Annotated in this window: 43 protein-coding genes and 2 pseudogenes (1 of these 45 running past the window's edge); 19 read left to right on the forward strand and 26 right to left on the reverse strand. The window is 65.0% G+C overall.

Annotated features, from left to right (window positions below):
* Positions 1 to 170: 170 nt before the first annotated feature.
* Positions 171 to 1,580 carry a plasmid pRiA4b ORF-3 family protein gene (locus tag AC5WEY_RS24830; protein ID WP_495647950.1) on the reverse strand — a complete coding sequence of 470 codons (1,410 nt, stop codon included), beginning with the start codon at positions 1,578 to 1,580 and terminating at the stop codon, positions 171 to 173.
* 103 nt (positions 1,581 to 1,683) lie between these two features.
* Between AC5WEY_RS24830 and AC5WEY_RS24835 the strand changes: the two genes are divergently transcribed.
* Positions 1,684 to 2,571 carry a LysR family transcriptional regulator gene (locus AC5WEY_RS24835; RefSeq protein WP_495647951.1) on the forward strand — a complete coding sequence of 296 codons (888 nt, stop codon included), beginning with the start codon at positions 1,684 to 1,686 and terminating at the stop codon, positions 2,569 to 2,571.
* 6 nt (positions 2,572 to 2,577) lie between these two features.
* Here AC5WEY_RS24835 and AC5WEY_RS24840 read toward each other — a convergent pair whose 3' ends face one another.
* The 8 genes from AC5WEY_RS24840 to AC5WEY_RS24875 form a co-directional block, all read right to left on the reverse strand.
* Positions 2,578 to 3,168 carry an ester cyclase gene (locus tag AC5WEY_RS24840; protein WP_495647952.1) on the reverse strand — a complete coding sequence of 197 codons (591 nt, stop codon included), beginning with the start codon at positions 3,166 to 3,168 and terminating at the stop codon, positions 2,578 to 2,580.
* A complete protein-coding gene (locus tag AC5WEY_RS24845) occupies positions 3,165 to 3,863 on the reverse strand; it encodes an SDR family oxidoreductase (protein ID WP_495647953.1) in 699 nt (232 codons plus the stop codon). Before AC5WEY_RS24845 ends, AC5WEY_RS24840 begins: the two co-directional genes overlap by 4 nt.
* A 110-nt stretch (positions 3,864 to 3,973) precedes the next feature.
* Entirely contained in the window at positions 3,974 to 4,522 is a 549-nt protein-coding gene (locus AC5WEY_RS24850; protein WP_495647954.1) for an LpqN/LpqT family lipoprotein, read from the reverse strand.
* A gap of 76 nt (positions 4,523 to 4,598) precedes the next feature.
* On the reverse strand, positions 4,599 to 5,516 hold the full coding sequence (locus AC5WEY_RS24855; RefSeq protein ID WP_495647955.1) for a hypothetical protein: 918 nt from the start codon (positions 5,514 to 5,516) through the stop codon (positions 4,599 to 4,601).
* Positions 5,517 to 5,519: 3 nt separating this feature from the next.
* On the reverse strand, positions 5,520 to 6,350 hold the full coding sequence (locus AC5WEY_RS24860) for a hypothetical protein (RefSeq protein ID WP_495647956.1): 831 nt from the start codon (positions 6,348 to 6,350) through the stop codon (positions 5,520 to 5,522).
* Between the two features lie 63 nt (positions 6,351 to 6,413).
* Positions 6,414 to 7,253 (reverse strand): HAD-IIB family hydrolase, encoded by an 840-nt coding sequence (locus tag AC5WEY_RS24865; protein WP_495647957.1) that lies wholly within the window; start codon positions 7,251 to 7,253, stop codon positions 6,414 to 6,416.
* Positions 7,254 to 7,281: 28 nt separating this feature from the next.
* Positions 7,282 to 8,487, reverse strand: a complete 1,206-nt coding sequence (locus AC5WEY_RS24870; protein ID WP_495647958.1) for a metallophosphoesterase — start codon at positions 8,485 to 8,487, stop codon at positions 7,282 to 7,284.
* Positions 8,488 to 8,496: 9 nt separating this feature from the next.
* Entirely contained in the window at positions 8,497 to 13,596 is a 5,100-nt protein-coding gene (locus tag AC5WEY_RS24875) for a PDDEXK-like endonuclease domain-containing protein (RefSeq protein ID WP_495647959.1), read from the reverse strand.
* A gap of 282 nt (positions 13,597 to 13,878) precedes the next feature.
* Between AC5WEY_RS24875 and AC5WEY_RS24880 the strand changes: the two genes are divergently transcribed.
* Positions 13,879 to 14,553, forward strand: a complete 675-nt coding sequence (locus tag AC5WEY_RS24880) for a TetR/AcrR family transcriptional regulator (protein WP_495647960.1) — start codon at positions 13,879 to 13,881, stop codon at positions 14,551 to 14,553.
* Positions 14,554 to 14,968: 415 nt separating this feature from the next.
* Positions 14,969 to 20,446: an ATP-binding protein gene (locus AC5WEY_RS24885; RefSeq protein WP_495647961.1), complete on the forward strand. Its 5,478-nt coding sequence runs from the start codon at positions 14,969 to 14,971 to the stop codon at positions 20,444 to 20,446.
* A 97-nt stretch (positions 20,447 to 20,543) separates the two neighbouring features.
* Here the strand turns inward: AC5WEY_RS24885 and AC5WEY_RS24890 are convergent, their stop codons facing one another.
* The 4 genes from AC5WEY_RS24890 to AC5WEY_RS24905 all read right to left on the reverse strand — a co-directional run bounded on the left by AC5WEY_RS24890 (position 20,544) and on the right by AC5WEY_RS24905 (position 24,245).
* On the reverse strand, positions 20,544 to 20,756 hold the full coding sequence (locus AC5WEY_RS24890; protein ID WP_495647962.1) for a hypothetical protein: 213 nt from the start codon (positions 20,754 to 20,756) through the stop codon (positions 20,544 to 20,546).
* A gap of 96 nt (positions 20,757 to 20,852) precedes the next feature.
* Positions 20,853 to 21,728 carry a pseudouridine synthase gene (locus tag AC5WEY_RS24895; RefSeq protein ID WP_495647963.1) on the reverse strand — a complete coding sequence of 292 codons (876 nt, stop codon included), beginning with the start codon at positions 21,726 to 21,728 and terminating at the stop codon, positions 20,853 to 20,855.
* 3 nt (positions 21,729 to 21,731) lie between these two features.
* Positions 21,732 to 22,574: an oxygen-dependent tRNA uridine(34) hydroxylase TrhO gene (trhO, locus tag AC5WEY_RS24900; RefSeq protein ID WP_495647964.1), complete on the reverse strand. Its 843-nt coding sequence runs from the start codon at positions 22,572 to 22,574 to the stop codon at positions 21,732 to 21,734.
* A gap of 18 nt (positions 22,575 to 22,592) precedes the next feature.
* Entirely contained in the window at positions 22,593 to 24,245 is a 1,653-nt protein-coding gene (locus AC5WEY_RS24905; protein WP_495647965.1) for an alkaline phosphatase D family protein, read from the reverse strand.
* 127 nt (positions 24,246 to 24,372) lie between these two features.
* On the opposite strand from AC5WEY_RS24905, the gene AC5WEY_RS24910 reads away from it, so the two are divergent.
* Together AC5WEY_RS24910 and AC5WEY_RS24915 are read left to right on the forward strand one after the other, a co-directional pair.
* On the forward strand, positions 24,373 to 25,845 hold the full coding sequence (locus AC5WEY_RS24910) for a cryptochrome/photolyase family protein (protein WP_495647966.1): 1,473 nt from the start codon (positions 24,373 to 24,375) through the stop codon (positions 25,843 to 25,845).
* Positions 25,846 to 26,180: 335 nt separating this feature from the next.
* Positions 26,181 to 27,573, forward strand: a pseudogene (locus AC5WEY_RS24915) (HNH endonuclease signature motif containing protein).
* A gap of 132 nt (positions 27,574 to 27,705) precedes the next feature.
* Here the strand turns inward: AC5WEY_RS24915 and AC5WEY_RS24920 are convergent.
* On the reverse strand, positions 27,706 to 28,770 hold the full coding sequence (locus AC5WEY_RS24920) for an iron-siderophore ABC transporter substrate-binding protein (protein ID WP_495647967.1): 1,065 nt from the start codon (positions 28,768 to 28,770) through the stop codon (positions 27,706 to 27,708).
* 101 nt (positions 28,771 to 28,871) lie between these two features.
* On the opposite strand from AC5WEY_RS24920, the gene AC5WEY_RS24925 reads away from it, so the two are divergent.
* Together AC5WEY_RS24925 and AC5WEY_RS24930 are read left to right on the forward strand one after the other, a co-directional pair.
* On the forward strand, positions 28,872 to 29,696 hold the full coding sequence (locus tag AC5WEY_RS24925) for an SDR family NAD(P)-dependent oxidoreductase (RefSeq protein WP_495647968.1): 825 nt from the start codon (positions 28,872 to 28,874) through the stop codon (positions 29,694 to 29,696).
* Complete coding sequence (locus tag AC5WEY_RS24930; RefSeq protein ID WP_057475440.1) at positions 29,693 to 30,187, forward strand: SRPBCC family protein; 495 nt, start codon at positions 29,693 to 29,695, stop codon at positions 30,185 to 30,187. The genes AC5WEY_RS24925 and AC5WEY_RS24930 overlap by 4 nt, the downstream gene beginning before the upstream one ends.
* Before the next feature lie 3 nt (positions 30,188 to 30,190).
* On the opposite strand, the gene AC5WEY_RS24935 is transcribed toward AC5WEY_RS24930, so the two are convergent.
* Positions 30,191 to 30,700 carry a mycothiol transferase gene (locus AC5WEY_RS24935; protein WP_495647997.1) on the reverse strand — a complete coding sequence of 170 codons (510 nt, stop codon included), beginning with the start codon at positions 30,698 to 30,700 and terminating at the stop codon, positions 30,191 to 30,193.
* 97 nt (positions 30,701 to 30,797) lie between these two features.
* Between AC5WEY_RS24935 and AC5WEY_RS24940 the strand changes: the two genes are divergently transcribed.
* Together AC5WEY_RS24940 and AC5WEY_RS24945 are read left to right on the forward strand one after the other, a co-directional pair.
* Positions 30,798 to 31,832: an NADPH:quinone reductase gene (locus AC5WEY_RS24940; protein ID WP_495647969.1), complete on the forward strand. Its 1,035-nt coding sequence runs from the start codon at positions 30,798 to 30,800 to the stop codon at positions 31,830 to 31,832.
* Between the two features lie 299 nt (positions 31,833 to 32,131).
* The gene (locus AC5WEY_RS24945) at positions 32,132 to 32,986 is read left to right on the forward strand and encodes an alpha/beta fold hydrolase (protein ID WP_495647970.1); all 855 of its coding nucleotides are present in this window, start codon (positions 32,132 to 32,134) and stop codon (positions 32,984 to 32,986) included.
* 52 nt (positions 32,987 to 33,038) lie between these two features.
* On the opposite strand, the gene AC5WEY_RS24950 is transcribed toward AC5WEY_RS24945, so the two are convergent.
* Positions 33,039 to 33,512 carry a phosphoribosyltransferase gene (locus AC5WEY_RS24950; protein WP_495647971.1) on the reverse strand — a complete coding sequence of 158 codons (474 nt, stop codon included), beginning with the start codon at positions 33,510 to 33,512 and terminating at the stop codon, positions 33,039 to 33,041.
* A gap of 84 nt (positions 33,513 to 33,596) precedes the next feature.
* On the opposite strand from AC5WEY_RS24950, the gene AC5WEY_RS24955 reads away from it, so the two are divergent.
* The 3 genes from AC5WEY_RS24955 (at position 33,597) to AC5WEY_RS24965 (ending at position 36,291) form a co-directional block, all read left to right on the forward strand.
* A complete protein-coding gene (locus tag AC5WEY_RS24955; RefSeq protein WP_495647972.1) occupies positions 33,597 to 34,265 on the forward strand; it encodes a class I SAM-dependent methyltransferase in 669 nt (222 codons plus the stop codon).
* A gap of 10 nt (positions 34,266 to 34,275) precedes the next feature.
* Entirely contained in the window at positions 34,276 to 34,638 is a 363-nt protein-coding gene (locus tag AC5WEY_RS24960) for a VanZ family protein (protein WP_495647973.1), read from the forward strand.
* 153 nt (positions 34,639 to 34,791) lie between these two features.
* Positions 34,792 to 36,291, forward strand: coding sequence for a stealth family protein (locus AC5WEY_RS24965; protein WP_200936485.1), 1,500 nt, complete (start codon positions 34,792 to 34,794; stop codon positions 36,289 to 36,291).
* On the opposite strand, the gene AC5WEY_RS24970 is transcribed toward AC5WEY_RS24965, so the two are convergent.
* Positions 36,288 to 37,199 carry a phosphodiesterase gene (locus tag AC5WEY_RS24970; RefSeq protein WP_495647998.1) on the reverse strand — a complete coding sequence of 304 codons (912 nt, stop codon included), beginning with the start codon at positions 37,197 to 37,199 and terminating at the stop codon, positions 36,288 to 36,290. The genes AC5WEY_RS24965 and AC5WEY_RS24970 overlap by 4 nt on opposite strands.
* A 158-nt stretch (positions 37,200 to 37,357) precedes the next feature.
* On the opposite strand from AC5WEY_RS24970, the pseudogene AC5WEY_RS24975 reads away from it, so the two are divergent.
* A pseudogene (locus tag AC5WEY_RS24975) lies at positions 37,358 to 38,168 on the forward strand (alpha/beta fold hydrolase).
* A 72-nt stretch (positions 38,169 to 38,240) separates the two neighbouring features.
* On the opposite strand, the gene AC5WEY_RS24980 reads toward AC5WEY_RS24975, so the two are convergent.
* Both AC5WEY_RS24980 and AC5WEY_RS24985 read right to left on the reverse strand, forming a co-directional pair.
* Positions 38,241 to 39,368, reverse strand: coding sequence for an acyl-CoA dehydrogenase family protein (locus AC5WEY_RS24980; RefSeq protein WP_495647974.1), 1,128 nt, complete (start codon positions 39,366 to 39,368; stop codon positions 38,241 to 38,243).
* A gap of 16 nt (positions 39,369 to 39,384) precedes the next feature.
* A complete protein-coding gene (locus AC5WEY_RS24985) occupies positions 39,385 to 40,560 on the reverse strand; it encodes an acyl-CoA dehydrogenase family protein (protein ID WP_057475540.1) in 1,176 nt (391 codons plus the stop codon).
* 78 nt (positions 40,561 to 40,638) lie between these two features.
* Between AC5WEY_RS24985 and AC5WEY_RS24990 the strand changes: the two genes are divergently transcribed.
* The 4 genes from AC5WEY_RS24990 to AC5WEY_RS25005 are packed head-to-tail and all read left to right on the forward strand — an operon-like array spanning position 40,639 to position 43,963.
* Entirely contained in the window at positions 40,639 to 41,193 is a 555-nt protein-coding gene (locus AC5WEY_RS24990; RefSeq protein ID WP_495647975.1) for a histidine phosphatase family protein, read from the forward strand.
* A 14-nt stretch (positions 41,194 to 41,207) separates the two neighbouring features.
* The gene (locus AC5WEY_RS24995) at positions 41,208 to 41,690 is read left to right on the forward strand and encodes a RidA family protein (protein WP_495647976.1); all 483 of its coding nucleotides are present in this window, start codon (positions 41,208 to 41,210) and stop codon (positions 41,688 to 41,690) included.
* Between the two features lie 39 nt (positions 41,691 to 41,729).
* The gene (locus AC5WEY_RS25000) at positions 41,730 to 43,220 is read left to right on the forward strand and encodes an ABC transporter permease subunit (protein WP_495647977.1); all 1,491 of its coding nucleotides are present in this window, start codon (positions 41,730 to 41,732) and stop codon (positions 43,218 to 43,220) included.
* Entirely contained in the window at positions 43,217 to 43,963 is a 747-nt protein-coding gene (locus tag AC5WEY_RS25005; protein ID WP_495647978.1) for an amino acid ABC transporter ATP-binding protein, read from the forward strand. Before AC5WEY_RS25000 ends, AC5WEY_RS25005 begins: the two co-directional genes overlap by 4 nt.
* A 108-nt stretch (positions 43,964 to 44,071) precedes the next feature.
* On the opposite strand, the gene AC5WEY_RS25010 is transcribed toward AC5WEY_RS25005, so the two are convergent.
* From AC5WEY_RS25010 to AC5WEY_RS25025, 4 genes are all read right to left on the reverse strand, one after another.
* Positions 44,072 to 46,135 carry a xanthine dehydrogenase family protein molybdopterin-binding subunit gene (locus tag AC5WEY_RS25010; RefSeq protein WP_495647979.1) on the reverse strand — a complete coding sequence of 688 codons (2,064 nt, stop codon included), beginning with the start codon at positions 46,133 to 46,135 and terminating at the stop codon, positions 44,072 to 44,074.
* Positions 46,132 to 47,145, reverse strand: coding sequence for an FAD binding domain-containing protein (locus AC5WEY_RS25015; protein ID WP_495647980.1), 1,014 nt, complete (start codon positions 47,143 to 47,145; stop codon positions 46,132 to 46,134). The genes AC5WEY_RS25010 and AC5WEY_RS25015 overlap by 4 nt, the downstream gene beginning before the upstream one ends.
* The gene (locus tag AC5WEY_RS25020) at positions 47,142 to 47,642 is read right to left on the reverse strand and encodes a 2Fe-2S iron-sulfur cluster-binding protein (RefSeq protein ID WP_495647981.1); all 501 of its coding nucleotides are present in this window, start codon (positions 47,640 to 47,642) and stop codon (positions 47,142 to 47,144) included. The genes AC5WEY_RS25015 and AC5WEY_RS25020 overlap by 4 nt, the downstream gene beginning before the upstream one ends.
* A gap of 106 nt (positions 47,643 to 47,748) precedes the next feature.
* On the reverse strand, positions 47,749 to 49,530 hold the full coding sequence (locus tag AC5WEY_RS25025; RefSeq protein WP_495647982.1) for a DEAD/DEAH box helicase: 1,782 nt from the start codon (positions 49,528 to 49,530) through the stop codon (positions 47,749 to 47,751).
* 276 nt (positions 49,531 to 49,806) lie between these two features.
* On the opposite strand from AC5WEY_RS25025, the gene AC5WEY_RS25030 reads away from it, so the two are divergent.
* Positions 49,807 to 51,594 carry an AMP-dependent synthetase/ligase gene (locus AC5WEY_RS25030; RefSeq protein ID WP_495647983.1) on the forward strand — a complete coding sequence of 596 codons (1,788 nt, stop codon included), beginning with the start codon at positions 49,807 to 49,809 and terminating at the stop codon, positions 51,592 to 51,594.
* 59 nt (positions 51,595 to 51,653) lie between these two features.
* On the opposite strand, the gene AC5WEY_RS25035 is transcribed toward AC5WEY_RS25030, so the two are convergent.
* A complete protein-coding gene (locus AC5WEY_RS25035) occupies positions 51,654 to 52,271 on the reverse strand; it encodes an alpha/beta hydrolase (protein WP_057475425.1) in 618 nt (205 codons plus the stop codon).
* Positions 52,272 to 52,352: 81 nt separating this feature from the next.
* On the opposite strand from AC5WEY_RS25035, the gene AC5WEY_RS25040 reads away from it, so the two are divergent.
* Positions 52,353 to 55,835, forward strand: a complete 3,483-nt coding sequence (locus AC5WEY_RS25040; RefSeq protein ID WP_495647984.1) for a TM0106 family RecB-like putative nuclease — start codon at positions 52,353 to 52,355, stop codon at positions 55,833 to 55,835.
* Here the strand turns inward: AC5WEY_RS25040 and AC5WEY_RS25045 are convergent.
* A complete protein-coding gene (locus AC5WEY_RS25045; RefSeq protein ID WP_057475423.1) occupies positions 55,805 to 57,019 on the reverse strand; it encodes an alanine racemase in 1,215 nt (404 codons plus the stop codon). The two genes, AC5WEY_RS25040 and AC5WEY_RS25045, sit on opposite strands and share 31 nt — an antisense overlap.
* Positions 57,020 to 57,095: 76 nt before the next feature.
* Positions 57,096 to 57,671: the 3' portion of a TetR/AcrR family transcriptional regulator gene (locus AC5WEY_RS25050; RefSeq protein WP_057475422.1), read on the reverse strand. The gene runs 66 nt beyond the window's last position; 576 of the gene's 642 nt are visible here — the last part of the coding sequence; its start codon lies beyond the right edge, outside the window — the gene reads right to left on this strand; it ends in the stop codon at positions 57,096 to 57,098.

Raw genomic sequence — 57,671 nt, forward strand, 5'->3', positions numbered from 1 at the left:
GGGGATACAACCTGCCAGGCCACACGTCCAACCTCGTATCCCTGTCCGTGAAGACCGGGTCGGTGTCCGTCGCTCTGACTCGACAAAAGTTACGCCACCAACCCCACCAACGCAAATCGGCAGGTCAGGAACGTCCGCAGCAAGATCAACCCCGGTGGACGCCCACTGGATCAGGTCAGCAAGGCGTCTCGGGCGAATCTCCGCGACCAGCTCGGCGAGTCCGATACACCCTGCCGGAAGTAGAACTGCGGACCGTGAGCGCCGATGAGGTCGAGGAAGCTCACGGTGGCCTGCGCCGCGAACTGCGCGTCGAACACACCGGAATCCTCACTCGCCCAACCGAGCTCGGCCACGGTCTCGATGAGCATGTCGTTTCGGTGCGTGGAGGACGCAGATGCGGCGAGCGAGATCAGGAAGAGCGTGGCGGCGTCGGTCTCGTACGTCTCCCTACCGAAAGGGAGTCGCGAGGCTGCGTGTCGCCACATCCCTACCGGGTCGTCGACCAAGCCGGCCCCAAGCTTCGTGAGCATCAGTCGGCCCTTGGATACCCTCGTCAATCCGAGCAGCCGCACGGCTTCGCGAAGGTCGGTGACCTGATGGTGGTCGATCTCGCGGTTGCTCGTTCCTACCCATCCCAGACCCCAATCCAGCTCTTCGCGGATCGCCGCGATGAGGGCGGGCTTGAGATAGCCGGCATCGGTCAGGACCACTCCGGCGTCGCCGATCCGGCCGAGGAACCACACCAATATGGCCATCGCGACCTCGGCCACCGGCAGATCCACCGAACTCTCGATGGTGAGTTCGCATCGGGGTAACAGCGCCATCAACAACGGCACTTCCCCGGGACGCACGCGATCGAAGAGTCTGCCGATAGCGGGTGCCGTCGCCACCGCTTCGGCGAGTACCGACCGTCCCGTGTCGAGCCCACGCAACTTCTTGTTGACGGCATCGACGTCGAACCGGTTCGGATCGAAGGTCGCACCCCACCTCGTGAGCAGGAGGGGGAACTCGCGATCGGTCGGATCGGATGCGATCTCGAGGTCCTGCGCATAACTCGACGGCCCGCCGCAATCCTCGGGTGGGCACGCGCGAGCTCCATCGAGGCAGATGGATCGCAGGTCGTCGATGTCGGGATCGATCTGCTCCAGCACGATGCTGTGCGTCCATCCGTCACCGAAGTCGTACTCGTAGATCAGCACGGACCCGCGCACCGACAGCACCTCGTCGAGCCGAACCCGCTCCTCGCTCGTTGCCTCGTCGTCCGGTTCGTGATCGAGCGTCTCGGCCATCTCGAAGCGACGCATCGCACCGACAGTTCCGATGCTGAACGCGTGCATGTGTCGGTCTTCCCAACCCAGCACACACTGCAGCACCGAGTGCAGTTCGGACAGCAGCAAGTCCGAGCGCACTCGCACCCGTCGCCAAATCTGCGGCTGCGTGTGATCGATGGTCACTCCGAGGACCAGCCTGACCAGGCCTCGCCCCGTAACCTGTGCCGAACCGCCGTCCGGCAGCCCCAGGGGATCGGGCAGATCCGGGACCACCGACAAGTGCCGGACGCGGCCGGTTCTGATCGACATGCGGTCGACCTTAGCCGGATCGATGCGTCGGACACAGGCGTCGGACCTCGTCAGGTGCTCCGGCCCCGGGCAACGCGCACACCCTTGCACTTACGCTCGGACTGTGCCGACCTTGCGTGCCCTCGAATGCTTCGTCACCGTCGTCGAATGCGGTTCCGTGACCGCCGCGTCGGTGCGGCTGCACCTCTCGCAACCCGCCCTGTCGCATCAGCTGGCCGCCTTGGAGACCGAGATCGGCACATCCCTGCTCGAGCGGCTGCCTCGCGGTGTTCGTCCCACCCCGACCGGCTTGGCAATACTCGCCGACGCCAAAGCCGCACTGGCAGCGGCTGATCGATTGATCCGCACCGGACGAGCCCGGGCCGACGGTTCTCGCGGACGACTCCGGCTGGCCTGCGTGGAAACGATGACAGTCCCCGTCGTCGCTCCGATCGTGCGTACGTGGGCCCGCAAATACCACGACGTCGACGTGGAACTTTCCGAACACAGCAGCGCCGACGCCATGGCCGACTCCGTGACCGGCGGCGCGTCCGACCTTGCCGTCGGCCCAGCGTCGGACCGATTCACCGGACAGGTCACCGAGATCGGCACCGAGGACATCGTCGCCGTGATACCCGAAGGCCTCGACCTCACCGACGAGCGGAGCATTGCATGGAACGATCTCCGCGGTAGACCGATGGTCCACTATCACCCGTCGAATGGACTCGGAGCGTGGATCGATGCCGAGGCTGCGGCGCACGATATCGTCCCGACCGTCAGTACTCGCACTCGAAACGCCACCACCGCAGCACAATTGGCCCGCGCCGGCCTGGGGATCGCTCTGGTGCCGACATCGGCACTCCCCCCTCGATTCGACGGCGTCGTCAAGCCCCTGGAACCGAAACTACGTCGCACCGTGGTCGCCATGGTCGGATCGCCGAGTGACGCCTTGGTTCAGCGGTTCAAGGCCGACCTGCTCCGCCGCGGCATTCCAGCCGGCCGACCGCGATGACATGCGTCAGCTCGACCCCACCAGACCTGCTTGCCGCATGAACGTCAGGTTGTCTTCCAGGTGCCAGTCCTCGACGATGCGCTCCTCCCCCACGTGCTGGATGTCGATGGCGCCGAACTCGACCGTCTGACCGCTACCGGCCGTCGACCCGTATGCCCCGGTGAAATGTCCCCGAAAGATGAGCCGTGCCGTGAACGTATCTCCGGTGATGTACAGGTCGGCCAGCTCACAGGACAGGTCCGGAATTGCGGTACGAAAGCCCGCCGAGGCGACAAGCGGCCCGCTCGGACCCTGTGGCCGGCCCGTCGGCAAAGTGCGGTCGACGAACGAATCGTCCACCGCGCGATCGAGGTACACCCGTTCGCCCGTGTCCCAGAACGTGTACAGATTCTGGGCGATCGACACGAGGTGACGCGTCCGATCGGTGACCGGTGCGTCACCCAGATGAACCGCCCCCGGCTGGATCAGATCGCTGGACCGGTCGAGCACCGAGCCATCGGCCGGCACCATCTCGCCCGGCACCATCTCGCCCGGCGCAGTGGAACCACACGCCGCCGTGAACAGCAACAACAGCAGCCCGAACGACACTCGCCTCATCCGAACCGTCCTCCGCCGTCGACGTGCACCGTGGTTCCGGTGACGAAGGTGTTGGTCAGTGCAAAGAGCACCGCGGCCACCACGTCGTACGGCTTGCCGACCCGCCCCGCAGGATTGGCTCGCGCCGTCTCGGCGAAGAACGCATCCTTCCCGGCTCCCATCGAGTCCCACGCGCCGGAATCGACGATGCCCGGAGACACCGCGTTGACCCGAACCGGAGCCAATTCGACGGCGAGCGCCTCCACGAGAAACGACACGGCCCCGTTGGTCGTCGCCATCACCGAAAGACCCGGAGCCGGCTTCCACGCGGCCACCCCCGAGAAGAACAGCAGCGAGCCACCCTCCGCAATACTCGGTGCGAAATGCTTCGCCAGCAAGAGGGGCCCGATCACTTTCGCGTCGAACGCTTTTCGGATGTCGGCAACATCGAGGTCGGCGACCGGACCGTTCGCGTGATCGGCCGCGAGACTCACCACGTGATCGACCGATCCGACCTCTGCCGCCGCCGCGGCGATGGACGCCTCGTCGGTCAGGTCGACGATCACCGAACTCGCACTGGTGCCCAGTGTCGTGGCTGCGTCGTTCAGCGCTTCCGGACGTCGACCGGCCAGGATCACCTCGCCTCCCCCGTCGACGATCTCGGCAGCGACGGCCCGCCCGATTCCCGACGCTCCACCTATCAGCAGTACTCGCATGACGCATCACCCTTCGCTCGATTGGTACCTCACCAGCCAAGCGCAGAGTTCACCGTCGAACAATCGCAATTACCGTCTGCTGCCATAAATAAGATCGATGGGTCCGCCCGTTACGATTCGTCGGCCGTCAAGCCGTCGTTGATCGCTGCGACATCGAAGGCCAACGCGTCGAGCTGGGATGCCAACGTCGTAACCGTCAATTGCACCAAGTACTGGGTATCGACGCCCACCAACACGTACCGAGTCGTCACCGCTGCTTCGAGCTGTTGCGCGACGTAGGAACCCCGAATGAATCGCGACGGCCAACCGAGCCACGACGCCGTACTCGTCTCACTCTCCACCCAACCGGGCATCGCGCGGCCGTCTCCGAAACCCAACGCCATCAACGCTTCCGGATCGATCGTGCGCGAGAGGGCACCGACGAGCAGTACTGCATTCGGCGCGAATCCGTTCTCCACGAGATTCGGTTCCACGATCACCTGGGTAGCCCCGGGAAACTGCGCTGGATCGAGCGTCTGCCAGCCTGCCGGCATCGGCACGGTGATACCCAGCTCTGCCGCCGCGGCATGGTCGAGCGGTGACACCCGTATGGCGTGCGCGTTCAAGTATTCGGCAATCGTGGTGGGTTCGGTCGGCTCCGGCGACTGGGCGTCGTTCACAGCATGGGCCTTTCGATGGCGGACGCATCACGGGCACGCCAGAGGCTACCTGCGCCGATCCGTGCCCCGACAATCGCTAGAGGCAGTGCCCCGCGGGAAGCCGATCACTGCGCGACTCGAGCCAGCCACCGACCGCGTCGAGCATGGCGGTTCCGTCGGTGAACGAACCCGAATCCGGTTGCGCCGCAATCGCTACACCCACACGTCCCGCAACGGTGGTGACGATGCCGACCTGCCGCACGACGTAGCCACCGTCCACTCGCGGTCCCCAGCCCCCTTTGAACGCAGCATCGGACAGCTGCCCCAAGCCCCATTGCTGTTCCGGCACAACATTATTCATCATCTCGACCACGGGTTGCGCGTCCGGGATACACGACAACCCGGCCGCGAATGTCGCCTGGTTCTGCGTCGACCATTCGGTCTGCCCGAACGCGCTGAATTCGGGACGGACCCGCTCCCTCTGAATCGTCGTGACAGAGTCACCGCCCTGCCGCAGAACCGCCTCGACTGCGGAACCCGCCGCAGCGGAATCACCCAGCGAGACCCACAGTGCGTCGGCCGCCGCGTTGTCGGAGCGTTCGATTGCGGCTGCGGCGTCGACCAGCACCGCGTCACCACCATTGCGTAGGGCGGCCACGGCCATCGGTACTTTGACGGTCGACCAGGCGACACCGGAGGTCCATGTTCCGAGCACGATGGGCGGACCGCCGCCGACCGGAACCAGAGCGGCGCCGATGGGGCCACCTGCCGCGGCTTCGAGTACGCCGAACTCGGCAGCCAGATCGGCGGCAGACAGCGTTTCGACCGGAGCCGCGGTGCTCCACACACCCGGTTCCGACGTCGGTTCGGACGACCGGGGCATCGGCAGGGACGTCGACTCGGAGACACTCGACGTATCCGTCGCGGGGCCGTCGTCCGTAGCAATGGTGCAGCCGGAGATGAGGAGTGCAAGCGACAGCGCGATCGCGTACGAGCTTCCGGTGACGCGATGCACGACCTAGAAGAGGTAGACAACAGCGTTCTCGCCACCGGTGCACGTGACCAACTGCGCGGGCGACACGCAGTTCATCTCGTACCGCTTGCCCGTCACCGGACTACTGGCCACCACCGTTCTCGAATTGCGATCCGAGCCGCCCCGCGTGTAGGCCAACCGCACTTCCTCGGCGAACGGGCACGACGTGGCTGCCGACCCCACGGCCGAACCTCGAAGGCCGCCGGTCGACGAAACGGTGGCCGGGCAGGTCTGTGCACCCGCAGGCAGAGTCGTCACGCCCGGTTCCTGTCCACCCGTCGACGAGGAGCCCGGCACTGCACCCGAAGCGCTGCCGTCGATTTCCATCGACGGCGGCACAGCGCTCGCCGAGGCTGGACCGGCATCGTCGCGCAGCGTCAACCACGCGAACACGCCACCGAGAATCAGTGCGACGGCCACCAGAACGACAACGACTATCCACAGTCCACCGTGTTCATGACGCGGCGGCTGCGGCGGGCCACCCGTGAACACCGGAGGGAAGGGAACTTCGCCGAACCCTCCCGACGGCGCTGGGGCTTTGGGCTGGGCTGGCGCATGGGGCTGGGCTGCGGCACCGGGCTGGGCTGCGGCACCGGGCTGGGCTGCGGCACCGGGCTGGGCTGCGGCACCAGGCTGGGCTGCGGCACGTGGCGGGTGAAGGGGACGACCGGACGGGGACGGGAAATCGGCAGGCCCGGGCTCTGCAGTGTCCGGGGAATACCCCGGCGGCGGAATCACGCGATCGGACGGATTCGGCTGCTGGCCGTACTGCCCGTAGGCGCGATGCGAGGGGTCCCCCGAACCTGGATAGCTCATGGTGTCCTTCTGCCGATGATGAGGCCAGCCTTTCACACAGCGTCGAAACGAGCAGACCAGACGTTACAGTTCGGCGCGGAGTGCGGTGATTTCTTCCAGGTATCGTGCGACCGCGTCGTCGTCGTTGGATTCCAGGACACGATGTGCGACGGCGAGCACCGGAGCCGCGGCATTCGACGGGCACAACGCCGTGCCCGCCCATGCGAGCATCGGCAAGTCGTTGCGCGCATCTCCCACTGCTGCAACCGAATTCGTCGATACTCCCCATTGCTCGCACAGCGCTTGCAGCGCGCTCGCCTTCGAGACCCCCGCAGCCGACATCTCGATGTACGGCGCACCGGAGTGCGTCAACTCCACCCCGTCCAGGCCGGCCGCGGCAACCAGTTCGTACAGGGCCTCACTGCTCGTATCTCTGTGCCGGGCAACAATTTTGACCGTCGGCTCGATGTCTACCGACAGACCGTGATCGGAGAGTTCCATCTCGTGTGGGTGCCGATGATGGTCGGCGAACACGCACAGTTCGGCATACCTGGCCTCTGCCACGAATCGAGTGGCACCGACGGTTGCGAATGCCACGCCGGGCACCAGAGACCGCACGGCCGACTTGACCGACATGACCGTCTCGGTAGGTACCGATCTGGTGCCGACGATCTTCGGGGTGCCGTCGGCCAGGTCGAGAACCACGGCACCGTTGGCACCGATCGCTGTCCCGCGAAATCCGCAGGACGCAGCGAGTTGGTCGATGGAATGACGCGCCCGTGCGCTCGCCCACACGACCCTGATTCCGGCGGCGTCGGCACCGGCCATCGCGTCGGCCGTGCGCGCCGAAATCGTTCGGTCCGAACGCAACAACGTGCCGTCGAGATCGGTTGCGACCACGACGACGTCTTGGGCTCTCTTCACTCCACCGATACTGCCAGGTGTCGCTGCTTCAGCCGGCGACCAAGGTCAGAACGGAGATCTCACTCGGCGCGAACACGCGGAACGGCGGACCCCAGAATCCCGATCCGCGACTGGTGTAGAGCTGAGTTCGCTCGCCATGACGGCTCAGTCCGTGAACCACCGGCTGGTCGAGGCGGACCAATGCCGAGAACGGCCAGATCTGACCGCCGTGCGTATGGCCGGACACCTGCAGATCGACACCTGCCCGGACGGCGTCGCCGACCTGTTTGGGCTGATGAGCCAACAACAACACCGGCATCGACGGATCGGTGCCTGCGAGTGCCCGAGGGAGGTCGGCACCGTGGCCCGGCGCACCGGAACCCCGGGCCGTGGCGTCGTCGACGCCGGCGATGATCAATGCGTCGTCACCGCGATGGAGCACCACGTGCCGATTGTGCAGAGAGTTCCACCCGATGCTCTCCATGTGATCGAGCCACTCCTGTGCCTCGCCGAAGTACTCGTGATTGCCGGTGACGTACACGCGCGCCGATGTTGCGAGCATGGATTCCAGCGGTGCTGCCTGCTGTCGGCGCCGGTCCACCGAACCGTCGGCTATGTCTCCCACATGAGCCAACACATCGGGCTCGAGTGCATTGACGGCGTCGGTCAGACGGTGCGACCACGTCGTCCGATCGAGCGGACCGAAATGCGTGTCGGTCACCAGAACTACTCGCAGGCCGTCGAATCGAGGGCCCAGCCGATCGATCCGCACGGTCGTATGCCGGACCCGCGGCGTGCGCATCGCCTCGTAGTGACCCCACAGGGCAAGGACCACCACGATTCCCACGGTCGAGAGCGACACGATCCGCGACCGCATCGGGTCGTCGACTCCGGCGACCCACAGGCCCAGCCGCAGCAGCAAGGACAGCGCCGACCACACGAACGAGATCCAGACCAAACCGAGCAGCACGTCTGCGACGCGAGCCCAGGCATCTTTGCTCGGCCCCTCCGGACCCGGTCGGTGACCCAGGTACATCGACGCGGGCAGCGCGAGGAAGGCGACGATCGCAACCGAGATCCCGACGACCTGTGCAGCCGACACCCACTGCGCGCCCGCGAACACGATCGTCCACGTCGGTAGCGCGAAAAGCGCTGCGCAGACCACGAACACGACGGTCGGCAAGACGATCCTGCGGCGACGCGATCGGTGGGGTGAGGCCGACCGTTCGGGGTGCTGAGTCTGGCGGTCTGTCATCGGCGAGCGCTACGGTCGACGCCGGGTGGTGTAGCCACGCAGTCCGTTGAGCGGAAGTTCGTGCTCGGCGATCGTCTGGTCGTCCGATTCCTCGAGACCGGCGCTCGTTTCGACATCGGGCTTCTCCGACTTCACCGGACTCTCCTCCGGTTGCTTCGGCACGGTGCCGCCGGGCTCGAGCGGCTCGACGCTCGAGGTGGTGTCGTCGCGAGCCGCAGCCGCCTCCTCCGCCCCCACCGGTGAGGACGCTTCGTTGTCGGCCGCATGTTCGACCTCGGCGGTTGTCGGCTTCTCGGGCTTCGACTGCGAGGATCCGTTGGTCATCGGCGACCGACCCGGCGTCGAAGACCCGTTCGGATGAGCAGAGCCACGAGTGGCAGCCGGACCGGCGGATCCGTTGGTCCCGTGAGCACCGTTGCTTCCGGACCCGTTCGTCGTTCCGGACCCATTGGTCGTTCCGGTTCCATCGGCGCTTCGAGAGCCGTTGGTAAGCGTCGGAGTCGATGCTCCGGGGTCGGTCTCGGTCGGGATGTCGACGTGCGGCATGGTCCACAGGGACAGCACCGATCGGTGTGGCACCGCGGAGTCGTCGGTGGACGAGGTATCGAAGGCACCGGAATCATCGAACTGCGAGGACTCGAGCGGCACCGGCGTCCACGCCTCGTCGGGAGACGTAACACCGTCCACCACAACACTGTTGGGCTTGATGCCCAGTTGCGCCAACGTTGCCCAGAGACTTTCCAACGCTGCATCGCGGTCGAGGTAGTACTCCGACTCGCGCACGCGCCAGAACGTCCAGCCGCAGCGCTTGAGTTCCTGCTCACGCTGCAGATCGGCCAGCCGCTGCGCCGAGGTGGACAGGAAGGTGTCGCCGTCGCACTCCACCGCCAGCCGCGAGGATTCTCCGGTGACCACCAGGCCGAGACGCCGGTTGTTCACGTGCACACCCGGATTGACGTGGAAGCCACGGTCCACGAGGTCGTTCCACAGCTGCTGTTCGAGAAGCGTCTCGAAAGGAGCCGTCCGGACCTCACGTGAAACGTTCACCGGCATCGGATCGGCCGGGGCCGGCGACACGGAGGTGACATAGCTCAGCAACGAGTTACGCAGATCGGCTCGCTTGAGGCGGTCGACCGTCACCGAGTGGAAGAGCCACAGCTGATCCTGTGCCCGCGAGGCCGCCACGTTGAACCGCCGCTTGTACTGGTTGGCGGTGAGAGTGGCGAAATTCTGGTCGGGTGCCACCACCATCGACAGAAACACGACGTTACGTTCGTCGCCCTGGAAGTCCGGCGGCGTACCGACGCGCAGTCGACGTTGTTCCCACTGCTCGATGCCGATGCGCTTGATCAGCTCGTTGCGAATCTCGTCGACCTGCGACTGCCCCTGCAGCACAACGACACCGAAGGTCAAATTGTCGTAAGAGCGGTCCTCGAGGCAGTCGGCGATCTGTTGGGCGATCGCAACGGCCTCGGTGCGGTTGACAAGCGACGCATTCTTTCCGGTTACCGTCGCACCGCGAACGTACGTGTGCCGCAACGGCGGTAGCCGGTCCGCCCCGAACTGCCGAACGGGAACGAGCGGTGAGTCTCCGTAGAACTGCTGACTCGACCAATTGATGATCTCGGGCATCGACCGGAAGTGCTCGCGTAACCGCACCACCTGACCGAACCTGGTGCGCAACATGGAGAACAGGCTCGACCTCGGCGTCAAGGTCGCCCGTACGTGTTCGGGCAGATCGGGCAGGTACACGTCCAATCGGTCGAACACGTCCTCGAGGGTGCCGGTTTGCATGACATCGGCGGGTGCGCACTGACGGTCGTCGCCCACCACGATCACTCGGGGCGCGAGATAGAGCAGGAACAGGCTAGTGATGTCGGCCTGACTGGCCTCGTCGACGATGACGACGTCGAAGCTACCCGGCACCGGCGGAATCGACGCCAGTACCTGCGAGAGCGGCATGACCCAGGCAGGCACTGCGCTCTGCGCCTCACGCATCGCCGATCGCGCTGCGCTGCGGTAGGTTTCGGCATACTTGCCGGCCCCGGATCCGATGCTGGAGATATGCTCGCGGTAGGTCTGCAACGCGCGGACCTCGACGGCGGTCATCCGTTCGAGACTGTTGCGCCACGCACTCGCGGCAGCGAGACGGGTAGTGAGATAAGCGATATCGGTATCGGCCGCGGTCAGATCCGCTTCCAGTTGCTGTTCGAGACCGCCGTGGTGTTGTTCGCCGACCCACTCTCGAGCACGACGCCACGCCCAGGCCTTCGACATCTGCCAGCTCAGCTCGTCCCACTCGACGTCCGCGGCGGTGTCCTCGACCAGATCGAACAGGGCGGGTGCCACCGCAGACAGTTCCGCAGACATCGACTCGAGCAGATGTTGATCTTCTTGCTCGGCACATGCCTGCGAATACGCGGCAACAGCAGCTGCCAATTCCACCGGATCGGCGGTGCTCAACGCACTCACCAGGGTCGAACCCTCGGGCGAAGGCCCGGCATCGATGCGAGTGGCGACCGAGAACTGCAGGGCCTCCAGTTCGGCACGCGCGGCATCGATATCCGCCCGCTGTGCGATGGCGTCGGCGGCTCCTGCGATCTCACGAGCCTCGGCCAAGGTCCGAATCCACGGTGCCGCAGGGGAAATGGCGTATAGCCGGTGTACCAGGGCGTCACGTGCGGACACCACCGACGTCACCAGACCGAGCCGATCGGCGATCCGCGCCAGGTCGTTCACGCGAATCGAACGTGTTCCGTCGAGCGGAACGATGACCGCGAGGTCGGCCAGCAGCACCGCTGCGGTTTGCACGGCGTCCATCGCGCGAAGATGTTCGGCCACCAGACGCGCGGCCATCGCCGTCGTCACGGGTTGCCCGTCGACCGTGGCCACGATCCCGAGAGCCTCGACGGCTTTCTGTTCCTCGCTGCGACGGAACCGCGGCTTCCACTCGACACCCGACTCCAGCGCTGCGGCGAGCGCATCCATTGCCGCCAGCGCCGCCGACGAACTCGACGAACACTGCACGTCGTGCGCACCGACGTACCGATCCGACGCAGCTGCCGTCTCCACCATCAGGTCCAGCCCGCTGACCCGAGACCACAGGTGCGCGGCTTCACCGGACAGCACCGAATCGGTCAGGCGCGAATAGGAACCGTCGAGTTCGACCACCGCTCGGACTCGGGCGGCAAGTTCTTCGCACAGTTGCCTGACCTCGGCGGACACCGCCGGCTGCACGCCGTCGAGCAGCGCGATGAGGGCCTCGGCCTGGGGCGAGACCGCGTCGATCTGCGCGCCGGCGCGCTGGCAGAGCGCCGCGAGCTCGGCCGAATTCGGCAGCATCGTCTCCGGGCGCGGCAGCACCTGGCGGGAGCGCAGTTCACGACTCTCGTTCGAGGTAGCGATCAGCGTGCGCAAGCGATCGATTTGGGCACCGTCGAATGGTGGCCGGTCGGCCAGCAGTGGGCCCGGCAGCCACTCGTGTGAGCTTTCGGCCGCCTTGACCTTGCGTACGATCGAGGACACCGTACCGTCGTAACCATCCGAAACATATTCGTGCACAACAGTTTCGGACTCGCGGAGCGCGCTGACACGGTCCAGCAGCTCGGCCCGCCGAGCGAGAGCCGCCGCGCGCTTCGTCGTCAGCGCTTCTATCTTCTGCACCTCGCTGGCCTCGTCGAACGAGGTCTTGCGTTCGGCTATCTTCGCGACGCTGCGGTTGAGCTCGTCCGAACCACCACGAGACAGGTCGGTGATGGACACACAGAGCTCCTGCAGCTCCGGCGGCAGCTTGTCACGGAGCACCCGCAAAGCTTGTGACTTTTCACTAGTGACCAGAACCCGCTGACCTCGCGCCAACAGCCCCGACATCAGGTTTGCGATGGTGTGGGTCTTGCCCGTACCGGGTGGCCCCTCGACCACGACACCGCTGTCGCGTCCGAGACGTTCGATGATCTGCGACTGCTCCGCGTTCGCCGGCAACGGAAACAGCGGATCCTCGGCCAGGACCGACGACTCACCTGCACCGGTGCGCTCGAGCCACGCCAACCGATCTGCCGGCTCGATGGCATCTACCAGCTGCGCGAGACCCAGCGGTACCGGGGAGTCGGCGAACTCGAGATCGGCGATCATCCGCTCGTAGTACTCGACCAAGGCAAACGAGTTACGGGTGCGGAGCACGAGGGCAGGCGAGACGGTCAGCGTTCGGTCGTCGTCGATGTACGCGAGGGCTCCGGGCGGTCCGACCCGATCGAGAACCTCGATCTCGTGCCGCGGGACTCGCTCGGCCCAGGTTCGGAGGAATTGCTCCACCCCGGCCCCGATGGGTGAGGTGACCGAATCGTGCAACAGCTGCGCCAGCTCCACCGATCCGGAAGTGTCGAATTCGTTCGAGCCCGTCAGCAGCTGCCCGTCCTCGAGCCGAGGGGTCGTGTTCGCTGCGAGCCGTACCAGCAGGTCGCCGGTGCGAACGTCCCGCTCGATGTTGGCCTGCTGCGTGATCAGGTGGGTGCGCACACTGCGCTGCTGATCAGCGTTGCTCGACGTCAGCAAGCCCGACGCCACGACCAGTTCGATCGACTCGGGCCGGGACGCGAGCTCTTGCATCATCAACTGCAGGGCCTGGTAGATCGCAGCCTGGGGACGCCGCTCGCGGTCTTCCTGCGCCCATTCCTTCCACGACTGCGAGTACTCCTCGAACGCCTTCTTGATCTCGTAGGCCTTGCGGATATCGAAGTCGGCGTCGGACTCCTGCGCCTCCGCCCGACGGCGGGACGTCACCGAGGACGCGTCGGCCAGCTCCAGCTCGCGGTAGCGGCTGTCGGCGACGATCTGAGGATCGAGCCACCCCGACAACAGCTCGGGAGGCACCGGCGGCTCGTCGACCGCGATGCGCGGCGCACGAAGCACAACGCCACCCTGCTTGGCCAGCGGATCGATCTGCATCGGCACGTCACCGGAATGCACCCACTCGACCTGCACGTGATCGTCGAATCGCAGCACTGGGTTCGATCGCGCTTCGACGATCTCGCGAAGGAAGCGCAGCAGGCGTTGCACCCTGCTCTTGAGCTCGTCGTCGTGTTCACGACCGGTAGCCGCTGCAGCCGTCACAGTTTCCCCACAAATACTCGAATGGCCGTCCCATTTTCAGGGACAGTGCTTGCGCACCCCGGCCACACTAGCCGCTCGAAAGCCGTTGTTCACCGCGTGCTGAGCAGACAGAATGCGTTCTAGTGCCCGGTCACAAAGACGGAGTTTCGGTGGCCGTGTGCACCACAGCGAAGAGCCCCGATCCACTCCCTCGGCACTCGCTCGAATACGCACGAACACCAGAGTTACCCAGTGCTGTGAGATTCGCACGGCACCGTGCGCACAATGACGTATAAAGACTGAATGCCTGCTGCGTCGGAGTCCGATGGCGAGCTTCCCGATCGGGAGCTGCCGATCACCCCACGCGGGCTACGAACTCGATCCTCTCTCGTCTCGGCCGCACGTCGCGTATTCGAGGAGAGCGGATACCTCGACTCCCGGCTGATCGATATCACTCGCGCTGCTCGGTGCTCTGCCGGAACCTTCTACACGTACTTCACCAGCAAAGAAGAAATCCTGGCCGCGGTGCTCGAACAGGCCAGGGACGACATGCTGCACCCCGGTACGGAACGGGTGGATCCCCACGAAAATCCGGTGGCCGTGATCGCAGCGAGCAACCGCGCCTACTTCGAGGCGTACCAACGCAACGCGAAGCTGATGGCCCTGCTCGAGCAGGTCTCGAACATCGACCCCGAATTTCGCCGGCTTCGCCGCGAGCGCGCCGACGCCTTCGTCAGACGCAATGCCCGCAGCATCGAGAGTCTGCAGAACCGGGGCCTGGCCGATACCGCACTCGATCCTCTTCTCGCCTCCCGAGCCCTCTCGTCGATGATCAGTCGGCTCGCGTTCAACCACTTCGTCGTCGACGCCGCAGGCGGTCGGTCCGCGGCGGACTACGAGGGCCTGCTCGAGACGGCAACGAGACTGTGGGTCAACGCGCTGCGGCTGCCCCGTGACGACGACGAGGGTGCCCGATGAGGGCCGGACGCGCGACCGATCGGCTCGCTCGAGGGGGCTCAGCAGAGTTGTACCCGCCGGTAATGTACCCGCCGGTAGTAACGCGAGTGGCAGAATGACGAATTAGCCGTTACGACAACGCTACTCGCGAGTACACCAGTGTTACTGCTCAGTAGCACCGACCGGACAAGAATGAAACGCATTGCTACAGAAGATCATTGAGTTCTTGGTGATCAATCACACTCACGCCGAACGTCGTTGGCGATGCACGGGGGCACATTGCAGTTAGAATAGGTCGGTCGGAGTGCTGCATGAGTGCAGGGGTGGAGCCTGCAGAACGACCCGGTGACAAATAAACGGACATGCTCAGCACCAGTCCACGTTCCATCGAGAGTGCACCGACGAAGTGCGCCCATACCGAGCGAAGAGAGATACGTTGTTCAAGCGGATTGCAGTAGTCAACCGAGGCGAGGCAGCAGTACGGCTGATCCGAGCCGTCCGAGAGCTCAACGCCGAACACGATTACGGCATCCGCACCGTAGCGCTGCACACCGAGGCGGAGAAGCGGGCCATGTTCGTCCGCCAGGCCGACGAGGCCGTCACGCTGCGCAAGCCCGCCACCGGCTCGGCGTACCTCGACTACAACGTCCTCGAGGCGGCACTGGTGGAGTCCGGTGCCGACGCCGTGTGGGTCGGGTGGGGCTTCGTCGCCGAGGACCCGACGTTCGCGGATCTCGTCGCCCGACTGAACATCACCTTCATCGGCCCGTCCGCCGACGCGATGCGTCTGCTCGGCGACAAGGTCGAGGCCAAGATCCTCGCCGAGAAGGTCGGCGTCCCGGTCGCACCGTGGTCCGGTGGACCGGTCGAGACCCGCGCAGACGCTCGACGACACGCAGCGGCAATCGGCTACCCGCTGATCATCAAGGCCCGCTCGGGCGGCGGTGGCCGCGGTATCCGCAAGGTCTTCCACGAGGACGAACTCGAACTGTCCCTCGAGCGCACCCAGGGCGAAGCCGAGCGCTCGTTCGGCGACCCGGTCGTATTCCTCGAGCGTCTGGTCACCGATGCCCGGCACGTCGAGGTTCAGGTCATCGCCGACAGCCACGGCAACGTGTGGGCACCCGGCGTGCGTGACTGCTCCATCCAGCGCCGCAACCAGAAGGTCATCGAGGAGTCCAGCTCGCCGCTGCTGACCAAGGAACAGGCCGATCAGCTGCGCACCGCCTCGGCCGAGCTCGTCAAGGCTGCGGGCTACCAGGGTGCAGGCACCGTCGAGTACCTATACCAGCCCGAGCAGAAGATCTTCACGTTCCTCGAGGTCAACACTCGTCTGCAGGTCGAGCACCCCATCACCGAGTACACCACCGGCATCGACCTGGTGAAGCTGCAGATCCTCGTCGCCGACGGTCAAGCACTCCCCGGTGAATGCCCCACCGAATTCGGCCACGCCGTCGAGGCCCGCCTCAACGCCGAGGACGCCGACAACGGCTTCGCGCCCGCGCCGGGCACGGTCGAACTGCTCAAGTTCCCGCTCGGCACCGGAATCCGCGTCGACACCGGTATCGCACAGGGCGACGTCATCCCGCCCGACTACGACTCCATGGTCGCCAAGGTCATCGCCTGGGGCCGTGACCGCAGCGAAGCGCTGGCTCGCTTGCGCAACGCGCTGCGTGAGACCACCGTCGTCATCGACGGCGGCACCACCACCAAGTCGTTCCTGCTGAGCCTGCTCGACCGCGAGGAAGTCATCTCCGCCTCCGCCGACACCGGCTGGCTCGACCGCACCGAAGCCGGCTCGCAGGTGGGCCCGACGGCCGTCGCCGACATCGCCATCATCGCCGCGGCCATCGACGCCTACGACGCCGAGGAAGGCCGCGAGCGCGCCGCGTTCCTCAGCTCCGCACGTGGCGGCCGGCCGCGCGCCACCCATGCCATCGGCCGCACCGTCGAACTGAACTACCAGGGCCAGGCCTACAAGCTCGAAGTAGGCCAGGCCGGCCCGCACCGCTACAGCATCGACGGAGATGCCATCGGCGAACTGCAGGTCGACGTCGAACGCCTCGGCACGTACGAGAGCCGTCTGGTCATCGGTGACCACCGCTACCAGGTCGTCACCGTCGCCGGAGCCGCCCACTTCCTCGTCGAGGTGGACGGCATCAGCCACCAGATCTCCCAGGACGAGGCCGGGCTGGTCCGCGCGCCCGCTCCCGCCGTCGTCGTCGCCGTACCGGTCGCCGTCGGTGACGAGGTCGAAGCCGGACAGACGCTCGTCGTTCTCGAGTCGATGAAGATGGAAACCGCCGTCCGGTCTCCGTACGCGGGCACCGTGCGTGAGGTACTGGCCTCGGTCAACGGGCAGGTGGACGCCGGAGCAGCCCTGCTGCGCGTCGATCAGGCCGGTGAGCAGAAGGTCTCCGAGCAGGCACCGCGCGTGCAGTTCCGCGGCATCGACGATGCCGCGCAGCGCTCTCCGCAGCGCCGCGCGCTGGACCGCCTCGACGAACTCGCAGCCCTCATCACCGGATTCGACGTCAGTGGAGCCCGCGCTCGAAACCTGTTGTCCACCTACGAGACTCTGCGTGCCGAGGTCCCGCGGAACGACTCGGCGCTCGTCGGTGCCGAACTGGCACTGCTCAACACCTTCGCCGACATCTGCGAGCTCTCCCGCAACCGACCGACGATGGACGAAGAGAGCACCGACGAGCGCGTCCACTCCCCGCGCGAGCACTTCCACTCGTTCATGCAGTCGCTCGACGCCGATGTGCAAGGACTGCCGGAGTCGTTCCGGGGCAAGCTCACTCGCGCTATGGCGCATTACGATGCCGCCATCGACGAGGGCCGCACACCCGAGCTCGAAGAAGCCGTCTACCGCGTCTTCCTCGCCCTGCAGCGTATGGAGAACCAGGTTCCGGTCATCGCCGCCCTGCTCGGCCACTGGCTCAGCGACAGCTCGCAGCAGCCCGACGCCACCCCCGCCATGGCCGAGGTGCTCGAACGCCTCATCGGTGCCACCCAGGCCCGCTACCCCGTCATCGGCGACGTCGCACGCAACCTGCGCTTCCGACTGTTCGACGAGCCGCAGATCCGCATCGCCCGAGAGAAGATCTACGACGGCGTTCGCGGCAGCCTGCAGTACCTCGCCGAAAACCCCGACGCCGCCGACTACTCGGCCCGCGTCGCCGCACTGGTCGCCACCCCGGAGCCGCTGATCGAGCTACTGGCACAACGGATCACCGATCCAGGAGCCCTGCTCGAGGTGATCACCCGCCAGTACTACGAGATTCGCACCCTAGAAGACGTCAAGGCGTTCGACCGCGACGGCAAGTACTTCGTCACCGGCGCGTTCGAGCTCTCGGGTGAGCAGCTGCACCTGATCTCCACGGCAACCGACTTCGATTCTCTCGCAGCTACTCTCGATGCTGTCGACGACATCGCCGGCCCCTCGCCGGAGAACCTGGCCGTGGATCTCTACCTGTCCTGGCCGGACGCTCCGACCGACGGCGATGCGCTCTCGGATCAGCTGCAGGCCGTTCTGGCCGCACACCCCGGCACCGGCCGCTGGCGTCGCGTCACCGTCACGGTGTTCGGCACCGTCACGCGGAAGATGACGTATCGCCGCACCACGGTCGAGGGCTCCGAGCCCCTCGCCGAGGACACGATCATCCGGGACATGCACCCGCTGACCGGTCAACGGCTCGACCTGTGGCGCCTGAAGAACTTCGACGGAGTTCGGTTGCCCGCCAGCGCAGGCACATACCTGTTCCACCTGACGTCGAAGGCCAACCCCTCCGACGAGCGACTGGTCGCCCTCGCCGAGATCCGTGGCATCACAACACAGTTGGACGACGCCGGAAACATCGTCGCCGTACCGGAGATCGAACGAACCGTCGCGGCCTGCCTCGACGGTATCCGCCGCGCTCAGGCCGGACGCGGCAAGAAGCGCCTCGACGCCAACCGCGTCGTGCTCTACGTCTGGCCGGTACTGAACGTTCCCGCCGACCGAATCGCCACCATCGCCCGGCACATCGCGCCGCTGACGATCGGGGCCGGCCTCGAAGAGATCACCCTCATCGCTCGGCTCGCCGAAACACCCGGCGCGACACCACGCGAGGTCGCACTGCGTCTGTCGTACCGATCCGGTGCCGGCATCGTCGCCAAGGTGACCCCGCCGCCGACCGAGCCGATGCGTCCGCTCGACGAGTACACCCAGAAGGTGCAGCGGTCACAGGCCCGCGGCACCGTCTACCCGTACGAGCTCATTCCGTTGCTGAGCAGCAACGGCGGCACGTTCACCGAGTACGACTTCGACGCCGACGGCGTCCTCGCCCCGGTCGAGCGTCCGTATGGCCGAAACACGGCGGGCGTCATCGTCGGTGTCGCGACCACGCCCACTGCCAAGTACCCCGAGGGCATCACCCGCGTCGCGCTCTTCGGTGACCCGACGAAGGCGCTCGGCACGGTCGCCGAGGCCGAGTGCTCGCGGATCGTTGCAGCCATCGACCTCGCCGAACAACTCGGTGCGCCCGTCGAGTGGTTCGCATTGTCCTCCGGCGCAACGATTTCCATGGAATCGGGCACCGAGAACATGGACTGGGTATCGCGCGGCCTGCGTCGCATCATCACCTTCACCCAGGCCGGCGGCGAGATCAACATCGTCGTCGCGGGCATCAACGTCGGCGCGCAGCCCTACTGGAACGCCGAAGCCACGATGCTCACCCACACCAAGGGCATCCTGGTGATGACCCCCGACAGTGCGATGGTGCTCACCGGTAAGCAGTCCCTCGACTACTCCGGTGGCGTCTCGGCCGAGGACAACTTCGGCATCGGTGGCTACGACCGCGTCATGGGCCCCAATGGCCAGGCGCAGTACTGGGCACCGAACCTGCGGGCCGCGTGCGACATCCTGTTCGCGCACTACGACCACGCGTATGCCGCACCGGGAGAACGCTTCCCACGCCGCGCGGCCACCGCAGACCCGACCGAGCGCGACGTGCGTACCTACCCGCACGTGCACCCGTCGAGCGACTTCACCACCGTCGGCGACATCTTCTCCTCGGTCACCAACCCGGACCGTAAGAAGCCGTTCGACATTCGCACCGTGATGCGCGCTGTGGTGGACCAGGACCACTCGGTGCTCGAGCGTTGGGCCGACATGGCCGACGCCGACACCTCCGTGGTGTTCGACGCCCACCTCGCCGGAATCCCGGTGTCCGTCATCGGTATCGAATCGCGGGCCATCCCCCGTAAGGGCTGGTTCCCGTCCGACGGCCCGGATCAGTGGACCTCGGGCACCCTGTTCCCGAACTCGTCGAAGAAGACGGCGCGCGCCATCAATGCCGCCAGCGGAAGCCGGCCGATCGTGGTGCTGGCCAACCTCTCCGGATTCGACGGATCACCGGAATCGCTGCGCAACATCCAGCTCGAATACGGTGCCGAAATCGGCCGCGCCATCGTCAACTTCGACGGACCGGTCGTGTTCTGTGTCGTCTCGCGATACCACGGCGGCGCGTTCGTGGTGTTCTCTGGCGCGCTCAACGACAACATGGAAGTCCTTGCAGTGGAGGGCTCCTTCGCCTCCGTACTCGGCGGTGCCCCGGCAGCCGCAGTGGTGTTCACCCGCGACGTCAATGCCCGCACCGCAGCGGATGCTGAGGTCAAGGAGCTCGAGGCCAGGTTGAACACAGCCGAGGACGACGCCACCCGCTCGGCACTGCGCGTCGAGCTCGGCACCGTGCGAGCGAACGCCCGCAACGCCAAACTGGGTGAGGTGGCAGCCGAATTCGAGGCCATCCACAACATCCAGCGAGCGCAGAACGTCGGATCGGTGCACCACATCGTCCCCGCCGCCGAACTGCGCCCACAGCTGGTCGCTGCCATCGAACGCGGAATGGCGCGGTCGTTGGCCAAGTAGGGCCTGGGGTTCTCGCAAACGCGCGCGCGTTTGCTGGACGCTCGCGGAATGTGAACGATTCCGCAAGCATCTGGCGAACGCGCGCGCGTTTGTCGGTTCAGGGGATGTCGTACGGAGGAATCGTGGCCACGATTCCGGTGCACTGCCCGGTGAAGATGGTCAGCGCGCAGGCCTCCCACAACCGCGACAGATCCGACAACGCGCCGCTCGCGCTACCGGTGCTTGCGCTCCCGGTATCGGCCACCGCGACCGCCGGCGACGCTACGGCTATAACGGCCGCTCCCAACACAACAGCAATACGACGCTTCACACTCTTCTCCTCTTCTCTTCATTCGGACATGGCTCGCTCGACACGCTAACCTCGCGTCCCAATTGTCACAATCGTCCGAACGAACGATGCCGCCCCTCAACCCTCGAGAGTCAGGCTGCTCTCGAATCGGCGCGGTTCACCGCTCAGGGGGTCCGTGAATTCCAACGCCCGAGCGAGGAGTTGGAGCGGCCGGGTGAAGTCGTCGGCGGGAGTCGATGTGTACACCGGATAGTACGGATCGTCCACTATGGGAATACCCAACGAGGACAGGTGAATCCGCAGCTGATGAGTCTTGCCGGTCTTGGGGAAGAGTCGATAGCGGGCACGATCACCGGACGCGTCGACGAGTTCGACGCGGGTCTCGCTGTTCGGCTCCCCCGACTCCTCGTATGCCGTCATGACGCCATGCTCCTTCAGGATCCGGCTCTGTACGACGCGGGGAAACTGCAGTGCCGCATCGAATCCCGCAACCGCCTCGTACTCCTTGGTGACGTTGCGTGAGGAGAAAAGTTCCTGATACGGCCGTCGGGCATGCTTGGTCTTGGTGAAGAGCAGTACCCCGGCGGTGGCGCGATCGAGCCGGTGCGCGGGCGTGAGGTCGGGGCAGTCGAATTGCTTTCGTAGCCTGACGGTCGCGGTTTCTGTGACGTGCCGACCACGCGGGATGGTGGCGAGGAAGTGCGGCTTGTCGACCACCAGCAGGTCCTCGTCCTCGTGCAGGATGCCGATCTCGAATGGAACCGGAACTTCCACCGCTGGAACGCGATAGAAGTAAACCTGGCTCCCGGGGCGGTATCGAGAATCCGGTGTAATCGGCCGACTTTTCTCGTCGACCACTTCGGCGTCGCGTATGGCCCGTCGCCAGTCGTCGTCGGGCATCTCGCGTTCCAAGTACTCCACGATGGTGGTGGCCGAATCACCATGCGGCAACAGCAGTCTCAGAGGAGCGAGACCGTCCCGGAAGGGCAGCATTCTCTACGCGCAGTCGAGACAGATCAACCGCAGACCACGGCCGGCGTCACCGTCGAAGTCCTGGTACCGCGAGGTCGGGTTGCCACAGGCGCTGCAGCGTCCGATGACGGCGGTGTGATCGGAGAAGTTCTGCGCCATCCGCTTGTCGAAGACGAACAGCGAACCCTCCCAGAGCGCATCGTCGCCGAAAGTCTCTGCGTATCGGACGATTCCGCCGTCGAGCTGATAGACCTCCTCGAACCCGCGGGCCACCATCAACGAAGACAGCACCTCGCACCGCACTCCCCCGGTGCAGTACGTGACCACCGGAGACTTCTTCAGATGGTCGTAGGCACCGGAATCGAGCTGCGAGACGAAGTCCTTCGTCGTCTCCACGTCGGGGACCACTGCATTCTTGAACTTGCCGATCTGCGCCTCGAAGGCATTACGGCCGTCGAAGAAGACAACGTCGTCGCCGCGAACATCGACGAGCTCGTGCACCTGTTCCGGGCTCAGATGAGTGCCACCGCCGACCACACCCTCGGAGTCGACCTTCAGCTCCCCGGGCGCACCGAACGTGACGATCTCGTCGCGTACGCGCACACTCAGTCGCGGGAAATCGTTGCCGAGCCCATCGGACCACTTGATGTCGGCCGAATTGAAGGCCGGGTAGCTGCGGGTGCCGCGGACGTACCTCTTGACGTCGTCGACGTCGCCGCCCACCGTCGCGTTGATGCCGTGTTCGGAGATCAGGATGCGTCCGGTCAGGTTGTTCGACGCGGCCAGCGTCTGTTGCCACAGCCGGATCGCCTCGGGATCGGGCAATGGAGTGAACACGTAGAACAGGACGATTTTCGGTACAGCCACGCCGACCAGTATGGCGCGTTATCCGGCGGGCGGTGCCGCCGCCCGGACTCGCTGGGTGCCGGAGTCGACGGTGAAGCCCGCTCCCCAGTACACGCCGGTCTGCGGATCCTCCTTGGCGGTGAGGAACCAGTGATCCATCCGAGCCGCCGTCTTGGTGACCTCGAAGACGCCGAAACCGTGACTGTCGAGGTCGACGAACTTCACGTGCCGGTTGAGCGCCTTGAACGCCTCCTCGGCGACGCGGCCCAGCGTGTGCGGCGGAGTACGCGTCAGATCGTCGATATTGGCCGAGCTCACCGAGGTGACGACGAGCTCGGTGGCAGCAGGTTCGGTGGTGGCGTACTGGGCCGCATCGAGGGGTACCTCGCAGGCCCAAGCCGAGTGGATGTCGCCGGTGATGAACACCGTGTTGTCGACGCCCGCGTCCACGATCGCGGTGAGCAGCTTGCGGCGGTCGGCGGTGTACCCGTCCCACGGATCGGCGTTGTAGGGCAGGCCGCCTTCCGGAATGCCGAGCAGGGAGGTGACGGCCTTGGCCGCATCACGGTCGAGCGGCGGAATGAGGGTAGGCGTGATCATCACCGGATTGCCGACGATCTTCCACTGCGTCGGCGAAGAAACGATGCCGTCGGTGAGCCACTGCATCTGCTCCGCGCCGGTGATGGTTCGGTTGGGAGAATCGACCTCGGGACCATTGAACGGAAGCACCTGCTGCGAGCGGTAGGTGCGCAGGTCCAGCATCGAGAGTTCCAGGAGGTTGCCGAACCGCAGCCGACGGTAGAGGTGACGGTTGGTCGCCGTGCCTGCCGCGCGCACCGGCATCCACTCGTAGTACGCCTTCTCCGAGTTCGCCTTGCGGGTGTACCAATCGCCCTCGGTCGCGGGGGTGTGGTTCTCGGCACCGCCGTCGTAGGCATCGTTGGCGGACTCGTGGTCGTCCCACGTACAGATCCACGGCACACCGACGTGCGCGGCCTGCAGATCGGGATCCGACTTGTACTGGCCGTGACGCTGGCGGTAGTCGGCGACGGTGACGATCTCGTGAGTGGGCGAATGCTGCCGGATCACCCCGTCGCGCCCGGGGAAGCCGCCCGTCTCGTACTCGTAGATGTAGTCGCCGAGGTGCACGATGGCGTCCAAGTCGGTCCTGGCCGCCAGGTGCCGGTAGGCACCGAAGTACCCCGACTCCCAGTTGGAGCACGAGACGACGCCGAACCGCATGGCATCGATATCGGCGTCGTTGGCCGGGGCGGTGTGCGTGGTCCCGACGGCCGATACCGCGTCGCTCGTCCGGAAGTCGTAGAAGTATGTGGTGTCCGCGCTGAGTCCGTCGACGTCGACCTTGACCGTGTGATCGGTATCGGGACCGGTGGAGACCGTTCCAGAGGCGACGACGTCGCTCATGTCTGCGCTTCGGGCGATTCGCCACGTCACCGATACCTGCGCGCCGACGCCGGAGCCCGGGGTGGCGTCGGGCGTGGGGGTGATGCGGGTCCAGAGAACGATCGCGTCGGGCAACGGATCTCCCGATGCCACCCCGTGCAGGAAGCCTCGATCGCTGCTCTGCGCCTGGGCGGTTGCCGGGAGTGTCGTGGCGACTCCGGCCACCGCGACGGCTACCGACGACGAGCGAAGAAACGTTCTTCTGGAAAGCGCAGACTCAGCGTGCATCGGGTCAGTCCATGCGATGGATGGGCGGCGGTCAAGTAAGGCGCGCCTGGGTCGGCCACAGTGTTCACCAACCGGCCATGGTTCGGATACTGGTTTGCCGTCTGCGCTGCGGGAGAACACTCGGAGAATGGATGCTCTCTGGTTGTTCGGTGATCAGCTCGGTCCGCACTTCCACTCGGTGGACGAGCATGCCGAGCGAGACGTGCTGATGATCGAGTCCCGGCGCGTGTTCCGCCGTCGGCGATACCACCGACAGAAGCTTCATTTGGTGCTGTCCGGGATGCGGCACCTGGCCGACGAGCTGGGTGATCGCGTCACTTATCTGCAGACCGAGACGTATCGCGAAGGGTTGGCCGAGTACGGCAAGCCGGTGGTGGTGTTCGAGCCCACCTCGCACGCGGCGGAGAAGTTCGTCGGGTTGTTGCACGACGAAGGCCTGGTTTCGGAAATTTTGCCGACGCCGATGTTCGCGCTGGGGCGAGCAGAGTTCGCCGACTGGGCGGCCGAGCGCGGCACCTTCCGAATGGAGACGTTCTACCGCGAGCAGCGCAAGAGATTCTCGGTGCTGATGGACGGTGCCGACCCGGTCTCGGGTAAGTGGAACCTCGATGCCGAAAATCAGTCGCCGCCGCCGAAGGGTCGGCTGACCCTGGGCGTGGAGGAACCGTGGTGGCCGACCGAGGATGCCATCGACGACGAGGTGCGTGTCGATCTCGATTCGTGGGACCTGGACACCGTCGGGGTCGACGGGCCACGAGTGTTCGCGGTGACTGCTTCCGAGGCGTCGGAAGCGTTGGCGCACTTCGTCAATTACCGCTTGAACGACTTCGGCAAGTACGAGGACGCGGTGATGGCCGACGACTGGACCATGTCGCACTCGCTGCTTTCGGTGCCGCTCAATCTGGGACTGCTGCAACCGCTGGATGTGGCGCACGCCGCCGAGGACGCCCACCGAGACGGCACGCCGCTGGCGAGCGTGGAGGGTTTCGTTCGGCAGATCCTCGGCTGGCGCGAATACGTGTGGCACCTGTACTGGCATCTGGGGCCTGAGTATCTTGAACGCAACAAGCTCGAAGCGCATGAGCCGCTGCCGGATTGGCTACTCGACTTGGACGGCGACGCCGTGGTTTCGAAGTGCCTGTCCAGCACGGTGGACGGCGTACGCGACCGCGGCTGGGTGCACCACATCCCCCGGCTGATGATTCTGGGAAACTTTGCGCTGCAACATGCGTGGGACCCCCGAGCGTTGACCGACTGGTTCGCAACGGCTTTCGTCGACGGGTTCGCCTGGGTGATGCCGGTGAACGTCATCGGCATGAGTCAGCACGCGGACGGCGGGGTGATCGCCACCAAGCCCTACGCGTCGGGCGGGGCGTACCTGAACCGCATGACCGACTACTGCAAGCCGTGCGAATTCAACCCGAAGAAGCGACTGGGCGACGACGCGTGCCCCTTCACTGCCGGCTACTGGGCATTCGTGCACCGGCACCGCGAGATGTTGGCGCTCAATCACCGCACGGCGCGTCAGGTGTCGTCGATGAACCGATTGAGCGACCTCGAGCAGGTGTTGGAACAGGAGCGGCAGCGCGAGGTGTACTGACGCGCTCCGGCAGAAATGAGCGCGGTCGAGTCCCACGCAGCGATTCGAGCCGGCAGTCTTCCGCGGTTCATCCCGCAGATCTTGTGTGAACGAATTTCTCCAATGACAAGAACACCGACCTCACGATCGGCCGCATTTCGCACTGAATTGCCACCGCAGAAGTGCTTTGCCGCAAATTGGGCCTCCAACGTATGCCGGGCGGCGTTCGGAGTCGGCATTCGAGTCGCCTAGCACGCGCCTCCGACAAGTTCGGTTTCGCGAATAGTGAAGAACAGCAACAGTTTTCATTTCAACAATGCTTGTCATTAGAACACATGTTCGATACACTTCTTCCCATGGCAACGGAGATCTGGCAACTGAGCGAGGCCGAGCTACTCGCCGACGCCATCGCCGCCTCCAATGACATTCAGTTGCTCGAAGCCCGCCGGATCGCCCTGGTCGCCGAAATCGACACCCGCGTGAGCCGGGAGAAACTCGGGTTCCCCGGGCCCGCCGGCTGGCTCACCTCCACCACCCTGCTGAGCCCCGGTAACGCCACCAAGATCGTCGCTCTCGCCCGCGGACTGAAGAACTTCCCCGACATCGCCGACGCCGTTAACACCGGCAGCATGACCGTCGACCACGCCGCGTTGATTCTCGGCTTCGCCGAAACCCCACCGAAGAACCTCCCCCAAGAAGGCCAGGACCTCGCCCGAGCAGCACTGCTGACCGCCGCCACCGGACCCGAAGCCCGCACCGGACCACTGCGCGCCGCGATCACCAAACTCAAAGACACCTACGGCAGCGACAAGCCGCCCCCTGAGGACACCGACCGCAACGAACTGTTCGCATCGAAGATGCTCAACCAACGCCTGTGCCTCAAAGCCGACTTCGATGCCGTCACCGCAGAAAAACTCTTCACCGCCCTCTCACCGTTGACCGAACCGCCCCGCAGCCGACGGCACCCCCGACGAACGCAGCCCCGCCCAACGCCGCGCCGACGCATTCGGGCAGATCCTCGACCACTACCTCGCCTCGAAGGATCGCCCCACCGAAGGCGGCGAAAGACCCCACATCAACCTCCATATCACCCTCCGCGACCTTCAGAGCCGCGGCACCGACATCACCGAAGACGAAACCTCGCACGCTACGAACGAATCCGATACCGACGCCACGGCAGACGACGAAACAGACGAGAACACCTCCAACGCAACCGAACCCGATGACCTCACCGGCAGTGCCGATGGATGTGATGGTGCTACGCCACCGAGCCAGGATCGCGGCGCGTATCGGGATCTGTTCGGCGATGGCACCACCGTCGGATGGCTGCCCTGGATGGGACCACTCTCCCGCAACACCTCCCGCCAACTCGCGTGCGATTGCCTCCTCACCGCCATCGTCATGGACGAGAACGGCAACCCGCTCAACCTCGCCCGCACCGCCCGCACCGTCACCGCAAAACAAAAGCGCGCGTTGACAGCCCGCGATCACGGCTGCGCGTTCCCCGGCTGCGGCAAACCCGCCGCCTGGACAGAGGGGCACCACATTTGGCACTGGACCGACGGCGGACCCACCGACATGAACAACCTCGTCCTACTGTGCGGATTCCACCACCGACTCATCCACCACAGTGACTGGGAAGTGTTCATCGGTACCGACAACCACCCGTGGTTCGTACCGCCGGCGACCGTCGACCCCTTCCGAGAACCCCGACAATCCCACGCCCGAGCAGGCCCCCACATCGCATAACCCCCTGAACCGAGACCAGCCCCGCACCGAGAACACGGTGCGGGGCTGAAAGAGGTTGTTCGACAAGTTGATTCGAGCGACTCGACAGTGCCGTCGCCCTAGGTCGGCCCATCTTGTTCTTCTACGCTCCGCTCAATTGGTCGAAGCCATGCCGGCGTCGACCTTCGCAACAGCCTCGTCGATCATTGGCACATACCGCTCGAGTGCCCAGGGCACCGTCAACGGATTGATGATGGAGGACCCCGTGACGAAGGACTGATCCGTCGGCGCAACGACCGAACCCCGGGACACAGCCGGAATCTGCTTGTAGGCAGGCTGATTTTCGGTGTCGGTACGGTTCTGAGGGTCCGAGTAGAAGGTGAAGATCAGGTCGGAATCGTTCAACAGATTCGCATTCTCCAACCCGATCACGGACGAGTCGGTGCCCTCGGTCTCGTCGAGCGTGTTCACCACCGGATCGACCTGCAACCCGAGACCGCGGACCATCGCGACGCGCTGCTCGTCGGCGAGAAACACGCCGAGCGTCCCCGGCCCGGTGTTGTAGATGTACGAAAAGCTCACGTCCGCATACTCGGGGTGCTGCGCGGCGGCGTCGGCGAAGCTGCTCTCGATCTTGTCGATCTCCTCCGCAGCCTTCTCCTCCTCACCCATGGCCTTGCCGATCACGGTGATCTGGTCTTCCCAGGTCGTGGTCCACGGCTGCTCCTCGTACGCGACCACCGGGGCGAAGGCGCTGAGCTTGTCGAACTGATCCTGCGTGATGCCGGACCACGGTGCCAGGACCAGATCCGGTTCGAGAGCCGCGACGGCCTCGATGTTCAATTCGGTACCACCGGTGAACTGTTGGGGAAGCTCGGCCCCCAATTGGGTAACCGCATCGTGCACCCACGGTAGGTAACCGGTGTCGTCGGCACCCCATGAGTACTCCTCGACGCCGACAGGGACGGTACCCAACGCGATCGCCGTCTCGGCCGAACCCTGCCCGAGGGTCACGATGCGCTCCGGCTTCTCGGTGATGACCGCCTGCCCCAGTGCCGAATCGATCGTCACGGCCGCAAAATCGCTACCGTCGGCGCTCTGAGTCTCAGCAGAGTCACTGCTGCCGCATGCTCCGACCACGAGGGCCGACACAGCGAGCGCAGACAGCGCGGACAACCGTCGAACAGACCGCCGACCGGCTGTTGAAGCAATGAACATGGTTACCTCTCGATGATCAAAGGTGCGATAAAGTAAGACTAGGCTAACCTATTAGAGGGATTCAAACGCGCTGCACAAGGCGCATTCGCTACGGTGGGCACATGAGCCTTCCTCGCCCCGCACCCGATCGGACTGCCGTCGTGACCGGAGCATCTTCCGGTATCGGAGCTGCCATCGCCCGCCAGCTCGCCTCCCGAGGCCACGGCGTCACCCTCGTCGCCCGGCGTGCCGACAAGCTCGAAGAGTTGGCACAGGAGATCCGAGCACGGGGAGTCCGAGCAGAGGTGCTGGCCGCAGACCTCTCCGACCGCACTGCGCGCGCCGAATTGCTCGGCCGGATCACCGATCTCGGTCTGATCCCGGACATTCTGATCAACAACGCCGGACTTTCCACCCTCGGACCCGTCGCAGAATCGGATCCGGATGCGGAAATGAACATGATCGAGGTCGACGTGGTCGCCGTCTCGGACCTATGCTCCCGTTTCCTCCCGGGAATGGTCGAGCGACGACGCGGCGCGCTGCTCAATGTGGCCTCGACGGCGGCGTTCCAGCCCCTACCCGGACAGGCGGGCTACGGCGCATGCAAGGCGTTCGTTCTCTCGTACACCCAGTCTCTGACCGGCGAACTGCGCGGCACCGGAGTGACCGCCACCGCACTGTGCCCCGGGCCGGTGCAGACCGGATTCGGCGAGGCTGCGGGCTTCGCGAAAGACGATGCAGAGAAAGCGCTTCCGTCGATCATGTGGGTGTCGGCAGACACGGTCGCCAAGACTGCCGTCGACGACATGACCAAGGGACGGATGGTGTCGATTCCCGGACCTGCCAACCGCATCGGATCGATCTTTGCTCAGATCACGCCGCGAACACTGTTGGTGCCCATGCTCACTCGTATTCATCCCGGCCTGAAGAACGGTGCGTCGTCGTGAAGCGCGAACTCGTGGTCTCGGACAGCATCGTCGTGAATGCCGACGCCGACACTCTCTACGCTGCGATCAGCGACCCCACCAACATGGGGCAGTGGAGCCCCGAAAACACCGGTGCCACCGTCCATGAACCCCGCGAGAGTGCCTACGTGGGAATGGTGTTCGACGGAACCAACAAGCGCGGCCGGGCGAAGTGGATCACTCGCTGCACCGTCACGGCGGCCGACCCGGGCAAGACCTTCGAGTTCCGCGTCCACGCCATCGGCAAGAGCACTCCGAAGATCAAGGGCGCGAACGCAACCTGGCGATACGACTTCGAGCCGGTGTCGAGCGGCACGAAAGTCACCGAAACCTGGACCGACGACCGAACGAGATGGCCCGACGCTCTGGCCCTCGTGTTCGACAAGATCGTCACCAGCGGCAAGACGTTCCCGCAGTTCCAGCGTCGCAACATCCGAAAGACGCTGGAAAACCTGCAGAAGCGTTACGCCTGACGGCTAGGCCTGCCGGGTGTACAGGCCGAGAACGTACGAGGCCTGCCCGGCATGCTGAAGGTCGTCGGACACCACGGACACCAGCCGTGCACCGAGTGTGACGGGCGGGTCCCAGTTCTCGTCGACGATCCGGTCCAGATCGTCGGCCCCGACACTGCTCAGGTACGCAACGGTTTTCGAGTGCACGGCGTCGTGATACTCACGCAGCAACTCGGCGCTCGAGGTGACCTGAGCGACGTCGGAGGACGATTGGCCGTAGCCGATGTCGGACTTGTCGAATGGGAGTCCGAACCGCTCGAACCACGAGTCCGACGTCCAGACCTGTTCGCTCCCGGCCACACCCGCGATGTGGTCGTCCTGCACCCGAGTCAGGTGCCACAGCAACCACGCGATGCTGTTGGCGTCGGCGTCGGGTCGATACGTCAACGCGGCAGTGGGGATATCGTCCAACACCGAGTGGACGAGTTCCTTGATCCGGCCGAACGCGTCGGTGAGCAGGTCGTTGTGGTTCATCGAATACGCCTCTTTCGTCGAGCACTGATAACTGGTCATGCATACCCCGATTACCTCGCAGGGAACATCGGGGCCCTCGAGTCGCGTTGAACCGGATATGACTGCTCCAGCAATTGTGTACACCCGCACCGGCGATTCGTCCGTCCTCGAGCTGAAGGATCGCGAGGTGACCGCGCCCGCCGCAGGTGAAGTCCGCGTCCGCATCGTGGTCTCGGGCGTCAATCCGACGGACTGGAAGAACCGAACCGGCTCCGGACCGGGTGAGAAGCTGGCATTCGACGAGGTGGTACCTAACCAGGACGGTGCCGGAGTGGTCGACGCGGTCGGCCACGATGTCGACGGCGTCTCCGTAGGAGATCGCGTCTGGGTGTACCTGGCCCAGCACCAGCGTCCGACCGGAACAGCACAGTCCTTTGCAATCCTGCCCGCCTGCCGGGTTGTGCCTCTGCCCGATGGCGTCGGGTTCGACGTGGGCGCAAGCCTCGGAGTTCCCGCGATGACGGCGCACCGTGCACTGACTGTGTCCGAGGACGGACCCACCCGGCTGCACCCGGGCGCATTGGACGGAAAGTCGGTCCTCGTCGCCGGTGGGGCCGGTGCCGTCGGCCATGCCGCGATCCAATTGGCCCGCTGGGCAGGCGCGACCGTGGTGACGACGGTCAGCGGACCGGAGAAGAGCGCACTGGCCACCGCGGCCGGCGCGCACCACGTGGTGAACTACAAGACCGGAGACGCCGCCGCCGAAATCCGCGAGTTGGTTCCCGCCGGAATCGATCTGATCGTCGAGGTCGCACCCGCGCAGAACGCCGCGCTCAACGCCGCCGTGGGAGCGAACCGCGCATCGGTTGCCGTTTACGCCAACAACGGCGGCAATACCGTGACCCTCGACGTCCGGCCGAACATGGTGCTGAACACTCGCTACCAGTTCGTGCTGCTCTACACCGTCGGCGACGAGGCTCTGCGCAACGCCGAGGCAGACGTCAGCGCGGCGGCGGCCGCAGGCGTGCTGGAGGTAGGCGAAGCCACCGGCCTACCGCTGCACCGCTTCCCGCTGAGCGAAACCGCCGCGGCACACGACGCCGTCGAGAACGGAACCGTCGGCAAGGTGCTGATCGACGTCTCCAGCGAGTAACTCAGGCGATGACCGGCAACGTGGACCACGGGAAATTGATCCACTTGTCGGTCTTCTGCCACGAACAGTGCGGTCGACCACGGCCTGACGGCGATTCAGCCGTTTGCGTGTGGTGCCAGCAACGTGGCAGGCCCCGCCCCGCCCAAACTATCGAGTTCCACGGTGAGCGCGCGTGATCGGTGCACGGCAGGTGGAGCATTGTGCGGTTCTTCGTCCACGGCGTCAGCCTTCTGGAGCATGTTGCCCATAACTATCACGATGATCTAATATCTCGATTGTCGAGACATTGGGGAGGTTCAGTGAGTCGCACCGATAGCACCGCAGCTGAAGGATTCTTTTCGGCCTACGACCGCGTGCTGGCGAAGTGGCCGCTGCCCATCGACACCATGGACCTCGAGTCCGACTACGGCACAACCCGAGTCAACGCCTGCGGGCCCGTCGACGGACCCCCGGTGGTGCTACTGCCCGGTGGCGGCGCAACCTCGACCGTCTGGTTCACGAATGTCGCGGCGCTGGCCCGGGACAACCGGGTCTTCGCAATCGACCCGATAGGTGACCCCGGACGGAGCGTGGCCGGTCCGAAGCCGATCCGCACAGTCGAAAACCTGATGTCCTGGTTCGATCAACTTCTCGCCACCCTCGAGGTCACGCGAACGTCGGTGGTCGGACATGGGTACGGGGCGACGGTGGCACTCGCGTACGCACTGCACCGGCCGGAGCGCGTCGGCACACTCGTGCTGCTGGATCCCCCTTCGTGTTTCGCCGGCATGCGCCTGGCGTATCTCCTGCACGCGGTGCCGATTCTGGTGCGACCGACTCGCGAACGTATGCGTTCTCTGATCCGGTGGGAAACGCAGAAAGCGCCACTCGACGCAGACTGGCTCGATCTCACCGAGCGAGGGACCGACTTCCCGTCGGCGAAACCAGTGGTCCCGCGCCGTCCCAAGGGAGACCGATGGGCGACGCTGTCCGCGGATGTCACCGTCGTCTTTGCCGGCGACAGTAAGGTGCACAACAGTTCTCGTGCTGCCGACGCTGTCGGCAAGGTTCTCCCGAGCGCACACACCGTCGTCCTGACCGGTTGCAGCCACCACATGTTGCCGATGCTGCCGGCCGGGGAACTCGATGCCGTGCTACTGAGCGCCCTGGGCTGACACCACGCGTCCGATCACCGCGAGTTGTGTCGAGGGTGCACCTGCTGGCAGCTCAGGCGATGACCGGCAACGTGGACCATGGAAAGTTGATCCACTTGTCGGTCTCTCGCCACGAATAGTCGGGCTGCACAATGGTTCTGGGTTTGGTGTAGATGACAGCCGACCGCACATCGGGCGTATGCGCCTTCAGCAGGTCGATCACCAGAGCCAGTGTGCGGCCGGAATCAGCGACGTCGTCGACGACGAGCAACTTCTTGCCGACGATCGCATCGGTGTCCAGAAGTGGTTCGAGGACAACAGGATCGGGCAGGGTTTCCTCGATGTCGGAGTAGAACTCGACATTGAGAGTGCCCGCAGCCTTGACTCCCATCGCGTAGGCGATTGCGCCCGCGGGGATGAGCCCGCCACGGGCGATCGCGATCACGATGTCCGGAACGAACCCGTCGTCGACGATCTTCTTGGTCAGGTCGCGCGAGGCGTTTCCGAAGGTCTCCCACGTCAATACTTCACGTTCCTGTTCGGTCATGGAGAACCACTTTACTCAGAATCCTCTTTTGCTGATCGAGCAAATGTGTTTGCGCCCGCGCGTCGGAGCAGGCAGTCTCGAACCATGGCCGACCACACGCACGCTCACGCTCATGCCGCCGACCCGACCCCCGGAGAACCGGACTTCGAGAACGGCGCTTTCGACGAGGCATTCTGGGACGACCTCTACAACCAACGCACCGCCATCTGGAGCGGAAATCCCAACGCGGTGTTGGTTCAGGAAGCGTCCGTGCTGACTCCGGGCCGAGCCTTGGACATCGGCTGCGGAGAAGGTGCCGACTCACTGTGGCTGGCCGGTGCAGGCTGGACCGTCACCGGCGTCGACATCTCGGACGTCGCCCTCGGCCGCGCTCGCGCAGCACAGCAGGCACTGGAACCGCAGCAACTGGCGGTGCACTGGGAACAAGAAGACGTGCTGGAATGGACTCCCCCGGCCGGCGCGTTCGATCTGGTGTCGGTGCACTTCTTGCAGGTACCACCCGACGAACTCGAACTGACCACCCGCAGATTCGCCGCGGCGGTCGCGCCGAAGGGGCGTCTGCTGGTCGTCGGGCACAGTCCCAGCGACAGCCACGCCTCGCAACATCCGGCCAAGCACCGATTGTTCGCACCGGAACCGGTCGTCGTTGCGGCAGGCGACGGGTTCGAGGTGATCCACGCCGAACACCGCACCCGCACCACACCGGACGGCGACGAGCGAACCGACACGGTCGTAGTGCTGCAGCGCCGGTAAACTTCGCGCGGTGCTCTCCCCGTCGACGTATCGAATTCCCCTGGCTTTCACGTTCGTCGTCGCCCTGATCATTCTCTTCACGCCCGCGTCCGGGGTGCCGTCGGGATTCGAGCACAGCGACAAGATCATTCACTTCGTGCTGTTCGCAACGCTCGCCTACACCTCGCGACTCGCCGAAATAGGCTGGGACAGGACCGCACTGTGGGTGCTGGCGTTCGCGGTGGTGTCGGAATTCCTGCAGGCGATCCTGCCTCTGGGACGCTCCGGATCTGTGATCGACGCTCTGGCCGACGCTGCCGGAGTTGCGGTGGGCCTGATCGCGGCGAACTGGGTTCTACCGCAGCGCGTCAAGAAAGCCCCGGACCTGCACTAGACTGAGTCCGCGCCGAGTTCCCTCGGCCGGCGCGCACACTCAGGAAGGAACGCCATCACCTCGTCTTCTGCCCCGCACGATATCTACCTCGTTCCACCGGAGCACGAGACGAACGATGCCGTCACCCGAGAATCTGCAGCGTCCGCAGCACGATTGAGCGAACGATCCGACGTGGTCAGCCACGAGGGCCGCTACGCACTGACGATCACCTCGACCACCCCGCACCAGGCCATGGTCGAGGATCTGTTGTTCGTCCGCGCCGTACTCGACGCCGCACGCATCAAGTACCTACTCGTTCGCGGCAACGACGAACGACCCGTCATCGCCATCGAACTGGCCGCCCGGGACGCGCTCACCACAGCGCTGGTGCACGCCTGCCGCGCCGAGCCGTTCTACTCCAAGACAGTCGACGCCCGCGGGAAGGCCGTTCTGGTTGCCGACGGCACACTCTCGCCATCCGCGAACGCGCGGATCGTGCGCCTCTACCGACCGCGCGTCGAGCCGTTCAGTGGGCTGTACTACGGCGCATCGACGGCCGTGCAAATCGAGCTGTGGTCTTTCTCCCCGTCCGAGATCGTGCTGCCGATCGAGAACTCCTTGACCCGACGCAACATCCGGCCCGACGAGGCCGTCCGCGGCACCGTCGAACGCTTCGGTAGAACGTGGCCGACAATCGAGAACATGTTTGCCGACCACGCGTCGGACATCAATTTCGACATCGACATCGTGTTCTCCTGGGTCGACGGCTCGTCGGCAGAGTTCCAGGCTCAGCGTGCGCGGCGGATGGCGAATTACGTTGTCGGAGAAGGTGACGATTCAGCGGCTCGCTACCGGCAGATCGACGAACTGAAGTACGCCCTGCGGTCGGTTCACCTGTACGCACCGTGGATCAGGCGCATCTTCGTGGCCACCGACTCCCCGAGGCCGGCGTGGCTCGCCGACCATCCCAAAGTGACGTTCGTGCCGAGCGAGGCGTTCTTCGTGGACACCTCCGTTCTGCCGACACACAATTCGCAGGCCGTCGAAAGCCAGCTCCACCACATCCCCGGCCTGTCCGAGCACTTCCTGTACTCGAACGACGACATGTTCTTCGGTCGTCCGGTCAGCCCGTCGATGTTCTTCTCCCCCGGCGGAATAAGCATGTTCATCGAGGCGACGACGCGAATCGGGCTGGGCTACAGCGACGCCGACCGCAGCGGCTTCGAGAATGCAGCACGGGTGAACCGTCGAATCCTGCAGGACAGATTCGGGATGACCACCACCCGGCATCTCGAACATGCGGCAACTCCGTTGCGCCGCAGCGTGATGCAGGAAATGGAGAACGAGTTTCCGGACGAGTTCGCCTCCACGGCGGCGAGTGCATTCCGCGCCAGCACCAACATCTCGGTGACGAATTCGCTCTACCATTACTACGCATTGATGAGCGGCCGCGCTGTGGTCCAGAAAGACGCGAAGGTTCGGTACATCGACACCACGTCGGTAGCAGGCCTCGACTTGATGGAGAAGCTGCTCCCCAAGCGGTCCGTCGACTTCTTCTGCCTCAACGACGGCAGCTTTCCGGAAGTCGACCTGGATCTGCGCACCCGCACCGTGACGCAGTTCCTGGACAAGTACTTTCCGATCGTCGCACCCTGGGAACGCGAACAGCGCTAGGCGTCGCTGAACGTCTTTCGTCGGGCGCTGTCTGCGATGGTGACACCCGCCGCATCGAGCCTGCGTGCTGTCTCCTCCGCCGAGACCGCCTCTCCCACTGTGTCGTACGACCCCGTCGGCACCACCGAATGGACGACGGTGTCGTCGTAGACGTGAACCAGGTTGTATCCCTGAGCTCCGTCGCGACCGCGTAGTCCGCCTGTGGGGACGTTGAGATCCTGGGTGTAGCAGGTGGCCGACGCCACCGAGACCGGTATGCCGGCAAACGTGGCCGTGGTCGAATAGTGCAGGTGCCCTGCGAGAATGGACCGCACATCGGTTCCGCGAAGCACGCTCGCGAGCCGCGGCTGATCGATCAGCTCGACCAGCACTGCGAGATCGAGCACGGTCGGCACCGGCGGATGGTGCATCGCCAGAATCGTGCCGAACTCGGCAGGGGTCGCGAGAGTGTCGGCCAGCCAGGCCAATTGCTCGTCACCGAGCTCGCCGTGGTGCTTGCCAGGAACCGTGGTGTCCAGGGTGACGACGCGAAGACCGTCGACATCGTGCACGCGATCGATGGACTGCCCACTCGGTTCCGCGTCGAGCAGCGTCCGACGGAACGTCGCTCGGTCGTCGTGATTGCCCATCGCCCAGACGATCTGTGCGCCGAGCTCCTCTGCAACCGGCTCGACCAGAGCGCGGAGCTTCTCGTACGCACCCGCCTCGCCCTTGTCCGTCAGATCACCGGTGAACACCAACGCATCGGGCCGCACACCGGAGTTGCGCACGTCGGTCATCACCTGTTCGAGCCGCAACTCGCTGTCCACGCCGCCGTACAACCGTCCGTCGCCGTCGACCAGATGCGTGTCACTGATGTGCAGTAAGCAGTGATGCGGACGTGGGTACTCGGCCATCCGAGACTTCATCGAACTCTCGCTCACGATCGGACCTACCGTTTCACGTTCACCCGGCTGGGCGAACGTCACTACTGCAACCCAAGCATACGAGCGTTCACTGAGAAAAAGCTGGTCGAATCTCCGCCGTGAACAACGCGGAAACTTTGAGCGTGTGACAGGTTGAGAGCATGACGAAACCGAAGTGGACTTCACTGCTCGCGGCCGCGGCACTGACCGTGGGCACCATGGTCGGTATCGGCGCGGCCCCGGCCGCTGCGCAGGGCCTGCCGACCGTCGTACTGGTACACGGGGCATTCGCCGACAGCACCAGCTGGGACGGCGTCGCTGCGAACCTTCGCGGACGTGGCTACCCGGTGGTGACCGCAGAGAACTCGCTTCGCGGGCCCGCGATCGACGCAGCGTCGGTGACCGATGTGGTCGAGAACATCGACGGCCCGGTGGTACTCGTCGGCCACTCCTACGGCGGCACCGTCATCAGCAACGTGCACGCCGACAATGTGGAGGCGCTGGTCTACGTCGCGGCATTCATGCCCGTCGAAGGTGAACCCGTCGCGCTCGAACTCGATCCGTTCCGATTCCCTGTGACGGCCCTGGTGCCACCGGTGATCGGTCTGTCGATCGTCGACGACTCGTCCAACCCGATCGGCAAGAACGTCGACTCGTACTGTCACGCCCGCCCTGTTCCGCACGTTCTTCGCACCCGACCTGAGCGAGGAGCAGGCCGCCCGTATGGCGGCCCACCAGAAGACCATCGCCGCCGGTGCTCTGCTCGAGCCGAGCGGCCCACCGTCCTGGGCGGACACCCCGTCCTGGGCATTGATCCCCCAACAGGATCAGATCATCCCGACCTCGGCGGAGCGCTTCATGGCGCAACGGGCCGGCGCTCGGGTGACCGAGGTACCGGGCTCGCACGCGATCTTGGTCTCGAACCCCGTAGCCGTGGCAGACCTTGTGGTGCAGGCCGATTCGGGAAGCTGACACGTCTCTGGACACGACTCGGGCCCGACCACCTTCGAAAGGTGACCGGGCCCGAGTTGTCTTCTGGGTGTGTCAGATCCCGATGAGGTCGTGATCGGAGACCTTCGACGCCAGGATGCGCAGGTGCTCGTCGGCACCACCGAGAGTGTGTTCGATGGCCACGAGCCGACTGGTGTAATGCCCGACCGGATACTCGGCGGTGACGCCGATACCGCCGTGCAACTGGATCGCCTCCTGGCCGAGCTTGCGGCCCGACCGGGAGATCTGCAGCTTCGCGCGCGACGCGATCGTGGTGTCCACGTTGCCGTCGGCCAACGACATCGTGGCGTACAGGCTCATGCTGCGGGCGAGTTCGAGCAGGACGTACATGTCCGCCGCGCGGAAGGTGAGCGCCTGGAACTTGGCCAACGGAACCCCGAATTGCTTGCGCGCCTTGAGGTAATCGGTGGTCAGTCGCAGTGCCTCTTCCATTGCACCGACTGCCTCGGCGCACAGTGCAGCCTGCGCACGAACCTCGGCACCGGTGATCGCCGCAGCCGCGTTCTCGGCGGTGCCGAGTGGCTCGGCTGCGACGTCCACGAATTCGATCTGTGCGGCGCGCTGACCGTCGTGTGTGGCGTAGGACTTGCGGGTGAGACCGTTCGCGTCGGCGTCGACGACGAAGAGTCCGGTTCCCCCGGTGGGAAGCACGGCACTGACGACGATCACATCAGCGCTGCCGCCGTGTGGCACTGGGTTCTTGATACCGTTGATCGACCACGATCCACCGTCCTCGGTGGCGGTGGTGCCGACCTCGATATTGGGCCAGCGGCTGCCGGATTCGGTGTGCGCGAACGCCAACATCGACGATCCCTCGGCCACCGGCGGCAGCAGCCGCGCGCGCTGCTCGGCACTGCCGAGCTCGGAGATCAACCCGCCGGGGACGAGCACGGCATCGAGGATCGGCTCGGGTGCGAGACGTCGGCCGACCTCGGTCATCACGGCCATGATCTCCACCGGGCCGGCGTCCATGCCGCCGTCGTCCTCACTGAACGTCAGACCCAGTAGGCCGACCTCGGCCAGCTGCTTCCAGACATCGGTGCTCCAGCCCAGCTCACCGGCAACGATCTTGTTGCGCTTCTCGGTGTCGTAAGCCCGCGAGAGGACCTCACGAGTGGTGTCGCGCAGCAGCTTCTGCTCTTCGTTGAGTTCGAAATCCATGTCTTCAGATGCTCCCTTACAGTCCGAGAATCGCGGAGGCGATGATGGTGCGCTGAACTTCGTTCGAGCCGCCGTAGATCGACACCTTGCGGTAGTTCAGGTACCCCGGTACCGAGCGCTGCGCCCAGCCTTCGCTCTCGATGTCCTCGCCTGCCTCGTAGGGCAGCGAGTCCGGGCCTGCGACGTCCATCAGCAATTCGGTTGTGGCCTGCTGCAATTCCGATCCCCGCAGCTTGAGAATGGACGAGGCCGGATTCGGCTTGCCGTCGTCCGAGCTGGAGACCAGGCGCAGCTGAGTCAGCTCCAGGGCGAGCAATTCGTTCTCGACCTCGGCCATCTTGGCGGCGAACAACGGGTCCTCGAGCAACGTGCCGCTGCCGACCTTGGTCTGTGCTGCATGCTTCTTCGCCTGTCCCAGATGCACTTTGGTGTGTCCGGCCCGGGCGACGCCGGTGCGCTCGTTGCCGAGCAGGAACTTGGCGTAGCTCCAGCCCTGGTTCTCTTCGCCGACGAGGTTCTCGGCCGGAACGCGAACATTGTCGAAGAAGACCTCGTTGACCTCGACGCTGCCGTCGATCAACTTGATGGGCCGCATCTCGATGCCGGGGGTGTTCAGATCGATGAGCAGGAAGGAGATTCCGGCCTGCTTCTTCGGCGCGTCCGGGTTGGTCCGCACGAGCGCGAAGATCCAGTCGGCGTACTGGCCGAGCGTGGTCCACGTCTTCTGTCCGTTGACGATGTAGTCGTCACCATCGCGGATCGCAGTGGTGCGCAGCGACGCCAAGTCCGATCCGGCCTCGGGCTCGGAGAAGCCCTGGCACCACCAGATGTCGAGGTTCGCCGTCTTGGGCAGGAACTTCTCCTTGAGCTCCTGGGAGCCGAACGTCGCGATTACCGGGCCGACCATCGAGGCGTTGAAAGCCAGGGGCTCGGGTACCGACGCCAGCTGCATTTCGTCGAGCCAGATGTGCCGCTGCACGGGGGTCCAGTCACGGCCACCGAACTCGGCGGGCCAATGCGGCACCGCCAAGCCGTTCTCGTTGAGGATTCGCATGGTCGCGACAACCTCGTCCTTGCTCAACTCCTGACCCGTCGCACTCTTCTCGCGAATCTCGGCGGGGACCTTCGTAGTGAAGAACGTCCGCATCTCGTCACGGAACGCGGCCTCTTCTTCTGTCAGGGCAAGATTCATCGACAATCCTCCAAGCTCGTTCACGTATCTTCGTATCGACCGTACTCCCTGGTAACTCTGAGATATTCTCCGCTCACTATGACTTTTCTGGCACTGGTTCGGCACGGTGAGACGAACTGGAATCTGCACGGGCGTCTGCAGGGCTCGTCGGACATTCCGCTCAACGACACCGGCCGTGCGCAGGCCCGCGAGGCCGGCTACGAACTCGAGTACCGACAGTGGGACCACCTGGTCAGTTCGCCGCTGGTCCGAGCAGCCGAAACCGCCGACATCATCGGTGCGCACCTCGGCATGACTCGCACCGCCGAGTTCCCCGATCTGGCCGAACGACACTTCGGCGAGGCCGAAGGATTCACCGACTGGGATGCGTATTCGCACTGGCCGAACGGCATGTACCCCGGCTTGGAGCCACGCTCGAACCTGATCGTCCGAGGCGTACGCGCCGTCGACGACATCGCCGGGCAATTTCCGGACTCGGCAGTGATCGCAGTGGCGCACGGCGGCGTCATCCGAGCGATCTTCGACGCGATCCGGCGGCGGCACTCCCCAAGGATTCTCAACGCCGGAGTCTCCACCCTCGAACACGACGGTTCTCGCTGGACCGTTCGCACCATCAACGGTGTTGCGGTCTGACAGGATTTTCGTTCATGGAGATCGAACGTCGCATCACCGAACTCGGTTTCACGTTGCCCGGAGAACCGACCGCGCCTCCTGGTTTCGAGTTCTCGTTCGAGTGGGTGCGGGTACGCGGCAACCGAGTGTTCGCCTCGGGGCATTCTCCGTTGGCCTCGGACGGGACTTTGGCAGGCCCGTTCGGTGCCGTCCCGTCGGACGTGAGTCTCGACTCGGCCACCGATGCCGCGCGTGACACCGCACTGGCCCTCCTCGGTAGCGTCGCCCGCGCCGTCGGCGACCTCGATCGAATCAGCGCCTGGCTCACCGTCACCGGTTCGGTCAACGCCGATCACGGCTTCACCCAGACCACGACGGTCGTCAACGGCTTCTCCGATCTGGTGCTGGCGATCTTCGGTCCCGACATCGGCGCGCACGCACGCACTGCACTCGGGGTCGCCGCACTGCCGATGAACAACACCGTGGTGGTGTCAGCGGAATTGGAGATCGACGGGTAGGTTTCGGTGCACTCGTAGTTACGGTGAAAGCAGGCGCGGATGGTGCGCAGATCTACTCTTGCTCTGGTCGCGATTCTGATCGCCATACTGGGGTTGTCCGGATGCACTTCGTCCTCGCAGTCGTTGCTGGAACGGGTGCAGGACGAGGGCGTCCTGGTCGTCGGTACCGAAGGCACCTACAGCCCGTTCAGTTATCAGGGCGGTGACGGGCAACTCACCGGATACGACATCGACGTCATCAACGCCGTCGGTGCGGAACTCGGGGTCCGCGTCGACTTCGTGCAGACGCCGTTCGATTCGATCTTCGCCGGACTGCAATCCCAACGCTTCGACCTCATCGCCAACCAGGTCTCGATCACCCCTGCGCGCCAGTCGGCGTACGACCTGTCGACGCCCTACACGGTGTCGGAAGGCCAGATCCTCACCGCCGCAGACGACTCCACCATTTCGACTCTCGCCGATCTGGCCGGCAAGACCACCGCCCAATCGTCGACGAGCAACTGGGCCGAGGTCGCCGCGAACGCGGGTGCCAACGTCGAAGCCGTCGAAGGATTCGTCCAGGCGGTCACCCTCGTCAAGGACGGACGCGTCGACGCCACCGTCAACGACTCCCTCGCGATCGCCGAATACCTACAGCAGACCGGCGACACCGGGGTGAAGATTGCCGGCGAGACCGGCGACACGACACTGCAATCCTTCGTGGCCCGCAAGAACAGCGGCCTGATGGACGAGGTCGACACGGCCGTCGACACCCTGCGTGAGAACGGCACCCTCGCCGAGATCTCGAAGAAGTACTTCGGTAGCGACGTCGCCGCACCGACAGCCGACACCGTGGTTCCGGTCAGCGACGACGCCGCGTCGACTGCGCCGTCGAAAATGCAGTTGGTTCTCGACAATCTGTGGCCGATGCTCGAAGCCACTGTCACGATGACCATTCCGCTGACTGCCATCAGCTTTGTGATCGGGCTCGTCATCGCGCTCGCAGTTGCATTGGCCCGCATCTCGTCGATCACACCGCTCGCCGCAGTGGCCCGGTTCTACGTCTCGATCATTCGCGGCACTCCCCTACTGCTGCAGCTGTTCATCATCTTCTACGGGCTACCGCAGTTCGGCATCGTGATCTCGCCGTTCCCGGCCGCGGTTGTCGCGTTCTCGCTGAACGTCGGTGGCTACGCGGCCGAGGTCATCCGTGCCGCGATACTCAGCGTGCCCAAGGGCCAGTGGGAAGCCGCTCAGACCATCGGAATGGGATACCGAACGACGTTGCAGCGCATCGTGCTTCCGCAGGCACTGCGCACCGCGGTACCGCCGTTGTCGAACACGCTGATCTCGCTGGTCAAGGACACCTCGCTCGCGTCGACCATCCTGGTGACCGAGCTGCTCCGCGTCGCTCAACTGGCGGCGGCCCCGACCTTCGACTTCTTCACCCTGTACACCGTTGCAGCGCTGTACTACTGGGTGATCTGCATAGTCCTCTCCTTCTTCCAAGGCAAGCTCGAAGTCCGACTCGACAGGTACGTGGCCAAATGACAGACCTGCTGGAAGTGTCCGCTCTGAAAAAGTCGTTCGGACCGCTGGAGGTGCTGAAGGACATCTCGTTCACCGTGCCGTCGGGCACCGTCACCGTCATCATCGGGCCGTCCGGCTCCGGTAAGACCACGGTGCTTCGCACACTGAACGCACTCGACCAGGCCGACGCCGGGATCATCCGAATCGGCGACGTATCGGTGGATTTCGCCGAGCCCGTCGGCGCGGCGCAACTGCGACACTTCCGCGCTCAGAGCGGCATGGTGTTCCAGAGCCACAATCTGTTTCCGCACAAGACGGTGCTGCAGAACATCATCGAGGGAACGGTGATCGTCCAGAAGCGCGCCAAGGACGACGCCAGTCGTGACGCTCACGCAATCCTCGACCAGATCGGTCTCGACGCGAAGTCCGACCAGTACCCGTTCCAGCTCTCCGGCGGCCAACAGCAACGCGTCGGAATCGCCCGGGCTCTGGCCCTACGACCCAAGCTGATGCTCTTCGACGAGCCCACCTCTGCCCTCGACCCAGAACTCGTCGGCGAAGTACTTGCCGTCATCAAAAACCTTGCCGCCGAGGGCTGGACGATGGTGATCGTCACCCACGAAATCCGCTTCGCCCAGCAAGTCGCCGATCAGGTGTTGTTCATCGAGAACGGCGTCGTCCTCGAACGCGGCACGCCGGAGCAGGTGCTCGTGAACCCGACCGAGCCCCGCACCCGACAGTTCCTGCAGCGGATATTGGCGTAGCGGGGCTGCGCCCCATGTGAGTGGAGCCTGCGGAACGAATCCGTCGAGGCATGTGCACGGAACTTCGTAGTGGGCTACGAAGTTCCGTGCACATGCGGCGACGCCGCTCTACAGGTGTGGCAGCACCTTGTCCAGGGTGATCGGAAGGTCGCGGACTCGGACGCCGGTGGCGTTGTAGACCGCATTCCCGATGGCCGCCGAGGAACCGACCGCACCGATCTCACCGATTCCCTTGCCACCCATCGGGGCGAGTTCGGTGTCGACCTCGTCGATCCAGACGGCCTCGAGGTCGGTGACGTCCGCGCACGCCGGAATGTGATACTCGGCGAGGTCGTGGTTGGCGAACCCGCCGAACTCGTGATCGACGATGCCACTTTCCATCAGCGCCATCCCGAGACCGAACGTCATACCGCCGATGAGCTGAGATCGGGCCAGCCGCGGATTCATCACCGCGCCGATACCGAAGACACCGAGCATTCTGCGTACCCGTACTTCACCGGTGTCGACGTCCACGGCCACTTCGGCGAACTGGGCACCGAAAGCCATGCGCGCCAACTCCTTCTGGCCCTCCACGTCATCGGTGGTGTCGGCCTCGGCCGAGTTGCCCGGCTCGTACGAACCCTGTGACTTCAGCGAGTGGCAGACCTTGGTGACGGCCCAACCCCACGACGAGGTACCCGAGGATCCGCCGGCGCCCGGAGCCTTCGGCAGAGCGCTGTCGCCGAGTTCGACGGTAACGGTGTCGACGTCGACCTCCAGAGCATCAGCGGCAATCTGACGCAGCACGGTCCGCGCACCGGTGCCGATGTCCGTCGCAGCGACGGACACCGTGATCGTGCCGTCATGCTCCACTCGCGCCGCCGCGGTACTCGGCGAAATCAGCACCGGGTAGCTGGCCGTCGCGACTCCCATTCCGATCAGGGTGTTGCCCTCTCGGCGCTGTCCGGGCACGAAGTCGCGGCGATCCCAGCCGAATTTCTCGGCCCCCTCGCGAAGGCATTGCACCACACTGCGTGAGCTGAACGGGTTGCCGCTGGCGGGATCGACTTCCGGCTCGTTGCGAATGCGCAGTTCGATCGGATCGATTCCGGTGGCCACAGCCAATTCGTCGATCGCCGTCTCGACCGCGAACATTCCGGGCGCTTCACCCGGTGCCCGCATCCACCGAGGAGTTCCGACATCCAGCTTCGCGAGTCGGTGGGTGGTGCGACGGTTCGGGGCCGCATAGATATGCCGGGTCGACTCCGAGGTCTGCTCACAGAACTCGAAGATGGTGCTGGTCTGCTGGAAGGAATCGTGCGCGATCGCAGCCAGTGTGCCGCTCGAATCAGCACCCAGGCGAACATGATTGAGCGTCGGGGTGCGATAGCCGACCATGTCGAACAGCGCTTGCCGCGGCAGCACGAGTTTGACGGTCTTGCCGGTCGCCCGCGCCGCCATCGCCGCGAGGACCGCGTTGGGCCGAGTGCTGCCCTTCGCACCGAATCCGCCGCCGACGTTCTCGGCGATCACACGAACATTCTCGGGTTCCAGATCGAACGCCGTGGCCAGGTCGCCCTGGACACCCGACGGTGCCTGCGTCGAATCCCAGAGTGTCAGAACGCCGTCGGACCACTGCGCCGTGGTGGCATGCGGCTCCATCGGACTGTTGTGCATCGGAGCCGTCGAGTACCAGTTGTCGACGACGTGCTCGGCCGTCTTCAACGCAGCATCGGCATCGCCGATCGTGACGTCCGTGGGAAACCCCGCGTTCACTGATTCGGGCGCGTACAGCGAGCTGTGCTCGGCGGTCAAAGTGTTGTCGGGTGAGCGAACGTCGGCGTACCGCACCTGAACCTGGGCGGCGGCGGCACGCGCGGCTTGAAGGGTGTCGGCCACAACGACGGCTACGATCTGGCCGCGATAGGAAACGGTATTCGACTGCAGCACATGCAGTTCGGCATCCTCGACGTCGCCGAGCTTCTCGGCGTTGCCGTGCCAGAGGACGGCGTGCACCGCGGCGTCGGCACCGAGTTCGACATGCTCGACAATCCCGGCGGGAACCGTCGCGGGCACGTACCAGGCATACAACTGCCCGACGGCCGGCGGCTGCTCCGCGGCATAGCGCGCCGTACCGGTGACCTTGGCGATGGACTCGGTGCGCTGAATCGACTGCCCGATCGAAGCCGTCATGATCGGTCTCCCATTTCTTTCGTAGCGCTCGACTCCACGAGTTCGACCAGAGTTCGGGCAACGAGATTGGTCACCAACGGAATCTTGAACGCGTTGTCGCGTAACGGCTCTGCAGAATCGAGCTCGAGCGCCATGGCCCGCCGGAACGACGCCTCGTCCGCGGCGGTACCCAACAGTGCATGCTCGGCAGTGTGTGCCCGCCACGGCTTGTGTGCGACGCCGCCCAGAGCGATCGACACTCCACGCACGATCCCGTCCTCGACATCGAGAACAGCGGCGACGGACGCGATCGCGAAGGCGTAGGACTGCCGATCGCGCACCTTGCGGTAAGTGGAGACGGCGGTGTCGGCCGGCTTCGGAATCTCGATGGCCGTGACGATCTCGGTCCGAGCCACCGTGTTGTCGCGCTCGGGTTCGTCCCCCGGGAGTCGGTAGAAGTCGTCGATCGCGAGGACGCGTTCGCCGTCGACTCCATGAACGACGATGCGCGCGTCGAGTGCCGACAGCGCCACCGCCATGTCCGAAGGGTGCGTTGCCACGCAGGCCTGCGACGCCCCGAGGATGGCCAGGTTTCGATTTTCGCCTTCGCGCGCAGGGCAGCCCGAGCCCGGTTCGCGCTTGTTGCACGGCTTCGACGAGTCCATGAAGTACACACATCGAGTGCGCTGGAACAGGTTTCCGCCGGTGGTCGCCATATTGCGTAGTTGACCCGATGCACCGGAGAGAACCGCCCGCGACAGCACCGGATAGCGCTGACGCACCACCGGATGCACGGCGAGGTCGCTGTTGGTCACGGCGGCACCGATGTGCAGGGAACCGTCGGCGACTATCTCGATGTCGTGCAGCGGCAATCGCGTCACGTCGATCAGAGTCGACGGGCTTGCAACCCCCAGCTTCATCAGATCGACGAGGTTGGTTCCTCCGCCGAGCACCATCGCGTGCTCGTCCTGGGCGAGGCGGGCCACCGCGTCGTCGACCGCCGTGGCGGTGCCGTACTCGAACGTCTTCACGATGCGTCCTGCACGGCCGGAACGATGTTGGCGTAGGCACCGCAGCGACAGAGGTTGCCGCTCATCCGTTCTCGCACTTCGCCCGAGTCGAGTTCGACGTCGGTGGCCTCGAGGTCCTCGGTGATGGCGCTGGGCCATCCCTGCTTGGCCTCTTCGATCACCGCGACCGCCGAGCAGATCTGCCCGGACGTGCAGTACCCGCACTGGAACGCATCACGATCGACGAAGGCCTGTTGCACCGGGTGCAGCGTGTCGCCGTCGGACAATCCCTCGACCGTGACGATCTCACGACCGTGCTGCGCGACAGCAAACGTCAGGCAACTGTTGATCCGGCGACCATCGACCAGAACGGTGCAGGCACCGCACTGCCCGTGATCACACCCCTTCTTGGCCCCGATGAGGTCGAGGTTCTCGCGTAGTGCGTCGAGCAGGGTGGTGCGGGTGTCGCAGTCGATCTCGCGTTCGGTTCCGTTGACACTGAGTGTGACGTGGGTCATGCACGGGCGGATACCCGAGGCCGGATCTACCAAACGCTTGCGCTGGGGTCGTGCACGGAAATTCGTAACCCACTACGAATTACCGTGCACGTGCGGCGAAGCCGCTCTAGCGCCTGCCCTTGAACTTCCCGCCGCCCCGCGGCCCACCACTACGTCCGGGAGGACCGGAATCGGGCTGCAGCTGAATCAGCACACCGCTGATGCGGGTACGACGCAACGCCTCGACCGTCTCGTCGGCCAGATCCGCAGGCAGCTCGACCAGCGAATGGTCGGGACGAATGCTGATGTGTCCGAAATCGCTTCGACGCAGACCACCTTCGTTGGCGATGGCACCGACGATGGCACCGGGCGCAACGTGATGACGCTTTCCGACGCTGATGCGGTACGTCGCCATTTCCTGGCCCGTCTTGCGGTGATGCGAGCTGGCCGCATCCTCGTCGAACGTGCGCGGCGGACGCGGCTCCCGCGGCTCCCGGGGTGCGCGCGGCGGGGCAGGCGGCTCCGGCTTCAACAGGAACGCTTCGCCGTCGCGCGACTGGATCGCCAGCGCTGCCGCGATGTCGACCAAGGGCACGTCGTGCTCGCGCTCGTAGTCCTCGATGAGGCGGCGGAACAGCGCCAGATTCTCGTTACCGAGACTCTCGGTGATGGAGTCCTTGAACTTCGTCACGCGCTGCGCATTGACGTCGTCGACGCTGGGCAACTGCATCTCGGTGATGGGCTGACGCGTCGCACGCTCGATGGCCTTGAGCAGGTGACGTTCCCGCGGCGCGACGAACAGCAGAGCCTGACCGGCTCGGCCCGCGCGGCCGGTGCGGCCGATGCGGTGCACGTAGGACTCGGTGTCGTGCGGGATGTCGTAGTTGATGACGTGCGAGATCCGGTCCACATCGAGGCCACGGGCTGCTACATCGGTGGCCACCAGAATGTCGATCTGGCCGTTCTTGAGCTGGCCGATGGTGCGCTCGCGCTGAGCCTGCACGATGTCGCCGTTGATCGCAGCGGCCGAGAAGCCCCGTGCGCGCAGTTTCTCGGCAAGCTCCTCGGTGGCCTGCTTGGTGCGCACGAACATGATCATGGCCTCGAACTCTTCGACCTCGAAGATTCGAGTGAGCGCCTCGAGCTTGCGCTGATGCGCCACCTGCACGTACCGCTGGGTGATGTTCGGTGCCGTCGACGTCTTGGTCTTGACGGTGATCTCTACCGGGTCGTGCAGATACTGCTTGGAGATCTTGCGAATCGCGGCCGGCATCGTGGCCGAGAACAGCGCGACCTGCTTGTACTCGGGAGTGTCGGACAGGATGCGCTCGACGTCCTCCTGAAACCCCATCTTGAGCATCTCGTCGGCCTCGTCGAGCACGAGGTACTCGAGCCCGGACAGGTCGAGGGTGCCCTTCTCGAGGTGGTCGATGACACGACCCGGTGTACCGACGATGATCTGGGCACCCTTGCGCAGACCGGACAACTGGATGCCGTACGCCTGGCCGCCGTAGATGGGCAGAATGTGCAGACCCGGAATGTGGGTGGCGTACTTACCGAACGCCTCGGCCACCTGCAATGCCAGCTCGCGGGTCGGTGCCAGCACCAATGCCTGCGGCGTGCGGCGCGAGACGTCCAGACGAGACAGAATCGGCACCGCGAACGCGGCGGTCTTGCCGGTTCCGGTCTGTGCGAGGCCGACGACGTCGTTACCCGCCATCAACGGTGGAATGGTCGCCGCCTGAATGGGCGACGGGCTCTCGTAGCCGACGTCGCGCAGGGCCTTCAGGACCCGCTCGTCTATTCCGAGATCGGCAAAGGTGATGTCGTCACCCTCTGGGGCGGGAGGGGGCGAACTCGTCTCGTCAGACGTCACGGCGGCATCCTGATCAGATTCTGAAGTGCTCATATGTCGCCGAGTTTAGTACCTGCTCGACCCCTGCGACCCCTTCTACGCTGATCAGGTGACGAAAACGGTGCCACCGACGCTTCGTGCGAGGAGCCTCACAGACACGACCCGGCGGCGAGGGGCGGCTGCGGACGGATAAGTTGTACGCCGAGTCACACTCAACTCCCCCCTGAGCCGACCAAAATTCACAAACCGGACACCCTCGGTGGTGCGTTACGGACCGGGGTGTGATGAAATGCACAACTACCACGCTATTTTTCCGTAAGGGGTCCAGCAGTGCGCGAATATTCTGTGCCGGCGTCGTTCACCATTCCCGACGACGCTTCCATGGCCGACACCGTCTTCCGGTACGAGAAGGAATCGCCGAACCTCGTACCCTTCCAGCGACTCGTGAACGGCACCTGGACCGACGTCACCGCGGGCCAGTTCGCCAAAGAGGTCACCAACGTCGCCAAAGGCCTGATCGCATCGGGCATCGAACTCGGTGATCGCGTCGCGATTCTCAGCGCGACCCGCTACGAATGGGTCGTTCTCGACTACGCCATCTGGACCGCCGGTGGTTGCACCGTCGCGATCTACGAGACCTCCTCGGCCGACCAGGCCCAGTGGATCCTCGAGGACTCCGCGACGAAGCTGCTCGTCGTCGAGACCCCGAAGCATGCCTCGAACCTCAAAGAGGTCACCGAAGGTGCCAAGGATCTGCGCGAGGTACTCCAGATCGACGCCGGTGCAATCGACGAGCTGACCACCCGCGGCGCGGGAGTCAGCGACGAGGACGTGCATACCCGTCGGCACCAGGTCACCGCTGCTTCCCCGGCCACCTTGATCTACACCTCGGGCACCACTGGTCGCCCCAAAGGTGTGCAGCTCACGCATGCGAACTTCTACGCCGAGGTCCAGGCCACCCAGATCGCGTTGCACGACTCCATGCGCGAGGGCAATCGCACGCTGATGTTCCTCCCGATGGCGCACGTGTTCGCCCGCGCGGTGTCGTTCGGCTCGTTCGAGTCGAAGGTGACCGTGGGCCACACCTCGGACGTCTCGACATTGGTCGAGCAGTTCGCCGTCTTCAAGCCGAACTTCATCCTGTCGGTGCCGCGCGTGTTCGAGAAGGTCTATAACTCGGCCAAGCAGAAGGCACACGACGGCGGCAAGGGCAGCATCTTCGACAAGGCCGCCGCGACGGCCATCGAGTGGAGCGAGGCCCAGGAGAAGGGCGGCGCAGGCCTGGTTCTCAACCTCAAGCACACCGTCTTCGACAAGCTCGTGTACTCCAAGCTGCGGGCCGCGCTCGGCGGCAACTGCGACCGTGCGGTCTCCGGCGGCGGCCCCCTCGGCGCTCGCCTCGGCCATTTCTTCCGTGGCGCAGGCGTCCCGGTGTACGAGGGCTACGGACTGACCGAGACCAGTGCGGCCGTCACGGTCAACACCACCAAGGAACAGCGCGTCGGCACCGTCGGCAAGCCCATCGACGGCCACTCGGTCAAGGTCGCCGAGGACGGCGAACTGCTGCTCAAGGGCCCGGTGGTGTTCAGCGGTTACTGGCACAACGAGAAGGCCACCGCCGAAGCGATCGTCGACGGTTGGTTCCACACCGGCGACCTCGGCGCGATCGACCAGGAGGGCTTCGTCTCGATCACCGGCCGCAAGAAGGAAATCATCGTCACCGCGGGCGGCAAGAACGTCGCTCCCGCGGTACTCGAGGACGCCCTGCGCGCCAACGCAATCGTCAGTCAGTGCCTCGTCGTCGGTGACGCCAAGCCGTTCATCGGTGCCCTCATCACCCTCGACCCCGAGGCAATGCCGGGCTGGCTCGAACGCCACAACCTGTCGGCCGACATCCCGTTCGCCGAGCTGTCGAAGAACGCCGACCTCGTCGCCGAGATCGACAAGGCCGTGGCCGAGGCAAACAAGAAGGTCTCCAACCCCGAGCAGATCAAGAAGTACACGATCCTCGAGAACGACTTCACCGTCGAAACCGGAGAGCTCACCCCGACGATGAAGCTCAAGCGCAACATCATCCACTCCGAGCGTGGCAGCGACATCGAGGCCATCTACTCGTAAATCGACTTCGACGACAAGGCCCGGCGTGCTGTGCACGCCGGGCCTTCGACGTTCTGGGATCAGGACATGTGCTCGTCGAGGAACTCCGCGACCGCCATCGTCACCTGCAGGTGAATCTTCTCGTGCAACAGGTCGTGGCCGCCGTCGTCGAACTCGTGCAGGGACGCGTCGGGTACGCCGCCGATCCACTCGCGTACCGCATCGATCGGAGCCAAGCGGTCGTCGACACCGTGCACGGCCAGGATCGGAATCACATTGTCCGAAAGGTCGTCGGACGCGCCCGTCACCGACTTCGGAGTGCCGCACAGCACGGCGCACCGGACTGCCTCCGGATGCGCGCCGAGCGCTGCGATGGCCGTCGCAGCACCCAACGAGTGCCCCATCAGCGCGAACGACAATTCGGGATGTTCGGCCTCGGCGATGTCGAGCAACTGCAGCGCATTCTGAGCCAGGCCGGCTATCTGAGCCGCGTCGGTGAGCTCCCCTTCGGTGAGGCCGTGGCCGACGTGATCGACCGCCCACACGTCCACTCCGCGACCGTTCAGCACCCGAGCGAACCGGTGATAGTGGCCGCTGTTCTGACCGAGACCGTGGAGGAAGACAAGACCGAAACGAGCATCGGGAACGGTCCAGTTTCGGTAATGGACAGCACCGGTGGCTCCGTCGAAAAATGGCATTCGATCATTTTGCCTCGTCTCGTCGACATCCGCGCGCAACGTGACCGGTGCCGCTGTCGTCGATGGCTAGGGTGTGCACTTGTGTTCCTCCTCGCCGATCGGGTCGTCTACAGCGCCAGCGACCTCGCGGCGGCAGCGTCCTGCGAGTTCGCATTGCTCCGCCGACTCGACGGGCTGACCGGACTGATCCCGCGCGCAGTCGCCGAACCCGACCCCATGCTCGACCGAACCTCCGCGCTCGGATTCGAGCACGAACGTCGACAACTGGCGGTCTTCGAGCAGCGCTACCCCGGCGGCGTCCTGACGATGGACAGACCGGGACGTACCGCCCAGGAACTGGCGGACGCTGCATGGGCAACCTTCACCGCGCTGACCGCACGCACCCCCGTGGTGTACCAGGCGACCTTCTTCGACGGCCGGTTCTTGGGCTTCTGCGACTTTTTGGTGGCGGAAGGGAAGGGCTACGGCGTCTACGACACCAAGCTCTCGCGGCACGCAAAGGTGCCGGCGCTGCTGCAGTTGGCGGCCTACGCCGACGCGCTGAAGGCCGGCGGAGTCTCACCGAGCGACAAGGTTCACCTGATGCTCGGCGACGGCAGCGATTCTGCGCACTCTCTCGCCGAGATACTTCCGGTCTACCGGCAGTCCCGAGAGCATCTGCAGCACATCCTCGACGAGCACCAGGCCGAAGGCACCGTCGTCGACTGGTTCGATTCGCGCTACTCCGGTTGCGGGCAGTGCGAGGCCTGCGATGTCGAAGTGGAACAGCACCGAGACCTGGTTCTCGTGGCCGGCATGCGTGCGAGCACGCGCGACAAGCTGCTCGACGCCGGAATCACCACGGTGGACGAGCTCGCGGCATCGACCGGGGTCATCGAGGGGATGTCCACTCGAACGACGGCGAACCTGCGCGCCCAGGCGGCGCTGCAGGTTCGTCAGGAACGCAGCGGCGAGGCCGAGTTCGAGATATTCGACGCCGAAGCCCTGGGCGTGATTCCCGAACCCGACCCGGGCGACATCTTCTTCGACTTCGAGGGCGATCCACTGTGGGCCGAGACGGGCAGCTCCGTACCTGGGGTCGTTCCGCAGGCTCCACTCCCGGAATGGGGCCTCGAGTACCTGTTCGGCGTATACACCGCCGACGGCGACTTCCTGCCGTTCTGGGCGCACGATCGCGCACAGGAACGCCGTGCCCTGATCGACTTTCTCGACTACGTCTCCGCGCGCCGCGCCGCACACCCGAACATGCACGTCTATCACTACGCGCCGTACGAGAAGACGGCGCTGCTGCGACTGGCCGGGCGCTACGGAGTGGGCGAGGACGCCGTCGACGATCTGTTGCGGGACAACGTGTTGGTGGACCTCTATCCGGTCGTGCGGTCTGCGGTGCGCATCGGAGCCCGTTCCTACAGCATCAAGAAACTCGAACCGCTCTACATGCCTGCCGCCCGCGACGGGGACGTCACCGACGCCGCTGCATCGATCGTCGAATACGCGAACTGGTGCGATCTGCGGGATCAGGGCAAGGATGTCGAGGCCGCCGCTCTCCTGGCCGATATTGCCGAGTACAACCGCACCGACTGCGAATCGACTCTGCGACTGCGCGATTGGTTGCTCGAGCGCGCATCGGACGCCGGTGTCTCTCAGCGCGAGAACCTGGAGCTCGACCTCGACAATGGCGCTTCCGATACCGCGAGCCCGCTGGAACTCGACCTTGCCGAGTATGCGGGGTTGCCCTGGGATCGCACCCCGACGCAGCAGGCCGTGGCCCTGTTCGCCGGTGCCGTCGGCTATCACCGCCGAGAGCGAAAGCCGTTCTGGTGGGCCCACTTCGATCGACTGACCCACCCGATGGACGAGTGGCCCGATGCGGCGGACGTGTTGAAAGTCGAACGTGCGGAACTGGTGCACGACTGGATGAAAACGGCACCCACACAGCGGGTTCAACGACGCCAGATCAAGCTGTTGGGCCATCTGAGCAGCGGCGTGCTCGGGGGCTCGAAGGTCAAACTCCTCTACGCGGAACCAGCTCCGGAAGGACTGCCGAAACAGCAACCGACCCATCGCGCGACCACGTCCGTCGAGATCGTGCAGGCCGGCTACGAGGGCACCCTCGACATGGTCGTCGTGCAGGAGAACCTGCGCAAGGGCGTGACCGCCTACACCGACTTTCCCATCGCGACGGCACCGGAGCCGCCGCCCGCGACCAAGTACCTCGAAGAGGCGATCCTCGCCGTGGCCACCGAGGTCAGCGCCGCCCTGCCCCACCTTCCGCGTACGGCCATCGCCGATCTGCTGACGCTGTCTGCGCCGCGAACCCGCTCCGGCACAGGCCTTCCCGCGGTCGAGGGCCACAACTACGCAGCTGCGGTCACCGCAGCGCTCCTCGATCTGGAGAACTCCTACGTAGCCGTTCAGGGCCCACCCGGGACCGGGAAGACCTACACCGCCGCGCGGGTGATCGCCGAACTGGTCGATATCCATCACTGGCGCATCGGCGTGGTCGGCCAGTCGCATCACGTGGTGAACAATCTGCTGGACACCATCGTCGCGGCCGGGGTGGACCCGGCCAAGGTGGGCAAGAAGGCCCCGACAGCCCACACCGTCGTCGAACCCACCGACTACGCCCGTTTCGTCACCGACGCCGAGCAAGGTTGCGTCATCGGCGGCACCGCCTGGGACTTCTCCAACCCCGGCCGGATACCGCGCGGTGCTCTGGATCTGCTGGTCGTGGACGAGGCCGGGCAGTTCTCGCTGGCCAACACCATCGCCGTCTCGGTGTCCGCACGCAACCTGTTGCTGCTCGGCGACCCGGCACAGCTACCGCAGGTCAGTCAGGGAACCCACCCCGAACGCGTCGACGAATCCGCGCTGGGTTGGATCACCGACGGTCACCCGACACTGCCCGCCGATCGCGGGTACTTCCTGGCGACGACGTGGCGGATGCACCCGGCCTTGTGCGCACCCGTCTCGACGCTGTCGTACGAGGGCAAATTGCAGTCCAACAGCGCTGTGACACAGACTCGTTCACTGACAGGACTGGAGCCCGGCCTGCACGTCGTCTATCTGGACCATCACGGGAACTCCACGGACTCGGCCGAAGAAGCCGACGAGATCGTCGCACGAGTCCAGGGTCTCGTGGGTCGATCGTGGAGCAACCCTGAGTCGTTCGAGGGCGCGCGTCCGATGGAGCAATCCGACTTTCTCGTCGTCGCGGCCTACAACGCGCAGGTCGCCGTCATCCTCGAGCGCTTGGCGGCCGCCGGCCTGGACGACGTTTCGGTTGGAACCGTCGACAAGTTCCAGGGCCGACAGGCACCGGTGGTGTTGATCTCGATGGCGGCATCGGCGATCGAGGACGTGCCACGCGGCATGGGCTTTCTGCTCTCACGCAACCGACTCAATGTCGCCGTCTCTCGCGGTCAGTGGGCCGCGATACTGATCCGATCACGAGCATTGACCCAGTACTTGCCGTCGACCCCGGACGGGCTGCGCACCCTGGGCACCTTCATGAGCCTGTGCGAGAACGGGATTCAGCCGAAGGCCATGCCCTCGCCGCGGTAGGTGGGGACCGGTTCGACGGATCCGTCGGTGTGCACCAGATGCAGGGTGTCGAATCGCTCGCACAGTTCGCCCGCCTTCGCGTGCCGAAACCAGACTCGATCACCGATCTGCACCCCATCGGCCCCGCTCACCGGAGTCTGCACCTCACCGGCACCCTCGTTGCGCAGAAGCTTCAACCCTGAGGTAATCACTCCGGCGGCCTTTCTCGACCAGGCGACCGGCCGCGGGGATCGCGACCCCGACGCCGGACCCGACGCGATGTAGCCACCGCCGAACAACGTGGCGATCTGCGGGGTGGGCTTGCGTACCACCGGCAGAGCGAAGAACAGCGACGGCTCGGCCGAGAAGGCGCGGTACCGATCGAAGAGTGTCGGCGCGAACAGACCGGATCCGGCGGTGACCTCGGTGACGACCGGATCGGCAGCCGAGAAGTCGATCGACCCGGTGCCACCGCTGTTGACGATCTCGATTCGACCCACCGCCGCAGACACCGCCTCGACCACTGCCCTTCTGCGCGTGGAGATCTCACGAGCAGAAAGCGACTTCATCCATTCCACCGCAACATTGGAGTCGGGCACTCCGGCGATCTGCGCCTCGTAGAACATCAGACCGACGACCCGGAACCCCCGCGAATGCGCCACCCGCGCGAAAGCGGCGACCTGCTCGGGATCGCGTAGCGGAGAACGCCTGACCCCGATGTGCAGCGGCCCGATTCGCAGCGAGGCATCGACATCGATACAGATACGAGGCTTGAGAAGGTCGCTGCGGGTGGCGTCGCGCACGATGTCCAATTGTGCGACGTCGTCGACCATCAACGTGATGCGACCCGACAGAACCCGATCGTTGACGACCTCGGCGAGGGCAGTGCGGTCGACACTCGGATAGCCCATCAGGATGTCCTCGACGCCCTGGCGCGCGAGCCACACAGCCTCACGCAGCGAGTACGCCATGACCCCGCTCACGCCGTCGGTTGCGAGTACCCGATCGAGGACGGCACGGCAACGCACCGACTTGCTGGCGATCCGAATCGGCACACCCTTCGCTCGCGCCCGCAACGCCGCCGCATTGGCATCGAGGGCGACGGAATCGACTGCAGCCAAGGGGGATTCGAGACCCTCGGTAGCAGTGGCGATACGAGACAGTGGTGTCGTGTCGATAGTGACGACACCGGCGATCGAACTCATACTTCAACATTCCTTCGTCGTCGTTGCCGGGCCCACACAGTCAAACACTCCGCAGCCGAGAAGTCCCGGCGAGCACTCAACGGTCCAGAGCTTTGCCTGCGATCAGCCCGGACAGGTCGTCGATCTGCGCCAGCACCTCGAGGTCGTCGCCGTCGACCAACCACCGCAGCACCAGCCCGTCGAGAGTCGCCATCCCGAAGCGCGCGATCGACTCCACCGGCTCGAGCCATCTCGTGCCGGTGTGATCGGAGCACTTCTCGAAGAACAGCTGGGCCTCGGTGTCCCGGATCCGGTACTGGCCATTGGCGATCTCGGCAGCGGTGGCAGATCCGAGCGCGCGATGCCGCAGCAGGTAGGTCTTGATCTCGTACGCGAGCAACTGCCGATCCGGCGACTTCTCGATCAACAACCACACCGCGCTCAGTCCGCCGTGCACCAGCTCGCGAAGACCTCGAACTCCCGGCAGTTTCCGTGTACCGACCGCGCTGTCGAGTGCCGCGTGCAGAATCTCGGTGACGTCGACGATGAGGTGCTCCCCCATTGCGATCACCAGATCCTGCTTGGTGTCGAAGTGGTACTGCACGATGCCCTTCGTGACGTCGGCGTACTCCGAGAGTGCGCGCACCGTCAGGGACTCGATACCCACCTGCTC

It is taken from the genome of Rhodococcoides sp. S146-33, assembly GCF_059489205.1.

What these genes read in the sequence shown, in the direction of transcription:
- AC5WEY_RS24830 (WP_495647950.1), bottom strand. Translation starts at nt 1,580, where the DNA reads ATGTCGATCAGAACCGGCCGCGTCCGGCACTTGTCGGTGGTCCCGGAT.
- AC5WEY_RS24840 (WP_495647952.1), bottom strand. Translation starts at nt 3,168, where the DNA reads ATGAGGCGAGTGTCGTTCGGGCTGCTGTTGTTGCTGTTCACGGCGGCG.
- AC5WEY_RS24845 (WP_495647953.1), bottom strand. Translation starts at nt 3,863, where the DNA reads ATGCGAGTACTGCTGATAGGTGGAGCGTCGGGAATCGGGCGGGCCGTC.
- AC5WEY_RS24860 (WP_495647956.1), bottom strand. Translation starts at nt 6,350, where the DNA reads ATGAGCTATCCAGGTTCGGGGGACCCCTCGCATCGCGCCTACGGGCAG.
- AC5WEY_RS24870 (WP_495647958.1), bottom strand. Translation starts at nt 8,487, where the DNA reads ATGACAGACCGCCAGACTCAGCACCCCGAACGGTCGGCCTCACCCCAC.
- AC5WEY_RS24880 (WP_495647960.1), top strand. Translation starts at nt 13,879, where the DNA reads ATGCCTGCTGCGTCGGAGTCCGATGGCGAGCTTCCCGATCGGGAGCTG.
- AC5WEY_RS24895 (WP_495647963.1), bottom strand. Translation starts at nt 21,728, where the DNA reads ATGCTGCCCTTCCGGGACGGTCTCGCTCCTCTGAGACTGCTGTTGCCG.
- AC5WEY_RS24905 (WP_495647965.1), bottom strand. Translation starts at nt 24,245, where the DNA reads ATGCACGCTGAGTCTGCGCTTTCCAGAAGAACGTTTCTTCGCTCGTCG.
- AC5WEY_RS24910 (WP_495647966.1), top strand. Translation starts at nt 24,373, where the DNA reads ATGGATGCTCTCTGGTTGTTCGGTGATCAGCTCGGTCCGCACTTCCAC.
- AC5WEY_RS24920 (WP_495647967.1), bottom strand. Translation starts at nt 28,770, where the DNA reads ATGTTCATTGCTTCAACAGCCGGTCGGCGGTCTGTTCGACGGTTGTCC.
- AC5WEY_RS24925 (WP_495647968.1), top strand. Translation starts at nt 28,872, where the DNA reads ATGAGCCTTCCTCGCCCCGCACCCGATCGGACTGCCGTCGTGACCGGA.
- AC5WEY_RS24935 (WP_495647997.1), bottom strand. Translation starts at nt 30,700, where the DNA reads ATGAACCACAACGACCTGCTCACCGACGCGTTCGGCCGGATCAAGGAA.
- AC5WEY_RS24940 (WP_495647969.1), top strand. Translation starts at nt 30,798, where the DNA reads ATGACTGCTCCAGCAATTGTGTACACCCGCACCGGCGATTCGTCCGTC.
- AC5WEY_RS24950 (WP_495647971.1), bottom strand. Translation starts at nt 33,512, where the DNA reads ATGACCGAACAGGAACGTGAAGTATTGACGTGGGAGACCTTCGGAAAC.
- AC5WEY_RS24955 (WP_495647972.1), top strand. Translation starts at nt 33,597, where the DNA reads ATGGCCGACCACACGCACGCTCACGCTCATGCCGCCGACCCGACCCCC.
- AC5WEY_RS24970 (WP_495647998.1), bottom strand. Translation starts at nt 37,199, where the DNA reads ATGAAGTCTCGGATGGCCGAGTACCCACGTCCGCATCACTGCTTACTG.
- AC5WEY_RS24980 (WP_495647974.1), bottom strand. Translation starts at nt 39,368, where the DNA reads ATGGATTTCGAACTCAACGAAGAGCAGAAGCTGCTGCGCGACACCACT.
- AC5WEY_RS24985 (WP_057475540.1), bottom strand. Translation starts at nt 40,560, where the DNA reads ATGAATCTTGCCCTGACAGAAGAAGAGGCCGCGTTCCGTGACGAGATG.
- AC5WEY_RS24990 (WP_495647975.1), top strand. Translation starts at nt 40,639, where the DNA reads ATGACTTTTCTGGCACTGGTTCGGCACGGTGAGACGAACTGGAATCTG.
- AC5WEY_RS24995 (WP_495647976.1), top strand. Translation starts at nt 41,208, where the DNA reads ATGGAGATCGAACGTCGCATCACCGAACTCGGTTTCACGTTGCCCGGA.
- AC5WEY_RS25000 (WP_495647977.1), top strand. Translation starts at nt 41,730, where the DNA reads ATGGTGCGCAGATCTACTCTTGCTCTGGTCGCGATTCTGATCGCCATA.
- AC5WEY_RS25005 (WP_495647978.1), top strand. Translation starts at nt 43,217, where the DNA reads ATGACAGACCTGCTGGAAGTGTCCGCTCTGAAAAAGTCGTTCGGACCG.
- AC5WEY_RS25010 (WP_495647979.1), bottom strand. Translation starts at nt 46,135, where the DNA reads ATGACGGCTTCGATCGGGCAGTCGATTCAGCGCACCGAGTCCATCGCC.
- AC5WEY_RS25020 (WP_495647981.1), bottom strand. Translation starts at nt 47,642, where the DNA reads ATGACCCACGTCACACTCAGTGTCAACGGAACCGAACGCGAGATCGAC.
- AC5WEY_RS25025 (WP_495647982.1), bottom strand. Translation starts at nt 49,530, where the DNA reads ATGAGCACTTCAGAATCTGATCAGGATGCCGCCGTGACGTCTGACGAG.
- AC5WEY_RS25035 (WP_057475425.1), bottom strand. Translation starts at nt 52,271, where the DNA reads ATGCCATTTTTCGACGGAGCCACCGGTGCTGTCCATTACCGAAACTGG.
- AC5WEY_RS25045 (WP_057475423.1), bottom strand. Translation starts at nt 57,019, where the DNA reads ATGAGTTCGATCGCCGGTGTCGTCACTATCGACACGACACCACTGTCT.